The organism is Bradyrhizobium sp. SZCCHNRI20481 (genome assembly GCF_032485055.1).
In the GTDB taxonomy this organism is placed as follows: domain Bacteria; phylum Pseudomonadota; class Alphaproteobacteria; order Rhizobiales; family Xanthobacteraceae; genus Bradyrhizobium.
In genome coordinates, this window is sequence record NZ_JAUEUE010000011.1 from 1 (window position 1) to 57,671 (window position 57,671).

Sequence of the window (57,671 nt, forward strand, 5' to 3'; positions counted from 1 at the left end):
GTCATAGGCGCATTCTTGTGGACGTCCATCTGGTCTCTCCTTGGAACACTGAAGCTTCGCAACCTCAGCTTCCTCGGATCAGACCGGATGGACAACCTCCTGGAAGACCACAGTTAGCCACCGTCGCCGGCAGGATCATCATCACCCGCCGACTTGACGCCAGCATCGAGGCGCCAGGACCACACGTCTTCCCGTCCGCATCGCAATCGTTCGTCGGCGCGATAAGCTCACGCTGCGATCCGATGCGGCCATCGCATCATCAGCCCGACACTCGTGACGACCGCGAAGCGTCCCTCTTGTGGGCCAAGACAGCGGGGAATGTGCCGGTGATTTGCCCGACGACACAACGCCCGTCGGGTTGCGACAAATTGGCACGACGGGCAGTTCGCTCGCGCGGATCGGCCAATTAGTTCAGCGGATTCATCCGCCTCGCGGCCTCCATATACCGCGCAGATGCGCAGGCTCACGAGTTCGTGACCACCCCTGAAAATCCATCCGGGCCCACCGATCGTAACGAGGATGACCAATCCGGTCGGGGTGATGCGACCCTGGATCACAGGGCGAACAAGGGCCGCAAATCCTGTTTGCGCATCAGCCAACTCATCAGTTCAGTTCACAGGGAAAAAATCGAATGACGCTGGGATTTCGTTCGCTCGTGGCTGGCGCGTTGATGCTGGGCGCGCTCGCCATGTCAGCAACGGCGGCACGTGCTGCCGACATCGTCGATACCGCCGTCGGCGCCGGCCAGTTCACGACGCTCGTCGCCGCCGCCAAAGCCGCCGGCGTCGTGCCGGTGCTGAAGAGCAAGGGCCCCTTCACCGTGTTCGCGCCGACTGACGCGGCGTTCGCCGCGCTGCCGCCCGGCACGGTCGAGGATCTCCTGAAGCCGAAGAACAAGGGCAAGCTCGCCGCGATCCTGAAGTATCACGTGATCCCCGGCGCGGTGAAGGCGGGCGACGTCGCCGGCAAGAAGCTGAGCGTAAAGACCGCGCAGGGCCAGAAGGTCGACGTCGACGGCACCATGTTCGGCGTGCAAGTCAACGACGCGCATGTCGTGCAGGCCGACATCATGGCCTCGAACGGCGTCATCCACGTCATCGACAAGGTGCTGCTGCCGCCGGCCAAGACGTCGACGCATCATTGATAGGACGAGAGCGCGCCATCGGTGATGGCGCGCTCTTTTTTTTGCGAACTCTGCTGTTGCCGTCGATAGTCACTGTCGTACCCCGCGAAGGCGGGGTACCCAGTACGCTGCGGCTTGTCGGTCAATCACAACTCTCTCGGCGTACTGGATCGTCCACCTTCGCGGACGATGACAGCTGAGCGTGTGGAGTCGGCGGGGTGCCGACAAGCGGCCTTGCTTAGTACCCCCTGAGCTGAGCCAGCTGCGCTGCGTGATAGTTCGCATCGCCCAGCAGCTCCTCACAGACGCGGGCGCGCTTCATGAAGAAGCCGATATCGAACTGGTCGGTCATGCCCATGCCGCCATGCATCTGCACGCCCTCCTGCACCGCGCGGGTCGCGGTCGCGCCCGCGCGGGCCTTGGCGACGGCCACGGCGGCCGTCGCGCCGGCGGAATCGGCGTCGAGCGTCTGCAGCGCCTTCAGCACCGCGGCGCGGGTGATCTCGATCTCGATGTAGAGCTGCGCGGCACGGTGCTGCAGCGCCTGGAATTCGCCGATCGCCTTGCCGAACTGCTTGCGCTCCTTGAGATACGCGACGGTGCGTCCGAACACCTCCTCGCTGAGACCCACCATCTCGGAGGCGACCGCGCCGCGGCCGAGATCGAGCACGCCGCTCAGCACGGCCGCGCCACCATCGACCTCGCCGAGCACATGATCCGCGGTGACCTCGACATCATCGAAGCCGATGCGCGCCGCGTTGTGCGCGTCGACCATGATGGTGCGCTCGATGGCAACGCCCTTGGCCTTGGGATCGACCAGGAACAAGGTCAGGCCCGCGCGCTCGCCCGGCGCGCCCGCGCTGCGGGCGACGACAAGCAGGAGATCAGCGACGTGGCCGTCGACCACCATCGCCTTGGCGCCGTTCAGTTTGAAGCCATTGCCTGAGCGCACGGCCTGCAGGGCGGTGTGCAGAGGACGATGCTTGGCGCCTTCGTCGAGCGCGAGCGCAGCCAGCAGCGCACCGCTGGCGATCTTCGGCAGATACTCCGACTTCTGCGCCGCCGAGCCGGCGCGCGTGAGCGCCGAGGCTGACAGCACGGCAGTGGCGAGAAACGGCGACGGCATCAAGGTACGGCCGATTTCCTCCATCACGACGCCGGCTTCGACCGCGCCGAGGCCGGAGCCGCCGTGCTCTTCCGGCACGAGCAGTCCGGCAAAGCCCATCTCGGCGAAGGTGGCCCAGAGCTCTTTGGAGAAGCCGGTCTCGTCGCGGCTGTCGCGCAGTTTGCGCAGGTGAGACACCGGCGCGTGATCTGAGATCAGGCCGCGCGCGCTGTCGCGCAGCATGGATTGTTCTTCGGTGAGGAGGAGAGGCATGGCACGAATCCCTTGAAAACTGCGTCTGACCGGTTCGCTCTCAACCCTCATGGTGAGGAGGCGCGCAAGCGCCGACTCGAACCATGAGGCCAACGTCGGGGCCTCATCCTTCGAGACGCGCGCCGAGAGGCGCGCTCCTCAGGATGAGGGGAAATAGTTCACGCCCCCGGCAGATCGAGGATGCGCTTGGCGACGATGCCGAGCATGACTTCGGACGTGCCGCCTTCGATCGAGTTGGCCTTGGTGCGCAGCCAGGCGCGGGGCCGCGCGCCTTCCTGGGAGCGCTCGCTCTCCCATTCCAGCGCGTCGATGCCGCCGGCCGCCATCAGCAGCTCGTGGCGCCGCTTGTTGAGCTCGGTGCCGTAGTACTTCATCGCCGACGAGAACGCCGGATGGCCCTGCCCCGCCTTGGCGAGATCGACCATGCGCTCGGCGGCGGCCGCGAGCGCAGCCTCGTCGACGTCGAAGGTCGCGATGTCGGCACGTAAGAGCGCGTCGTCGAGCCGCCCCTGCGCATCGCTGCCGACGGAATCCGCCGCGACCTGGCCGAGCGGCCGGCTGCCGCCGCGCTCGCCCATGCCGGAGATCATCGCGCGCTCATGCTGCAGCAGATATTTGGCGACGTCCCAGCCGCGATTGACCTGACCCACGACATTGGCCTTGGGCACCCGGACATTGTCGAAGAAGGTCTCGCAGAACGGCGAGCGACCGGAGATCAGGAGGATCGGCTTGGTCGAGACGCCCTTCGACGTCATGTCGAACAGGATGAAGCTGATGCCGTCATGCTTCTTCGCCGCGGGATCGGTGCGCACCAGGCAGAAGATCCAGTCGGCGTAGTTGGCGTAGGACGTCCAGATCTTCTGGCCGTTGATGATGTAGTCGTCGCCGTCGCTTTCAGCGCGCGTCTGCAAGGAGGCGAGATCAGAGCCGGCATTCGGCTCGGAATAGCCCTGGCACCAGCGAATGAGACCGGCGGTGATCTTGGGCAGGTGCTCGCGCTTCTGTTCGTCGGTGCCGTATTTCAGGAGTGCCGGCCCGAGCATCGAGATGCCGAACGAGGTGATCGGGGCGCGAGCGCCGATCGCCGCCATCTCCTGGCGCACGATCTTGGCCTCCTCGCCGTCAAGACCGCCGCCGCCATACTCTTGCGGCCAATGCGGCACGGTCCAGCCCTTGTCGCGCATGCGCTCGAACCAGATGCGTTGCGGCTCCGAGGTGAATTTTGCATTGCGGCCGCCCCAGAACGTGTCCTCCTCGGAGGTCATCGGGCGGCGCATCTCTGGCGGACAATTGGCCTCCAGCCAGGAGCGCGTTTCGCGGCGGAATGTGTCGAGATCGGCCATGTCTGGTCCTCGCGCGTTTCCATGATTGCTGTCGTTGGCAACGACCTAACCTCAGCGCTTCCTGGATTTCAACATCGATGTCGCCGCAAGGGCGGTACGCCCTCGCCTTGCATGGCGTTCTATGGTCATGATGCCGCCGCCCGAAATATGAGGACACCGACATGCGCCTGAAACTTCTTTCGCCCGGCGAAATGAGCGCCGACCAGCGCCAGACCTATGACGAGTCGATCGCCAGCAAGCGCGGCGCGCCACCGCCGCCGATGATGGCCTGGCTCAATAGTCCGGAGATGGCGCGGCATGCGACACGGCTCGGCGCCTTCCTGCGCTACGACACGGTGTTTCCCGCAGCATTGTCGGAGATCGCGATCCTGGTGACGGCGCGGCACTGGACCGCGCATTACGAATGGTACGCGCACAAGCGCCTGGCGCTGGCGGGTGGCCTCGACATCAAGATCATCGACGCCATTCGCGACCGCCGCACGCCGGCGTTTTCCGATCCCAAGGCGAAGATGATCTACGACGTTGCCAAGTCATTGCATGAGGGCCACGGGCTGACCGATGCGCTGTACAAGGAGGCGATCGCGCTGCTCGGCGAGCGCGGCCTGGTCGAGATCATCGGCCTGTGCGGCTACTACACGATGGTCTCGATGACGCTGAACGCGTTCGACTTCAACCTGCCGGAGGGCGAGGTGTCGGAGTTGAAGTGAGGCGTGAATGTGCTGAAGAGCGGTGCTGATAAGTGCGCCTCTCCTTGTAGGAGAGCGACTTTTGAGTACACATCTTCGCTCATTGGAGTCGCCATTTTGCCGCGACCACGGTGAACTCCCCTCCCCCTTGCGGGGAGGGGGCGGGGGTGGGGGTCCACGCGCGCTGAACGTCGTTGAGCACGCCTTTTTTGCTTCAGAAGCGTAGAAGGCCTTCCAGCCACCATGATCCTACGCGCAGGGACAACAGAGGCGCTCGACACAAAATGATCGCTGATGTCGGCGATGGGGTCGATCTCTCACGGAGAGAGCACGACTCGTGGACCCCCACCCCCACCCCCGCCCCGCAAGGGGGAGGGGAGCATACTGTGTACGCCGTGCGAGCTCGCACCGCCTCTACCCCCGCTCCGCCACATCCACTGCCGCGAGCCGCGCATCTCGGCGCTTCGACGACCACACCAGTGCCAGCACGCACAAGCCCAGCAGCACCGGTGGGAAGACCACGAGGTTCACCGCCGACCAGCCGAAATTCGCGAGCAGTTGGCCCGACGAGAACGAGCCCAGCGCCATCAGGCCGAAGATCAGGAAATCGTTGAACGCCTGCACCTTGTTGCGCTCGGCGGATGTATGCGTCTCCAGCACCAGCGCGGAGGCGCCGACGAAGCCGAAATTCCACCCCACCCCGAGCGCCACCAGCGTGGCCCAGAAATGCATCGCGGTGAGCCCGGACAGACCGATCACCGCTGCGACCGCTTCCAGCGCGAGGCCGACCGCGACGATGACGGGCGCACCAAAGCGCGCGATCAGCGATCCCGTGAAGAAGCTCGGGCCGTACATCGCGACGATGTGCCACTGCAGGCCGAAATTGGAATCCGACACCGTGAGCCCGCACATCTGCATCGCCAGCGGCGCCGAGGTCATCACCAGGTTCATCACCGGATACGCGATGGTGCCGCACAGGGCGGCTGCGATGAAGCGCGGCTGGCGCACGATCTCGCCGAGCGGCCGGCCGCCATGCAGGTCGGCGGCCACCGGCTTCGGCAGATCGACGCCGGCGACGATCCCCATCGCGACCAGCGCGACCGCCGCCTGGATCAGATAGCTGAACGCGAACAGATAGGGCTGCCAGACGTCCATGGTCCATTGCACGAGCTGTGGACCGAGCAGACCGGCGAAAATGCCGCCCGCCATCACCCACGACACCGCCTTGGGCCGAAACGTCGCGCTGGCGCCATCGGCCGCCGCGAAGCGATAGGATTGCGCGACCGCGCCGTAGAGACCGCCGAGGAAGGTCGCCAGGCAGAACAGCGCGAACGAGCCGCGGAGAATGGCGAGGCAGCCGAGCACGCCGGTGACGGCGCCGCAGCCGGTGCCGATGAGGAAGGCCGCCCGGCGGCCATAGCGGCGCGAGATCGCGCCGGTCGGCAGGGTGCCGGCGGCGAGGCCAACGACGTACATCGAGATCGGCACGGTCGCGAGCCCGATGCTCGGCGCGATGGTGACGCCGACGATCGCACCGGTGGCGAAGATCACGGCCGAGTTGGCGCCGGTCAGCGCCTGGGCGGCGGCGAGCCGCGCCACGTTGCGGCGGGCGCGGGCATCATCGGAGGTGTCTTCGCTCACGGTCAGATCGATCATCTCAGGTATCCGGAGGCGTGGCGCGCACGCTCCTGCTTTGCTGGTTTGGCCGCACTATTGCGGGAAGCGCGCGCCCGAGGCAACGGGCGCGAACGGAGACAAGCCATGCGGGCGGCGAACGCGCCACGGAGCGTGATTCGACACTCCCGGCCGGCCCGGCTAATCAAACGGTATTCTCGCGTCAACGGCGCCCGCGGAGCTTGAGCCATGTCAATCGACGATCGTCCGACCATCGCGGCGCCCGATGACGATCCGTATCTGTGGCTCGAGGAGATCGACGGCGAGCGCGCGCTCGCGTTCGTCGCGGCGCAGAACCAGCGCACGCTCGCCACGTTCGGCGATGCGGCCTTCGAACGCGACCGCGACGCACTCGCCGCCATCCTGGATCGGCCGGACAACATCCCATTCGTGAGCCGCCGCGGCGGGCTGCTGTACAATCAATGGAAGGACGCGGCGCATCCGCGCGGCGTGTGGCGGCGCACGACGATGGCGGAGTTCCGCGAGGCGCAACCGCAATGGGAGGACCTGCTCGACATCGACCGACTCGCCGCCGACGAAGGCGAGGACTGGGCGCTGAACGGGGTCTCGAGCTTGCCGCCGGCGCATGAGCGCGCCATCCTGAGCCTGTCGCGGGGCGGCAGCGACGCCGTGGTGCTGCGCGAGTTCGACCTCGCGACGAAGCACTTCGTCACGGGCGGCTTCACGCTCTCGGAAGCCAAGGGCAGCGTCGCCTGGCTCGATGCCGACACCCTGCTGCTGGCGAGCGCGTTCGGCCCGGGCATGGCGACGCCGTCGGGCTACGCACGCACGGTGCGGCGCTGGCGGCGCGGCCAGCCGGTCGAGCAGGCGGAGGTGATCTTCGCCGCCGAAGGCAGCCAATCGACATGGGTGCATGTCGGCGTCGATCGCAGCGTCGCGCCGGCGCGGGTGTGGTTCGCCGAGGGCATCGACTTCTTCAACCAGCATCTATGGCTCGGCGACGGCAGCGGCGCGCGGACCAAGCTCGACCTGCCGACCGACTGCTGGATGTCAGCGCATGGCGACTGGATGGCGGTCAAGCTGCGCCAGCCCTGGACCGTCGGCGAGGTCACCCATCCCGCAGATGTGGTGCTCGGCCTCCGGCTGTCGGCATTCCTTGCCGGGCGCCGCGATTTCACCCGCGTGTTCGAGCCGGCGCCGCGGCGCGCGCTGCAGGGCCTGTCCTGGGCCGGCGACCGGCTGGTGCTGTCCATCCTCGACGAGCTCAGGGCAAGGTTCGAGGTGTGGACGCCTTCACCGAGGGAGTGGAGCTGCGAGCGGCTCCCCGGCCTGCCGGAGATCGCGACGGTCGACGTCTGGCGGCTCGACACCGACGAGGCGGAAAGCAACGGCGACCTGCTCGCCAACATCCAGGATCCGCTGACGCCGCCGTCGCTGCAGCTGATCGAGAGCTTCGCTGCACCCGCGATCCTGAAGCAGGCGCCGCGCACCTTCAGCGCCGAGGGGCACGTCGTCACACGGCACGAGGCCATCTCGGTGGATGGCGAGCGTATTCCCTACACCCAGACCGGGCCGGCCGAGCTGACAGGCGACGCGCCGGTGCACATGAGCGCCTATGGCGGCTTCGGTCACACGCTCCGTCCGGCCTACAATGCGGCGCTGGGCAAGCTGTGGCTCGAACGTGGCGGCACGCTCGTGGAGGCCAACATCCGCGGCGGCGGCGAGTTCGGCACCGCCTGGCACGACGCCGGCCGCTATGCCGGCAAGCGGCTCGCGCATGATGATTTCGCCGCCGTTGCGGCCGATCTCGTCCGCCGCGGCGTCACGGTGCCGAAGCGCATCGCAGCGCAAGGCGGCTCCAATGGCGGCATCCTGATCACGAACATGCTGGTACGCTACCCCGAGCGCTTTGGCGCATTGTTCTGCACGATCCCGCTGATCGACATGCGCCGCTACAGCAAGCTGCTCGCCGGCGCGAGCTGGATCGCCGAATATGGCGATCCCGACAGCGACGAGGATTGGAGCTGGTTGTCCACCTACTCGGCCTATCACACCGCAATGCCCGACCAGCCCTATCCGCCGATCCTGATCGCGACCACGCGGCGCGACGACCGCGTCCATCCGGGCCACGCGCGCAAGATGACCGCCAAGCTGCAGGCCATGGGCTACGATGCCTGGTTCTACGAACCCGCCGCCGGCGGCCATGGCTACGGCACCGACAACCGCGAGCGCGCCGGCTTCATCACGTTGGGCACGCGGTTTCTGGCGCGACATGTCGGGCTGGAGATGGAGTGAGCGGCTCCCTCCGTCGTCATTGCGAGGAGCCGAAGACGACGACGCAATCAGGGCCGCGACGGAAGGCTGGATTGCTTCGCTCCGCCGCTCCGCTCGCAATGACGGAGAACGCGTCACGCACCTCGCGCGAACACCAGGATCATGTTGTTGGCCGGCAACTCCACCGCTTCGCGCAAGGCGAGCCCGTGGCGCGCGGCAAGCGCTTCGAGGTCGGTGATGTCGCGCACCCCCCAGTCCGGATTGTGCTCGCGCAGGGAGGTATCGAACACGGCATTGCTGACCGCTGTGTGCTTGCCGGCGCGCTTGAACGGGCCGTAGAGCACGAGCACGCCGTCCGCTGACAGCGCCTGCCCGGCGCCGGCGAACAATCCCTCCGCCACCGACCACGGCGCGATGTGAATCACATTGGCACAAAAGATCGCGGTGAGCTGCGAAGGCCCGCCCGCGGCGCGGAACGCCGCAGGCCAGCCGGGATCTGACAGGTCGATGCGCTGGGCATCACGGATGTTCGACAGCCCGGCATGCCTTCGCCACGCCGCGATGCTGGCGAGGTGATTGGCGTTGAGATCGCTCGGCCACCACGTCAGATCCGGCCGCTGGGAGGCGAAATGCACGACATGCTGGCCGGTGCCGCTGCCGGCCTCCAGCACGTCGCCGGTCTTGCCCGCGAGCAGCCGTCCCAACACCGCCCAGATCGGCTGGTGATTGCGGTGGAAGGCAGCCGCGTCCAGTCGTCCGTCCGGTTCCACCGGCCGGCCGTCCCGGCCGAACTCCACGACATATTCCGCCATGCCCATTCTCCCGGCCGCCCCATGAACGGCCTCGTTAACCGCGTTGCCGCGGCCACCATAGCTGCATTGTCAGCCGATGGTCTTTATGCTTTGCAGCGCCTATATTGCCGAGATCACCGAGACGTCGGAACTCCACCTTGATCACACCTGTCCTGCGTACCGCCCTGGCGATGGGGCTCTCGCTCGCCATGTCCATGGCCGCTCACGCCCAGTCCGGTGCCGTCGACGGCCAGAAGCTCGCCTTCGACCGCGGCAAGGGCAACTGCCTGACCTGCCACGAGATCAAGGACGGCGACCTGCCGGGCTCGATCGGCCCGAAGCTGGAGAACCTCAAGGCGAGATACGACCGCGCCGAGCTGATCGCGATTCTCAACGACGAGACCAGGCGCAATCCGCTGACGGTGATGCCGCCGTTCGGCCGCAACCGCATCCTGACCGAGCAGGAAATCAGCGCCATCGTCGACTTCCTGCAGACCCTCTGATTCCGTTTGGAGACCGCCATGACTGCCTCGTTCGGCCCGTTGGCCCACCGCCGCCTGTTCCTGAAGGGCGCCGGCCTCGTCGCGCTGATCGGCCTCGGCAACGCCGTGCTGCACGCCGCGCCCGCCTTCGCCGCGACCAACGACAACAAATATCCGGAAGACGCCTTCAAGCAGAAGAATGCGCCTGACGCGGTCAAGGCGCTGTACGGCCGCGACCACGAAGCGTCCGACAAGATCAAGCTCGACGCACCGGAGATCGCCGAGAACGGCGGCGTGGTGCCGATCGCGGTGACGACGTCGCTGCCGAACGTGACCTCGATCGCCTTCATCGTCAGCGAAAATCCATTCGCGCTGGCGGCGTCGTACCACATCCCCGAGGGCACCGTGCCCGCCGTGGCGAACCGGCTCAAGATGGCCAAGACCTCCAACGTGATCGCGCTCGTCGAATCCGGCGGCAAGCTCTACAGCGCGACCAAGGAGGTCAAGGTCACCGTCGGCGGCTGCGGCGGCTAAGGTCAGGAGATCATCATGGCATCGAGCATCCGCGTCCGCGCCGTCCTGAACGGCGACATCGCCGAGGTCCAGACCCTGATCCAGCACCCGATGGATACGGGCCTGGTCAAGGACACCAAGGGCGAGTTGATCCCGGCGCACTACATCCAGCAGCTCACCTTCGTGCACAAGGACAAGACGGTGTTCCTGGCCGATTGGGGCACCGCGGTGTCGAAGGACCCCTATGTCAAGTTCGCCTTCAAGGGCGCGGCCAAGGGCGACGAGCTCAAGGTGAGCTGGGTCGACAGCAAGGGCGCGACCGACAGCCTGACGGCGACGATCCAATGAGGGCGCTGCGCCTCGCGCTGACTGTCGCGGCCGCGCTCGCTCTCGGCGCCTCCGGCGCTGCGGCCGCGGACAAGCCGAACCCGGCTGCCGACGCCAAGGCGTTCCAGGATTACTTCATCAAGAAGTTTCCGAAGGTGGCGTTCGACGATTTCGTCAACGGGCCGTATTCAATGAACGCCGACATGCGCAAGCAATGGGAGGAGAAGGAGCAGTTTCCGCCTTACGAGTTCGCGCTCGATGCCGGCAAGGAGATGTTCGCCAAGCCGTTCAAGAACGGCAAGACCTATGCCGACTGCTTCCCGAACGGCGGCATCGGCATCCGCCAGAATTATCCCTATTTCGACGACAAGGAAGGCAAGGTCATCACCCTCGAGCTGGCGCTGAATCGCTGCCGCGAGGCCAATGGCGAGCAGCCCTACTCCTACGTCAGAGACGAGATGGCATCGCTGACCGCCTACATGGCGTACACGTCGCGCGGCAAGCGCTTCGACATCAAGATCCCCGACGATCCGCGTGCGCTCGAGGCGTTCGAGAAGGGCAAGGAATATTTCTATACCCGCCGCGGCCAGTTGAACTTCTCCTGCGCGAGCTGCCATGTGCAGAGCCCGGGCGAGCGGATCCGCGCAGAGATCCTGGCGCCGGCGCTCGGCATCCTCAACGCGATGCCGATCTACCGCTCGGAATGGAGCGGCATGGGCACGATCAGCCGGCGCTTCGTCACCTGCAACAGCCAGACGCGCGCCGTGCCGCTGGAGCCGCAATCGGACGAATACCGCAACCTCGAATATTATCTGTCCTACGTGTCGAACGGCCTGCCGGTTTCAGGACCGGGAGCGCGGCCATGACAAATGTCAAGACAGCAAGCGTCATGAAAAAGATCGTGTTCGCCATGATGGTATCAGCGGTCGGCGCCGGCTCCGCGCGGGCCGCGTCGGAGGCCGACTATCTCGCGGCTGTCGCGGCGGCCGAGAGCGCCAACAAGGAAGCCGGACGTCTGCGCAACCAATGGACCGTGACCCAGGCCGCACTCAATGCCGCGAAGAAGGCAGCCGATTCCGGCAATTTCGATTCTGCGCTGAAATCGGCGCAGGAGGCCGAGGCGCTCGCCAAGGCATCGATCGTCCAGGCCACCAGCGAGAAGCAGCGCTGGAAGGACATGGAGATCAGGTAGAGCATGATCCGGAAAAGTGGAAACCGGCTTTCCCTCGCACAAACGCCGAAGGCGTTTGTGCGGAGATCATGCTCAAGCAAAGGGATAGCTCACGATGCGATTCCATGGAATCGCATCATAAGCTAGGACGCGAGCCATGATTCGGCGCCGGGACTTTCTGCAAGCATCAGTTGCCGCCGCGCTCGCCGCGCCGGCGCTGCTGCGCAACGCCCGCGCCGCCGACACCGTCAGCCTCTACGACATCGAGAAGTTCGGCAACGCCCGCATCCTGCACATCACGGACACGCATGCGCAGCTTCGACCGCTGTTGTTCCGCGAGCCCAGCGTCAATCTCGGCATTGGCGAGATGTGGGGACGGCCGCCGCATCTGGTCGAGCGCGCCTTCCTCGACCGCTACGGCATCCGGCCCGACAGCGCCGAGGCTTACGCGTTCACCTCGTTCGAGTTCGAGAAGTACGCCGGGCGCTTCGGCCGGATGGGCGGCTTCGCGCATCTGAAAACCCTGGTCGACAAGCTGCGCGCCGATGCCGGCGACCATCGCTCGGTGCTGCTCGATGGCGGCGATCTCTGGCAGGGCACCGGACTTGCCAATGCGATGCGCGGCGCCGACATGGTGAGCGCCGCCAACCTGCTCGGCATCGACGCCATGACCGGGCACTGGGAGTTCACCTATGGCGAGGAGGCGCTGCGCGCCAACCTCGCCCGCTTCAAGGGCGAGTTCCTGGCGCAGAACGTGTTCCTGACCGAGGAGGCCGCGTTCAACGACGCCAAGGCGTTCGATCACGGCTCCGGCCGCGTGTTCAAGCCGGCCACCATCAAGGAGATCGGCGGCGCGCGCATTGCGGTGATCGGCCAGGCCTTCCCCTACGTGCCGATCGCGCATCCGCGCCGCTTCACGCCGGACTGGACGTTCGGCATCCGCGAGGAGGAGCTGCAGAAGCTGATCGATGGCCTGCGCGGCGCCGACAAGGTCGATGCCGTGATCCTGCTGTCGCATAACGGCATGGATGTCGACCTCAAGCTCGCGAGCCGCGTCACCGGCATCGACGTCATCCTCGGCGGCCATACCCATGACGCGGTTCCGCAACCGGTCGCGGTCAGCAATGCCAAGGGCGCGACGCTCGTCACCAGTGCCGGCTCCAACGGCAAATTCCTCGCCGTGCTCGATCTCGACGTCGGCAAGGGGCGCGTCGCCGACGCGCGCTACCGGCTGCTGCCCATCTACTCGGAGCTATTGAAGCCCGATCCTGCGATGCAGGCGCTGATCGACCAGACCCAGCAGCCGCAGGTCGCGGCCTGGAGCGAGAAGCTCGCGACGTCGGACCGGCTGCTGTACCGGCGCGGCAATTTCGAAGGCGCGACCGACGACCTGATCTGCGCGGCGCTGCGCCGCGAGCTCGATGCCGAGATCGCGCTGTCGCCCGGATTCCGCTGGGGTCCGACGCTGCTCGCGAACCAATCCATCCTGCTGGAGGACGTGCTGGCGCAGACCGCGATCACCTATCCCGAGACCTATGTGCAGCGAATGACCGGCGCAGAGATCAAGGACGTGCTCGAGGACGTCTGCGACAACCTGTTCAACGCCGATCCCTATCTGCAGCAGGGCGGCGACATGGTGCGCACGGGCGGGCTGTCCTACCGTTGCGCGCCCGCCGAGCCGATCGGCCGCCGCATCTCCGATCTCACGCTCGACGATGGCCGTCCGCTGGAGGCCCGCAAGAGCTACAAGGTCGCCGGCTGGGCCTCGATGAACGCACAGGACGGCAAGCCGGTTTGGGATGTGGTCGCGAGCCACCTGCGCAACGGTCAGCTGGTGCTGGTCGGAACTAACAAGGTCACGCTCTCGGGCGTCGACGGCAATCCTGGCTTTGCATCGCTGTCCTGAGCGGCGTGGAGCATGCATTGCGCCAGAATGGCTGGCCGAATCGTCGCCGTGCACCGAAAATGCCGGCCGGCGCGCGCAGGTGCCATGCGCGCGCGTTCGTGGACAATGAACCGTAATCCGATAGTGTGGCGTTGTGTCGCGCGCCCATTATTCGGCAGCCCTTGGTGATTTGCCGGCAACGCGCCCTTCAGGACCATCACTGACGCCGGGAGCCAAACGGATCGACCATGGCTGACGTTCTTGCCGCATCGCAACATGCCGGTGCTCCGGTCCGAACCGCCTCGCCGCTGCGCACATTGGCGCTGATCTCGCTGGCGCACTGGGTCAGCCATCTGCACATGCTGGTGCTGCCGATGCTGTTTCCCTACCTGAAGGAGAAGCTCGGCGTCGGCTACATCGAGCTCGGCTTTCCGCTCACCGTGTTCGCGGTCGTCTCGGCCCTGACCCAGGCGCCCGTCGGCTATCTGGTCGACCGCGCCGGTGCCCGCCGCATCCTGCTGATCGGCCTGACGCTCGGTGGCCTGTCGCTGGCGATGCTCGGCGTTTATCTGAGCTACGCCAGTCTTGTCGTCTCGGCGGTGCTGCTCGGCCTCGCCAACGCGGTCTACCATCCCTCCGACTACGCGCTGCTGGCCGCGCACATGGAAGAGAAGCGCATGGGCCGCGCGTTCGGTGTGCATACCTTCGCCGGCTATCTCGGCGGCGCCGTCGCGCCCGCCGTGATGGCGGCGCTGGTCACCACCGTCGGCGGCTCCGGCGCGCTGATCGCGGCCGGCCTGGTCGGACCGCTCGCCGCGCTGCTGCTGCTCGTCGGCAACGTGCCCGAGGTGCCGCCGCATCCGCATCACACCGGCGCCGACGGCAGCAAGGTGAAACAGCCTAGCCTGCTGACGCCGATGCTGATGCTGCTGACCGTGTTCTTCATGCTGCTCAGCCTGTCCAACGCCGGCATCGCCAGCTTCGGCGTTGTCGCGCTCATGAACGGCTACGGCATCTCGTTCTCGACCGCCAACATCGCACTGACCGCGTTCCTCGGCGCCAGCGCCGTCGGCGTGCTCGCCGGCGGCCAGCTCGCCGACCGCATCCGCCATCACAATCTGGTCGCGGCCGTCGCCTATGCGATCAACGCCGTGCTGGTGCTGATGATCACTTTCATCAACCTGCCGACCGTGCTGCTCACGACGATCATGCTGGTCGCGGGCTTCATGAGCGGCGTAATCGCGCCGTCGCGCGACATGCTGGTGCGCAACGCCGCCCCTCCGGGTGCCGCCGGCCGCGCCTTCGGCATCGTCTCCACCGGCTTCAACTTCGCCGGCGTGGTCAGTCCGCTGCTGTTCGGCTGGATCATGGACATGAACGCGCCGCGCTGGGTTTTCGGCGCCTCCGTCGTGTTCATGCTGCTGACCATCGTGCTCGCGTTCTTCACCGAGCCGAGGAAGGCGAAGGCGTAGGCGTAGGTTTCTTGTAGGGTGGGCAAAGGCGCCTGGCACGCTCGTCGTGATTGACGACAGCATCGCGCGCCGTGCCCACCATCCCGCTCGCGGTGGTGGGCACGCGCCGCCTATGGCGTCGCTTTGCCCACCCTACAATCAGGTCGCTGACGCAAGGCTGCTGCCTCTTCCCCGTATGTTGACATCATCGCCTTCCCGCCGATGATGTGCCCATAACAACAACGACCGGGGAAGACACGCCATGACGCAGCCAGATCTCGTGATCCGCGGCGGAACCGTTGCCGATGGCTCCGGCGGCGATCTCTACGACGCCGATGTCGCGATTTCGAACGGTCGCATCATCGAGGTCGGCAAGGTCGGCGGCGCCGGACGCGAGGAGATCGACGCACGCGGCAAACTTGTGACCCCAGGCTTCGTCGACGTTCACACCCATTACGACGGCCAGGTGACCTGGAGCCACGACATCTCGCCGTCGTCGCAGAACGGCGTCACCACCGCGATCATGGGCAATTGCGGTGTCGGCTTCGCGCCGTGCCGGCCAGCCGATCATCAGCGGCTGATCCAGCTGATGGAGGGCGTCGAGGACATTCCCGAGCCGGTGCTCGAAGCCGGCATTCCCTGGGAATGGGAGAGCTTTCCGGACTACATGGAGTGGCTCGGCAAGCGCGCCTTCGATCTCGACATCGGCGCGCAGCTGCCGCATGCGGCGCTGCGTGTCTATGTGATGGGCGAGCGCGGCGCGCGCCGTGATCCTGCCACCGCCGAGGACAATCGCGCCATGGCGGCGCTGGCGCGCGATGCGGTCAAGGCCGGCGCGCTCGGCTTCTCGACCTCGCGCACGCTCAATCATCGGACCTCGACCGGCGACTACACGCCGACCCTGAAGGCCGGCGAGGACGAGCTGACGACGATCGCGCAGGCCATGCACAGCGCCGGCCGCAGCGTGCTGCAATTCGTGCTCGACATCTCCACGATCCACGAAGACCTGCCGATGATGCTGCGCATCGCCGACGCGACGAAATGCCCGATCTCGTTCTCGGTGACCCAGAACGACCGCGCGCCGCAGCGCTGGCGGCAGACGCTGGCCGAGATCAACGCCGCCGCCGCGCGCGGCCTGTCGGTGACGGCGCAGATCGCGGCGCGCCCGGTAGGGCTGCTGCTTGGGCTGGAGTTGTCGCGCAACCCGCTGCAGACGCATCCGAGCTACCAGGCGATCGCGCATCTGCCGCTGGATGAGCGCGTCGCGCGGATGCGCGATCCGGAGCTGCGCGCGGCCATCCTGGGCGAGCAGGCCAGCGCGACCGACGACCCGCTGTTCTTCAAGCCGAACTACGACAAGATGTATCTGCTCGGCGATCCGCCGGACTATGAGCAGCCGCCGGAGCGGTCACTCGGCGCCCAGGCCCGCGCGCGCGGCTGTCGTCCCGAGGAACTGGCCTATGACGCGATGCTCACAGATGGCGGGCGCGGCATGCTCTACGTGCCGTTCCTCAACTATTCCGACGGCAATCTCGATGCCACCTACGAGATGCTGCGCGACCCGCGCAGCGTGCCCGGCCTCAGCGACGGCGGCGCGCATTGCGGCATCATCTGCGATGCCAGCTTCCCGACCTATCTGCTGACGCACTGGACCCGCGACCGCAAGCGCGGCGACAGACTGTCGATTCCCTTCGTCGTCGCCGCGCAGTCGCGCAAGACCGCGCTCTCGGTCGGCCTCGACGATCGCGGCCTGCTCGCGCCAGGCTACAGGGCGGATATCAACGTCATCGACTACGACCGGCTGCACCTGCATCCGCCCAAGGTGCATTACGACCTGCCGGTCGGCGGTCGCCGCCTGATGCAGGATGTCGACGGCTATGAGGCGACGATCGTGTCGGGCGTGGTGACGCGCCGCCACGGCGAGGCGACGGGCGCGCGGCCGGGTCGACTGGTCAGGGGTGCGCGAAGCGGGGTGCAATAAGGAGAAAGCCAACCTGGACTTGCGCCGCATGACCCCGATGCGCGCCTCACATTCGGTGTCGTCCCGGGCAAGTCCCGACAATGCGCAGCATTGGCGGACGCCGACCCGGGACCCATACGCCGCGGCGGACGTGCTGGGCGAAAATGATTGACGATCGTGCCTCGAACAACTCCCTGGGGTTATGGATCCCGGATCTGCGCGCGCGTTCCGCGCGCTTGTCCGGGACGACAGCGAGGATTGATCGGCACGGCCTTGCCGTAGCCAAACGACACTCGCAGCCGTCATGCCCCGCATAGGCGGGGCATCCAGCATCCGGCGGCTTATCGGCCCATGCACAACCGCCTCTGCATACTGAGTCCCCCGGTCAGGCCGGGGGACGACAGTCGAGATCATAGCAACCTGTGTTGCGCAAGGCCGCGTTAAGGCCGAGTTCTAAGGCAGCGCTCACGCAAATTCCGGCGCGACAGCCTGATGCGCCTGCAGGCGGGTGCGTTCGCTGTTCGGCCAGAGCAGGGCCAGGCCGAGGAGGCCGGAGATCACCATGATCACCGCGTTGATGGTGAAGCCGGACATGTAGCCTTCGAGCAGGCTGCCGGAGGCCTGGATCATCTTGCCCATCACGAGGGGCGCAACGATGCCGGCGAGCGTATAGAGCGCGCCGTAGATCGCCATGGCGGCGCCGCGCTGCGTGACCGGGGTGAATTCGCCGATCATCGGCGGGCAGACGACGTAGATCGAGCCGCACAATCCCGATCCGACCACGAGCAGTGCGATCTTTGCCGAAGCGGCGTCGACATGCGGCATCATCGCCATCAGCCCGCCGCCGATCACGAGCGGCGTCGCGCCGAGCACGCCACGGGCCATGCGCGTGGAGACGCCACGCGCCATCAGCGTCTGCGACACAAAGCCCGTGGTCAGCACCACGCACGCGCCGAAGATCCAGGGCAGGATCGAGATGAAGCCGGCCTGCTGCTGCGAGAAGCCGAGGCCTTTCACCAGGAACGGCGTGAACCAGGTCAGCCCGAGCGACAGCGCCCAATAGGCGCCGAAGGTCGCGGCGACGCAGCCGACGAAGGTCCGCGACGTCAGCAGTTGCAGATAGGGAACGCGCCGCTCGCGCAATCCGGCGAGCTCGACCTCCGCCAGCGGCCCTTCCTTGCCCAGCCACAGCCACGCCACGCTCCACATCAGCCCGACCACGCCGAGTGCGCCGAAGGCATAGTGCCAGCCGTGATTCACGATGATCCAGTTCAGCGCCGGCACCGCGAGAATGACGCCGAAGGCGGATCCCTGTGACAGGATCGCGGTCGGCATCGCGCGCTTCTCATCCGGGAACCATTTGTAGACCGCGTGAACGGCGACGGACGCCGCGGGACCTTCGCCGGCGCCGAGAATGATGCGGCAGATCAGCAGCGTGGTGAAGCCGACGGTGCCGACCATCGGGAATTGCGCCAGCGCCCAGATCAGCGCCAGCACCAGCAGCACCCAGCGCGTCGGAACCCGGTTGACGACGAAGCCGACGACGATGGCCGAGATCGAGAACAGGAAGAAGAAGGACGAGCCCAGCAGGCCGAACTGCTCGGCGTTCAGATTGAGCTCGGTCATGATCGGCACGCCGGCGAGCCCGACCACGATCTTGTCGGCGAAGTTCACCAGCATGAACAGGAACAGCAGGAAGGTGATCTTCCAGGCGCCTTTCGGCGTCGCGCTTGCGCGGGATGTGCCCTTCAGCGTCGTTGGCGCGGCCATGGTCCTTCCCCATTCTGTCATGATCCGCCCCTGTCGTCCGGGCGTTTTGACGATGCTACCCACGAAGCGGCTTTGCAGGCAACCGGCTGGCGAGCTAAGTTATTGCTGCAACGCGGGAATCCGCCCCCTTGGGCTGCATCGCGATACCCTCGCAACCTGATTGCACGCGGCCGGCATCACATCAGGGGCGTCATGAAGAACGAGCGCGTGATGTTCGCGTTGGCCCTTGTTATGTTGTGACGCAACAACCCCGATCATGCTCGTGCTCAGCGTCCGTCATCTCACCAAGTCCTATCGATCCGGCGGCGAGCCGATCCACGTCCTGCGTGGCGTCGACCTCGACGTCTCCTCCGGCGAGCGCGTCGCGCTGACCGGTGAATCCGGCTCCGGCAAGAGCACGCTGCTGCATCTCATCGCCGGGCTCGATGCCGCCGACGGCGGCGACATCCTGCTCGACGGCGCTTCGGTCGGCACGCTCGACGATGCTGGACGCGCGGCGGTCCGGCGCGAGCGGCTCGGCCTCGTGTTCCAGCAGTTCAATCTGGTGCCGAGCCTGTCGGTTCAGGACAATCTCAGTTTCCAGGCGCGGCTGGCCGGTCGGCATGATCCGGCGTGGCACACCGAGCTTGTCGAGCGGCTCGGGCTGAAGTTGCTGCTCAAGCGCTATCCGGAGCAATTGTCGGGCGGACAGCAGCAGCGCGTCGCGATCGGCCGCGCGCTGGCCGTCAAGCCGGTCCTGCTGCTCGCGGACGAGCCGACCGGCAATCTCGACGAGGACACCGCCGACGAGGTGATGGCGCTGACGCGCGACCTCGTCGCGCGCACCGGCTGCGGCTTCCTGATGGTGACGCACAGCACCAGGCTCGCCGCGATGCTCGACCGCCATGTGCATCTGCATGCCGGACGCGTCGCATGAGACGCGCGCTCTGGATTCTGGCGGTGCTGCTCAGCCACTGGCGGCGGCATCCGATGCAGCTCGCGACCCTGCTGATCGGGCTGATCTCGGCGACCGCGCTGTGGAGCGGCGTGCAGGCGCTGAACCAGCAGGCGCGCAGCTCCTATGACCGCGCCGCCGCGGTCTTCGGCGGCGCGCGCACGCCGATGCTGGTCGCGACCGACGGCAAGATGCTGCCGCAGAGCGTGTTCGCGGAATTGCGCCGCGCCGGCTGGCCGGTGTCGCCGGTGCTCGAAGGCCGCGTGCAGATCGACGGCCGCTCGATCAGACTGCTCGGCATCGAGCCGTTCAGCATTCCCAGGGAGGTCGGCGAAGCGCCGATGGTCGGCCGCAGCGAGCTCGAGGCGTTTCTGACACCACCGCATCGCACGCTGATCTCGCCGGAGACACTGGCCGATCTCGGACTCAAAGACGGCGCGATGCCGCGGCTCAGCAACGACGCCATGCTGCCGCCTTTGATGGCGCAGCAGCAGCTCGCACCCGGCGTGCTCGTGGTCGATATCAGCGACGCGCAGCGGCTGCTCGGCAAGCCCGGCCAGATTTCGCGGCTGCTGGTCGGCAAGACGCAAGGCCAGCGACAGCCGTTGCAGTCGTTGGCGGACGGCCGGCTGCAGCTCGTGCAGCCGGAGGCCGAGACCGACCTGGAGCGGCTGACCGACAGCTTCCACCTCAACCTCACCGCGTTCGGCCTGCTGTCCTTTGTCGTCGGCCTGTTCATCGTCAACTCCGCCATCGGGCTCGCCTTCGAACAGCGGCTGCCGGTGCTGCGGACCTTGCGCGCCTGCGGCGTGTCGGCGCGCCAGCTCAATGGCGTGCTGATCGGCGAGCTCATCGCCTTTGCATTGGCGGCCGGCCTGGTCGGGCTGGTGTGCGGCTATTTCATCGCTGCGGCGCTGTTGCCGAACGTGGCAGCGTCGCTGCGCGGGCTGTATGGCGCGCAGGTGCCGGGCGAGCTGAGCCTGCAGCCCGAATGGTGGTTTGCGGGCCTCGTCATCAGCATCGCCGGCGCGCTCGCAGCCGCGACGACGAGCCTGATCAAATCGATGCGGCTGCCGATCCTCTCCACCGCGCAACCCTATGCGTGGCAGGAGGCGCAGCGGCGCTGGCTGCGATTGCAGAGCGCGGTCGCGCTCGCCTTCTTCGTTGCCGCCGGCCTGCTGCTGTGGCTCGGGCAGTCGCTGCTCGCCGGCTTCGGCGTGCTCGCAGCCATGATGCTCGGCGCCGCGCTGCTGCTGCCGGCGATCCTCGAGCTGGTGCTGCGGCTCGGCGAGCGCGGCGCGCGGGGGGCGCTGGCACAATGGTTCTGGGCCGACAGCCGCCAGCAGATCTCGGGCCTGTCGCTGGCGCTGATGGCGCTGCTGATGGCGCTCGCCGTCAATGTCGGCGTGGCGACGATGGTGGAAACCTTCAGCCGCACCTTCCTGGTCTGGCTCGACGGCCGCCTCGCGGCCGACATCTACATCAGCGCGTCGGACGAAGCGCAGGCGCGCGACGTCCAGGCCTGGCTGCGCGCGCGGCCCGAGGTGCAGGCGGTGCTGCCGGGCGGCCGCGCCGAAGCGCAGCTTGCAGGCGCGCCGATCGACATTCTCGGCCTGCCCGATCACGACACCTATCGCGACCACTGGCCGCTGCTGCAGGCCGGCAACAACGCGTGGAAGCAGTTGGTGCGTGGCGACGCCGGCTTCGTCAGCGAGCAGTTGGCGCGGCGGCTCAATCTATCCGTTGGCGACAGCCTGGACCTTCCCGCGCCCGGCGGCGATTGGCGCATCACCGTCGCCGGAATCTATGCCGACTACGGCAATCCCAAGGGCCAGATCACGGTCAACGTCGCCGCGCTGACACGCCGCTTCCCGGCGACGCCCATGACGCGCATGGCCGTGCGCGCGGCGGCCGCCGACGTGCCGGGGCTGATCACGGGGCTCACCAACAAGTTCGGCCTCGATGGTCGCAACGTCGTCGACCAGGCCACCGTGAAGCAGGAATCGAAACAGATCTTCAACCGCACCTTTGCGGTGACCGGCGCGCTCAACACCTTCACGCTCGGCGTCGCAGCGATCGCGCTGCTGACCAGCCTGCTGACCTTGGCGAACTCGCGGCTGCCGCAGCTCGCACCCTTATGGGCAATCGGGCTGACGCGGCGGCGGCTCGCCGAGGTCGAGCTGTTGAAGACGCTGTCGCTTGCCGGCCTCACCGCGCTGCTGGCGCTGCCGCTCGGGCTTGTGGTGGCGTGGTGCCTGATCGCGATCGTCAACGTCAAGGCATTCGGCTGGCGGCTGCCGTTCGACGTGTTTCCGCTGCAGCTCATTCGGCTCTTGCTCGTCACGCTCATCGCGGCGCTGATCGCCTCGCTGCTGCCGGTGCTGCGGCTGGCGCGGATGCAGCCGGCCGATCTCGTCAGGACCTTCACCATTGAGCGCTAGAGCGACCATTTCGCGACGCATGCTGATCGGCGGGCTCGGCCTGCTGGCGCTGCCCCGCCTCGCGCGCGCGCAGGGCTTTGCGGGACTGAGCGATAGCGCCGACGGCTTTGCGCCGGTGACGCCCGGACGAGAGTTCAGCTTCCCTGCGGATCACGGGCCGCACGACGATTTCCGAATCGAATGGTGGTACGTCACCGCCAACCTCGCCGATTCCAGCGGCAAGGCCTATGGCCTGCAATGGACCCTGTTCCGCTCGGCGGCCCGGCCGGGGCCGCAGGGCGAAGGCTTCGACAATCAGCAGCTCTGGATGGCGCATGCCGCGGTGACGCGTGCCGACAGTCACCGCTCGGCCGAAAAATTCGCGCGCGGCGGCGTCGGCCAGGCCGGCGTCGAGGCCAAGCCGTTCCAGGCCTGGATCGACGACTGGCAATTGCGCGGCACCGCGACGACCGACGATCGAGTGCTGGCGCCCCTGGACATGAGCGCCGTCGGGCCGGACTTCTCCTACGCACTGCATCTGGAGGCGGAGCGGCCGGTGGTGCTGCAGGGCATCGGCGGCTACAGCCGCAAATCCGAGCGCGGCCAGGCGTCGTACTACTACAGCCAGCCGTTCTACCGCGCCCGAGGCCGCATCAGCTTCGACGATCAACCAGTCGAGGTCTCAGGGCTGGCCTGGCTCGACCGCGAATGGAGCAGCCAGCCGCTGGCTTCCGACCAGACCGGCTGGGACTGGTTCGCGCTGCATTTTGCCGGCGGCGAGAAGCTGATGCTGTACCGGATGCGGCAGGGCAATGGCGACTACACATCGGGAACCTGGATCACGGCTGACGGCGCCTCGCATGCGCTCGGCCCCGGGGGCATCGTCATGACGCCGACAGAGACAGTTGCGATCGGCGAGCGCAGGCTGCCGGTCGGCTGGCGTGTCGAGATATCAGCGCTCGGCATCGCCATCGACACCGCAGCGCTCAATCCAAACGCCTGGATGGGCACGCGCGTGCCCTATTGGGAAGGGCCGATCAGCTTCAAGGGCAGCCACACCGGGGTGGGCTATCTCGAACTGACCGGATATTAAGAAGCCGTCATCAGGGGGAACCGCGCATGTATCACTTCACCGCACTCGTCACCGTGCTCGCGCTCATGCTGTATTTCTACATGGCCGTCCGCGTCGCGCAGGCGCGCGCCAGGTTCGGCGTGAAGGCGCCCGCGACCACCGGCAATGCCGATTTCGAGCGCACCTTCCGCGTGCAGATGAATACGCTGGAATGGCTGCCGATCTTCCTGCCGGCGCTGTGGCTGTTCGCCATCTATGTCAGCGATGTCATCGCCGCACTGATCGGCCTGGTCTGGATCGCCGGGCGCGGGATGTACATGGTGTCCTACGCAAGGGCCGCCGAGAAGCGCGGCCCCGGTTTTGGCGTGCAGGCCCTGGCAGGCTCGGTCCTGCTGGTCGGTTCGCTCATCGCCGTCCTCTGGCGCATGCTGCACGGCTGACCGCCCAGTCCGCCGCTGTCGTCCCTGCGAACGCAGGGACCCATAGCCACCGACGGATGTTTGTTGCGCGACGGGTCGACGTGCAGCCTGCCCCGTTCAGAGATCACGCGGTATGGGCCCCGGCTTTCGCCGGGGCGACACCAATGTTCTGGCGCGCGATCACTTCGTCAGCGGACAGCCGCTCTCCTTGGCGGTGAAGAACGCCTTGTCGCCGGGCACCGTGGCGAGCTGCTTGTAGTAGTCCCACGGCTTCTTCGATTCGGACGGCTTCTTGACCTCGAACAGGTACATGTCGTGGACCATGCGGCCGTTGGCGAGCACCTTGCCTTGCGCGAAGGCGTCGTCGACCGGCAACTCCTTCAGCTTGGCCGCGACCGTATCGGAGTCCTTGGTTCCGGCGGCCTTGACGGCCTTCAGATAGGACAATGTCGCGGAATAGGTGCCGGCGTGGATCATGCTCGGCATCCGGCCGGTGCGCTTCATGAAGCGCTCGCTGAAGGCGCGGGACTTGTCGTCGCGATCCCAGTAGAAGCCTTCGGTGAGGATCAGGCCCTGCGCCGCCTCCAGCCCGAGGCCATGCACCTCCGACAAGGTCATCAGCAGGCCGGCGAGCTTCTGGCCGCCCTTGACGATGCCGAACTCGGCCGCCTGCTTGATCGAGTTGGTGGTGTCGAGGCCGGCATTGGCGAGCCCGATGATCTTCGCCTTCGAGCTCTGCGCCTGCAGCAGGAAGGAGGAGAAGTCCGACGAGTTGAGCGGGATGCGCACCGAGCCCAGCACCTTGCCGCCCTTCGACGTCACGATGTCGCTGGTGTCCTTCTCCAGCGCATAGCCGAAGGCGTAGTCGGCGGTCATGAAGAACCAGGTATCGCCGCCGGACTCGACCAGCGCCCCGCCGGTGCCGACCGCGAGCGCGCGGGTGTCATAGGCCCAGTGGAAGCCGTAGGGCGTGCAGGCATCGCCTGATATGCGCGAGGTCGCGGCACCGACGACGATGTCGATCTTCTTCTTTTCCTTCGACAGATCCTGGATGGCGAGCGCGACCGACGAGGTCGTCAGCTCCGTGATCATGTCGACCCCCTCGGTATCGTACCAGCGCCGCGCGATCGAAGAGGCGAGGTCCGGCTTGTTCTGGTGGTCGGCGGTGACCAGCTCGACCTTCTGCCCCAGCACCTCGCCGCCGAAATCCTCGATCGCCATCCTGGCGGCCTCGACGGAGTACTTGCCGCCATAGTCCGCGTAGACGCCGGACTGGTCGTTGAGGATGCCGATCTTGACCTGTGCCGACGCCGGCGCCGCCACGAGCAGCGCACCGACGGCAGCAACAGCCAGCAAGCCCGATTTCATATGATCTCTCCCGGAGTTTCTTGGCTTTGAGACGTCATTCGTTGGAATGCCTGACCATGTTATGCCAGAACCCCGGCCGCGCCCATCCCTTCCCTCCTCAGCCAAAGGGCTGAGAGGCCTGTTGAGAGCCCGGAACCTGTCCGCTAGATTGGCCGCAAACAACGACATGCCGTCCCGTAAGGATGGTACGCGCGGAAGGAAACGGCCCGAGGGCGCGACGAGAACATCGTCGGCGTGACGTTTGCCCTGCGGCCCTCCACCACCGTACCTCCGGCCGGCGTCGGAAGGGAGGACACATGTACACCGGCAAGCACGCCCGGCTGCGCCCATTGCAGCCCGCCTTCATCATGGCCTCGACCGGCGAGGCCGTGACCTATCGCGAGCTGGAGGCGCGCAGCAACCGGCTGGCGCATCTGTTCCGCAAGCGCGGCCTGAAGCGGCTCGACCACTATTCGATTTTCATGGAGAACAACAGCCGCTATCTGGAAGCGTGCGGCGCAGGCGAGCGCTCCGGGCTCTACTTCACCTGCGTGAACTCCTACCTCACGCCCGGCGAGTTGGCCTACATCCTCAACAACAGCCGGTCGCGGCTTCTGATCACCTCCCTCGCCAAGCTCGACGTCGCGCGCGAGGCGCTGAAGGAGGCGCCCGACATCGAGCTCTGCGTCGTCGCCGATGGCGCAGGCGAGAGCGAGCGGATCGTCGGCCTCGCGGAGGCCACCGCCGGCCTGCCGGCGACGCCGATTGCCGACGAATGCGTCGGCACCGCGATGCTCTATTCCTCCGGCACCACGGGCCGGCCGAAGGGCATCCTGCGGCCGCTGCCCGAGCAGCCGCCAGTGCAGCAGCTGCCGATCTTCGATTTCCTGGAGAAGCTGTGGCGCTATCGCGAGGGCATGATCTATCTGTCGCCGGCGCCGCTCTATCACTCCGCGCCGCAGGCCGCGGTCAACCTCACCATCCGCGTCGGCGGCACCGCCATCATCATGGAGACGTTCGACCCCGAGCGCTACCTGCAACTGGTCGAGCAATGGGGCATCACGCATACGCAATTGGTACCGACGATGTTCTCGCGCATGCTGAAACTGCCGGAACAGATCCGTACGCGCTATGACCTCTCCTCGCTCGAAGTCGCGATCCATGCCGCCGCGCCGTGCCCGGCACAGGTCAAGGAGGACATGATCAAATGGTGGGGGCCGATCATCCACGAATATTACGGCGCCACCGAAGGCCTCGGCTTCACCGCCTGCGACAGCGCGGAATGGCTCGCGCATCGCGGCACCGTCGGCAAGGTGCTGTTCGGCGACCTGCACATCCTCGATGAGAACATGCAGCCGTGCCCGATCGGAACGGCCGGCACGGTGTGGTTCAAGACCGGATCGCCGTTCGAGTATTTCAACGACCCCGAGCGCACCAAGGAGGCACGCTCGGCCGACGGCACGATGAGCACGGTCGGCGACGTCGGCTATGTCGATGCCGACGGCTATCTCTATCTCACCGATCGCGCCACCTTCATGATCATCTCCGGCGGCGTGAACATCTATCCGCAGGAATGCGAAAACCTGCTGATCACGCATCCGAAGGTCGCCGATGCCGCCGTGTTCGGCGTGCCCAATTCCGATCTCGGCGAGGAGGTGAAGGCGGTGGTCCAGCCGATGTCGGGCATCATGCCTGGGCCTGAGCTGGAAGAGGAGCTGATCGCGTTCTGCCGGCAATCGCTGTCGCGACAGAAGGTGCCGCGCTCGATCGATTTCGATAAGGAGCTGCCGCGGCTGCCGACCGGCAAGCTCTACAAGCGTCTGCTGCGCGACCGCTATTGGGGCAACAAGACTTCTAGGATCGTGTAGGGCGGCACGACCTCGGATTGATCCTGGTCAAGCGCGCGCGATGCCGCGCAGCTATTCTTCGCCGATTGCGATCGCAGCACGAGACGACGACATGCGCGCTCATCAAATCATGACCAGATCCGTGATCGCGGTGACGCCCGGAACCCCGGTGGCCGAGGCGGCGCGGATCATGCTGCGCAACCACATCGGCGGGCTGCCGGTGGTCGACGCGTCCGGCACGCTCGTCGGCATGGTCACGGACGGTGATTTCCTGCGCCGCGCCGAGCTCGGCACCGAACGCAGGCAAGGCCGCTGGCTCGACCTCCTGGTCGGCCGCGGCCGCATCGGAGCCGACTTCGTCCATTCCCACGGCCGTACGGTCGGCGACATCATGAGCCAGCCTCCGGTCACGGTCAGCGCCGATGCCAGCCTGGCGGAGATCGCCGAGATCATGGAGAAGCGCAACATCAAGCGTCTCCCTGTGATGAGTGGCGACCGGCTGGCCGGCGTGGTGACACACACGGATTTCCTGCAAACCGTGGCCGACCTCGCCACTGCCGTTCCAGGCCCCACCCCCGACGATGACGGGATCCGCAGCGCCATTCTCGATTCGCTCGACCAGGCCGCCTGCAAGCATTGCCGCTTCAACGTCGTCGTCCGCAACGGCATCGCGCATCTCACGGGCGCGGTGCGCAACGAGAAGGAGCGGGCCACGGCGATCATGGCGGCCAAGAGCGTCCAGGGCGTCAGGAACGTGCGCGACCACACGTGGGTCTATCCGCCGCCGGAGGACGAGTTCGGCGGCGGTGACATCGTCTCGCTGCAGGACCAGCCGTCGACCGACGACGACCAGCCGCTGTGAGGAGAGCCGGGCGTGCGACGTGCCTCCGTACCATCACTGCTGCTGCTGGTCCTGCTCTCCGCCTCGGCGGCCGCCGAGGATCTCGACCACGGCCGCCAGCTCGCCGAGCGCTGGTGCGCCGCCTGCCATGCGGTGGCCACCGAGCCGACCAAGTTCCGCCGCGCCCGGCCGTTTGTCGCCATCGCGGCCAGGGACGGAGTGACGAAGGACATGCTGGTCAAGTTCCTCCTGCTTCCCCACGCGACGATGGCCAACAATCCGCTCAGTGCGAACGATGCGACCGACCTGGCAGGCTATATCCTCAGCCTTAGGAAGTAATTGCGGACAAATTCGCCTTTGGATTGCGCCTCAGCCCCATGGTCGGCGGCGTCCGGACGCAAGAGTGGGCCCTGGCGCCCGATGATACGGCACCTTCGCCGGCAATTTAGCAAGATCCTCCGGAACGAAACGCTCAAGCCTGCGTTTTGTGTGTTCGCCGTCGTGAGCTGGAGCACGTCGCATGGCCCCAAACGGGTCTGCTGACGGCAAATCGCCCTGTCCTCGTTGCCGGGAAGACCAACAACAAGCAGCGATCGAGATAGCCCTTGCATTTGCACACAAACAAGTTGGTAATCTGGTGCACGGCGTCTTCTCTACCGACCTGTTAGCAAGGAGCCTGCGACGTGCACGGAATGCCCGGCGCCTCCCCCGCCCCACGCGCGACCGACGACGACACGGCCTATCTGGCGGCGATCGTGGAGTCCTCGGCCGACGCCATTGTCAGCACCACCGCCGACGGCGTCATCCGCAGTTGGAACGCGGCCAGCGAGCGGATGCTGGGGTTCACCGCGGCTGAAATGATCGGCAGATCCGTCTCCGAGATCGTTCCCCCCGAGCTGGCGGAAGAAGCGAACGCCTTGCGCGCCAGGGTCAACGCGGGCGAAGCGGTCGAGAGCTTCGAGACCGTCCGGCTGACCAAGCAGGGACGCCCGATCGAGGTCTCCATCACGTTGTCACCGATCCGCAGCAGCACCGGCGTGATCGTCGGCATCTCCGGAATCATCCGCGACGTCACGCTGTCGAAGAAGGCCGAGCGTGCGGCGGCGATGCTCGCGGCCATCGTCGCCTCGTCCTCGGACGGCGTCGTCAGCAAGACGCTGGACGGCACGATCACCAGCTGGAACAAGAGCGCCGAACGCATCTTCGGCTTCTCGGAAGGCGAGATGATCAACCGCTCGATCCGCACGATCATCCCGCAGGAGCGCCAGGCCGAGGAGGACCGGATCCTCGCCACCGTCCTATCCGGCGCGATCATCGACAATTTCGAGACCATCCGCCTGCGCAAGGATGGTGCGCTCATCGACGTGTCGGTCACGGTCTCGCCGGTCCGGGATTCGAGCGGCCGGATCATCGGCGCCTCCAAGATCGTGCGTGACATCACCGACAAGCGCCAGACAAGGGAGCAGTTGCGCACCTTGCTGGCCGAGGTGAACCACCGCAGCAAGAACCTGCTGTCGCTGGTGCAGGCGATCGCCCGGCAGATGACCCGTCACGGCCGCCAGCTCGACCTCAACCGCTTTCTGGAGCGCCTGCAGGCGATCGCGAGCAATCAGGATCTCCTGATTCAGAACGATTGGCGTTTCATTCCACTCGGCGGCCTGGTCCGCTCGCAGCTCGGGGCGTTCAGCGACTTGATCGGCGACCGCATCGCGATCGACGGACCGCCGATCGAGCTGACGCCAGAGGCCGCGCAGTCGATCGGCATGGCGGTCCACGAGCTCGCCACCAACGCCGCCAAATATGGTGCGCTGTCGAACCACGACGGACGGATCGCGGTCCGCTGGACGCGCATCGACGACAGCTTCGACATGACCTGGGTCGAAAGCGGCGGACCTGAGGTGGCGCCGCCCGAGCACACCGGCTTCGGCAGCCGGGTGATTTCCGACCTGGTGCGCGCTGGCCTGGATGGATCGGTCGAGGTCCAGTTCCTGCCGGCCGGACTGCGCTGGCACCTGAGGTGCCCCCTGCAACGCCTCAGCCGCGACCATCATCATGCGCGCCAGTGAGAAGACTCACCTCCTGATCGTCGAGGACGATCCCCTGATCGGCTTCGACCTCGCGGTCGAGCTCGAAGCCGCCGGATTCACGGTGGTCGGCGTGGCGCCGACCGTGCACAAAGCCCTCCATCTGCTCGAGCGGAATCACTGCGATCTTGCCGTGCTCGACGTCAATCTCGGGCGGGAAACATCGGCGCCGATCGCGCGCGCTTTGGCCGCGGCCGGCGTGCCCTTCGTCGCCGTCACCGGCTATTCCGTCGATCAATGCCCGGAAGAATTCGCCACGGCACCGCTGCTGTCGAAGCCGTTCCAGACGTCACGGCTGGTCGCGGCGCTGAGGCGGCAATTGCATCCGTGAGGCGCGCGTCGGCCGCGCAACAGAGCCACGATCGGCATTGTTGCCGTTTGAAGGATTAGGGGTCGGTACCCCGCCCTTGAAACAGCGCAGTTGATTTCACGTCTTTGATGGCAGAATTGCCCCTCGCCTCGACAGCAATGCACTCCCCTCCCCCTTGCGAGGAGGGGTCGCGGGTGGGGGTCCACGTGTCGCGCTCCACGTGATCTGCGCTCCCACCGTGGACGATGTCGACGATGATCTGCGCAACCGGCGAACCGCCTCCTTTGAGTGTTGCAGAATGCAGCGGCGGGACGCTGCATGTCGCGAAGCGACGACTCCGTGAGAATATCGAAGTCGCATACAACAGAGTTCAGCGCGCGCGGACCCCCGCCCCGCAAGCGGGAGGGAGGTGCAGCATGCCTCGAGCTAACTCACGCCCAGTTGCGCGACGATCAGCCCGCAATCTCCACCACGATCCGACCCGTCGTCACCTGGTCGCCCTCGGCGACCTCGATCGCGGTCACCGTTCCGGCGATGCCGGCAGTATGAACGTGCTCCATCTTCATCGCCTCGAGCGTCACCACCGGCTGTCCCACAACCACGCTGTCGCCCGGTTTCACCAGCACCGCGACCACGCGACCGTTCAGGGCCGCACGGACCTTGCCATCACCTCCGGTGGCGGCCGAGGATTGCGGCCTCGCCAACGTCAGATCGCGCACTGCCAGCGTCTGACCGCGATGCTGGACGAACAGCCGATCGTTGTCGCGGACGAAGCGCGCGCTCTCGACGATCTCGGCGTGACGAACGCGGATCGCATCATCCGTGAGCGACACGATCTCGAAGCGATGCTCTGCATCGCCACGCGTCACGCGATAGCTTCCGTCACGCTCGCGCAGCAGCTCGCACTCGGCCACCTCACCGGCGATCTCGAACCGGAGCGGCGTCGCGAAGGCTGCCGCGAGCGAGCGGCCGCGGCGGACGGGATGCGCGAGCGGATGGCTGACGGAGAGCAGCAACGCACCCAGCGCGAGGTCTGCCGCTTCGACGGCCGGCGCACGCAGCTCGTCACGATGCGCCGCGATGAATGCGGTGGTCGCCTTGCCCGCGGAGAAGGCCGGATGCCGCAGGCAGGACATGAGGAAGGCCCGGTTGGTCGGGACGCCCAAGGCAACGGCCTGCTCCAATCCGGCGATCAGTCTTGCGCGCGCCTCCTCACGGGTCGCAGCATGGCTGATCAGCTTGGCGATCATCGAATCGTAGTGGGGCGGGATCTCCGCACCGGACTCCAGCGCATGCTCGACCCGGATCGTCTCGGGCATCTGCCACAGCGTCATTCGCCCGGACTGCGGCATGAAGTCGTGCGCCGCATCCTCGGAGCACAGTCGCACCTCGATCGCGTGACCCGAGAAGCTGATCTGCTCCTGGCGCAACGGCAGGGGCTCGCCGGCGGCGATGCGCAATTGCCATTCGACAAGATCGAGTCCCGTCAGTGCCTCTGTCACGGGATGCTCGACCTGCAGCCGCGTGTTCATCTCCATGAAGTAGAATTGGCCGTCGCCGTCGAGCAGGAATTCCAGGGTGCCTGCGCCCTCATAGCCGAGCGCCTTCACCGCCTGCACCGCCACGGCGCCCATGCGCGCGCGCAGCTCCGGCCCGACCGCGGGCGACGGCGCCTCCTCGATCAGCTTCTGGTGTCGGCGCTGCACCGAACAGTCGCGCTCGCCGAGATGGATGGCATTGCCGTGCCGATCGCCGAACACCTGGATCTCGATGTGGCGCGGATTGGCGATCGCCTTCTCCAGGATGACGGTGCCGTCACCAAACGCGGCGGCCGCTTCGGAGCGCGCACTGCGCAGCAAATCGGGGAACGCGCCGGCGTCTGCCACGAGCCGCATGCCGCGGCCGCCGCCACCGGCGACGGCCTTGATCATTACCGGGAAACCAATGCGGCGCGCCTCGCGCAGCATCGCGTCGTCGCCCTGGTCCTCCCCCTGATAGCCGGGTACGCAGGGCACACCGGCGCAACTCATGATCACCTTGGCGCCGGCCTTGTTGCCCATCGCCTTGATCGCCTCGGGCGATGGCCCGATGAACACCAGACCGGCCTCCTTGCACGCTTGCGCAAAATCCTCGTTCTCGGCGAGAAAGCCATAACCGGGATGCACGGCATCCGCGCCAGTCGCCTTTGCGGCGGCGATGATCGCTGCGATGTTGAGATAGGACTGTGCGGGCGGCGGCGCGCCGATGCGGACGGCCTGATCGGCGAGCCGCACATGCGGCGCATCGGAATCGGCGTCCGAGTAGACCGCGACCACGCCGTGGCCGAGCCGGCGCGCGGTGCGCATGATCCGCAAGCTGATCTCACCGCGGTTGGCGATCAGCACCTTGTGGAAAGGCCTGCGCGTCATTGCACCCATCTCTTCGCTCATGGCCGCGCCACCGAGAACTGCATGCGCTGCGGCTCGCGCGCCTCCGCCTCGCGGCAGATCGCCAGCACTTCCGACAGCACCGCGCGGGTGTCACGCGGATCGATCACGCCGTCGTCGAGCACGCGCGCCGAGGTCGCGAACACGTCCATCTGGCTGTCGAACACGCCGATGATCTGCGCCTTCATGGCATCGAGCTTCTCGCGCTCCACCGGCTTGCCGCGGCGCGCCGCCGCCGCTTCGGTCACGATCGCCATCGTCTCCGCCGCCTGCTCGCCACCCATCACGGCGGTCTTGGCGTTGGGCCAGGAGAAGCAGAAGCGCGGGTGGAATCCACGGCCACACATGCCGTAGTTGCCCGCCCCGAACGAGGCCCCGCAATAGATCGTGATCTGCGGCACGCTGGCCGAGGTCACCGCCTGGATCATCTTGGAGCCGTGCTTGATCATGCCGGCCTCCTCATAGGCGCGGCCGACCATGTAGCCGGTGGTGTTGTTGAGATAGAGAATCGGCGTTCGGGTCTGGCAGCAGGACTGGATGAAGTGCGTCGCCTTGTTGGCGCCGGCCGGATCGAGCGGGCCGTTGTTGGTGACGATGCCGATTGCCTGGCCCTCGATGCGGGCATGGCCGCACACCGTCGCAGGGCCGTAGTTCGGAGACATTTCGACGAAGTCGCTGTCGTCGACGATCCGCGCGATGACCTGGCGCATGTCGACTGGGCGCTTGTGGTCGAGCGGCATGATGCCGAGCAGTTCCTCCTGGTCGTAGCGCGGCGGCTTCACCGGTGACGACTCGTGCGACGGCCGGTCCCAGTTCAGCTTGCCCATGATCTCGCGCGCGATACGCAGCGCATCGCGGTCGTCCTCGGCGAGATAGTCGCCGAGGCCGGAGATCGAGGTGTGCATCTCGGCGCCGCCGAGCTCCTCCTCGGTGGCGATCTCGCCGGTCGCGGCCTTCAGCAGCGGCGGGCCGGCGAGGAAGGCGCGGGTGCGGCCGCGGACCATCACGATGTAGTCGGACAGACCGGTCTGGTAGGCGCCGCCCGCCGTGGACGAGCCGTGCGTCACCGTGACGACCGGCTGCCCCGCCGCCGACAGCCGCGCCAGGTTGCGAAAGATGTTGCCGCCCCGCACGAAGTCCTCGACGCGGTAGCGCAGCAGGTTGGCGCCGGCACTCTCGACCAGTTGCACGTAGGGCAGCTTGTTCTCCAGCGCCAGCTCCTGCACGCGCAGGGTCTTGTCGAGGCCGTAAGGCTGCAGCGCTCCGGCATCGATGCCCGCGTCATTCGCCGAGACCATGCAGCGCACGCCGGACACGAAGCCGATGCCGGCGACGACGCCGCCGCCCGGCACGCTCTTGGCCGGGTCCGGCGTATCGAACATGTAGCCGGCAAGCGTCGACAGCTCCAGGAACGGCGCGCCGGGATCGAGCACCAAGGCGACGCGCTCGCGCGGCAACAACTGGCCGCGCTGATGGAAGCGCTCCTTTGCCGCCGCAGAGGCATTGCGCGTGCGCGCCTCGAGATCGCGCATCCGCGCGATCAGGCCGAGCATGCCATCACGATTGGCCTGGAAGGCGGCGCCGGAGGGAGAGATGGTGTTGTCGATGGTGGCCATCAGTTCATGCTTTCGTCATTCCGGGGCGCGAGTGCGCAGCGAGATGGACGGGCCATCTTGCTGCGCGGGAGCGAACCCGGAATCTCGAGGATCACCCCTCACGCGCTCTTCGCCACGAAATGATCGCCATAGGCCTGGCGCAGCTCGACCTTGCGCAGCTTGCCGGTGGCGGTCATCGGCATCTCCTCGAGCACCCGCACCAGCTTCGGCACCTGGAAGCCGCCAAGCGACTTGCGGCAGTGCTCGAGCAGCTCGGTCTCACTGGCCTGTGCGCCGGGCTTGAGCTTGACGAAGGCCGAGACGGCCTCGCCCCATTGCGGATGCGGCAGGCCGACGACGGCGGCATTCTGCACCGCCGGATGCGCCAGCAGGGTCTCCTCGATCTTGACCGAGGCGACGTTCTCGCCTCCGGACTTGATCATGTCCTTCTTGCGATCGAGGAACAGCACCTCGCCCTTGTCGATGACCGCGAGATCGCCGGTATGGTGCCAGCCGAACTTGCGGGCGTCCTCGGTCGATTTCGGATCCTTGTAGTAGCCCAGCATCACGTTGGGCCCGCGATGCACGAGCTCGCCGATCTCGCCCGGCGGCAGCAGGTTGCCGGCATCATCCATGATCGCGGTCTCGTTGACGAACAGCGACTCGCCCCAGTAATTGCCGAACCGATTGAGCTGCACCTCGGGACGCGACATCGTCGTCGCCGGATACATCTCGGTCTGGCCGCTGGTCAGCACGAAGTTCGGGCACAGCTCCTTGATCGCGCGCTCCAACAGCGGCCGGCCCATCGGCGCCATCGTGTAGAGGCAAGTCCGCAAGTGGGAGAGGTCGAACTCCTTGCGGCGCGGATGATCCAGGATCGCCTGGTACATCAGCGGCAGGCCGACGAACACGGTGAGGCGGTCGCGCACGATCGCCTCCATGCAGGCGACCGGGTCGAAGCCGCGCATCAGCGCCATGCGGCCGCCGACCGAGAGATAGCTGAGCAGCAGCACATGGCCGGCGCAGTGGAACAGCGGAAATTGTCCGGTGATGCCGTCGTCGCGCGAGAGCTGCATCTCGATGCAGTTGCTCATCACGGCCATCACCACGGCGAGGTGACAATGCATCGCGCCCTTCGGCCGCGACGTCGTGCCCGAGGTGTAGATGATCATCGCAAGATCGCGATCGTTGATCTCGATCTCGGGCTCGACGTCCGAATGCCCCTGGATGAGGTCGGTGAAGCCGGCGAGCCCCGCGGCCTTCGCCGTCCCGGTGAGATCGACGGCGATCAGCTCGACGCCCCGCTTTTCCAGCGCGGCGCGGCGGTCCGCCTGAGCAAACAGATTGTCATCGATGAGCGCGAAGCGAACCTCGGCATGGCCGAGGATGTAGTCCATGTCGGCGGGCCCGAGCATCGTATTGATCGGCACCCAGACGAGACCCGCGCGATGGATGCCGAACAGCGCTTTGACGAACTCAATCGAGTTGTTGCAGACGGTCGAGATCTTTTCGCCCGGCTTCAGCCCCTTGGCGACGAGATAGTTCGCAAACCGGTTGGCATCGCGCTCCAGCTCGGTGAACGTCACCTGACGGGCGCCATCGGTGATCGCCACCCGCTCGGGAAAGCGGCGCGCCGCGCGCTTCAGGAGATCTCCGATCGCGACCCGGCCGATGCGGCCGGGACCGGACACGCCGCCGGTGGCATCGAGATTGGTCATTGGCCTGTTCCCTCCCCATCCACGTCATTGCGAGGAGCCGAAGCGACGAAGCAATCCAGGGCGTCGTGCAGAACTCTGGATTGCTTCGCTGCGCTCGCAATGACGGCGTATGCTGCGTCAATTCACCGTGCCAAACATCTGCCGGGCCTCGGCGGGACTTGCGATCTCGCGGCCGGCGCGCCGCGCGCACGCCGCGATGGCCTCGATCAGCTGGCCGTTCGAGGTCACCTTGGTGCCGTCGGCGAGATAGAACGTGTCCTCCAGCCCGGTGCGGAGATGGCCGCCAAGCTCGGCGCAGCGCTGGTGCAGCGGCCAGATCTCGGCGCGGCCGATCGCCGTGACCTGCCAATGCGCCTCGGCGAGCTTCAGCTTGAGCAGGATCGGCAGCAGCTCGGGATCGGCCGGCATGCCGGAGGCGACGCCCATCACGAAGTTGTATTCGAGCGGGCCGTCATACATGCCGGCCTGGCGATACATCCCGACGCAGCGGACGATGCCGACGTCGAAGCATTCGAATTCCGGGATCGTGTGGGCGTCCTTCATCGCGGCGAGATAGTCCTGGATCTTCTCGACCGAGTTGTCGAACATCATCGGCGGCCAGGCCCAGTTGTTGTCGGCCTTGACCTTGAGATAGTTCAGCGAGCCGGCATTGCAGGCCGCGATCTCCGGCCGGGTCTGCCGGATGCAGTCGAGCGCACCTTGATAGTTCGGTCCCGACACGCCCGAGGTGTGATTGATGATCACGCCGGGACAGGCCTCGCGGATCGCCTGCTGGATCTCGCGGGAGACGTCGACGTCCCAGGACGGCAGATGCCCCTTGCCCGGCGCCTGCTGGCGCAGATGGATGTGCATGATCGCAGCACCAGCGTCATAGGCGCGCCGCGCCTCGCGCGCCATCTCCTCGGGCGTGACCGGCACATGATGCTGCCTGGGATCGGTGAGCACGCCGTTCAGCGCGCAGGTGATGACGGCTTTGTCGCTCATGGCACTCGTTCGATGGCTTCGCGCAAGCGGCGCTGTGCTGATCCGGCCCGTATATGACGGTGTCTCCGCCTGATCTGCTTGCGTTGACTCGCTGGTTGGAGGCCGCGCAACCCGCTATTGCTCTGCGTCAAGCGCCCGGACGGGATCGGCGCTAACTGGTTCCCATGTTTCTCGTCACGGGGCGTGCAATGCCGATCGACACACAACCGGCGCCGACATTTCCGAACGGCCTGAGCGCAGCCGAGGCGGCACGGCGTCTGACGGCGGAGGGATTCAACGAGCTGCCGCAGACCGGCAAACGCTCGATCCTGCGCCTCGTCGCCGATGTGCTGAGGGAGCCGATGCTGCTTCTGCTGCTCGCCGGCGCGGGCATCTATCTCGCGCTGGGCGACGCGGCGGAAGCGATGCTGCTCGGCGTGTTCGCCTCGGCCTCCGTCTTCATCACCATCGTGCAGGAGGCACGGACCGAGCGCGTGCTGGAATCGCTGCGCGATCTCTCCAGCCCGCGCGCCCTGGTGATCCGCGACGGCGAGCGCATCCGCATCGCCGGCCGCGAGGTGGTGCGCGGCGATCTCATCGTGCTCGCCGAGGGCGATCGCGTCGCGGCCGATGCGGTGCTGCGGGAGTGCGACGATCTGCTGACGGATGAATCGCTGCTGACAGGCGAATCCGTGCCGGTGCGCAAGCGCCCCGCCCCGGCCGAGCCGATCGACACGCCCGCTGCGGCGGCCGGCGGCGACGACCAGCCATTCGTGTTCTCCAGCAGTCTCGTCGTCCGCGGCGGCGGCATTGCCGAGGTGACGGCGACCGGGCCGCACACGGCGATCGGCAGGATCGGCCAGTCGGTGACCGCCCTGGAGACCGAGACGCCGCGGTTGCGGCAGCAGACGCGACGGCTGGTGCTGGCGTTCGCCATCGGCGGCGGCATCGTGGTTGCGATCACGGTCGTGCTCTATGCGGTGTACCGCGGCGGATGGCTGGAGGGAATCCTCGCCGGCATCGCGCTGGGCATGTCGATGCTCCCCGAGGAATTCCCGGTGGTGCTGACCGTGTTCCTGGCGATGGGCGCCTGGCGCATCTCGCAGGCGCGCGTGCTGACGCGGCGCGCTTCGGCGATCGAATCGCTCGGCGCCGCCACCGTGCTGTGCACCGACAAGACCGGCACCCTGACGCAGAACCGCATGATGGTGGCCCGGCTGGTGCTGCCGGACGGCAGCGTGCTGCAGCCTGCGACGGCGACGCCGGATGCCATCGCGCCGCCCTTCCGCGATCTCGTCGCCACCGCCGTGCTCGCGTGCGACCCGCAGTCGCATGATCCGATGGAGAAGGCGCTGCACGCGCTCGGCGCCGACGCCACCGCAGGCGCCACGTTGCAGCGACGCTACGGCTTGCGCCCCGACCTGCTGGCGATGACCAACGTCTGGTCGCGCGACGGCGCCGGCCTCGTGGCGGCCAAGGGTGCGCCGGAAGCGATCGCATCGCTCTGCGGCGTCGACGGCGGCGAGCTGGCGGCGCTGCAGGCGCGCGTCGAGACGCTCGCCGCCGAGGGCCTGCGCGTGCTCGGCGTCGCCCAGGCGAGCTGGAGCGGCGAGGCGCTCCCCGACATACAGCAGGACTTCGCGTTCTCGTTCCGCGGTCTCGTCGGCTTCGCCGACCCGCTGCGTCCGGAGGTGAAGGATGCCGTCGCCGAGTGCCGCTCCGCCGGCGTCCGCGTCATCATGATCACCGGCGACTATCCCGCGACGGCCACCGCCATTGCGCGGCAGGCCGGGATCGATCCCGAGCGCGTCATCGCGGGCCCCGAGCTTGCCGATCTCGACGACGACGCCCTGGCGCTTGCGGCGCGCGTGCCGACGGCGTTCGCCCGCATCATGCCGGAGCAGAAGCTGCGCATCGTCACCGCGCTCAAGGCCGACGGCGAGATCGTCGCGATGACCGGCGACGGCGTCAACGATGCGCCGTCGCTCAAGGCGGCGCATATCGGCATCGCGATGGGCGGCCGCGGCACCGACGTCGCGCGCGAGGCCTCGGCGATCGTGCTGCTCGACGATGATTTCGGCTCGATCGTCAAGGCGATCCGGCTCGGCCGGCGCATCTACGACAATCTGCGCAAGGCGATGAGCTTCATCCTTGCCGTGCACTTTCCGATCGCCGGGCTGGCGCTGCTGCCGCTCGTCACCGGTCTGCCGCTGCTGCTCGGGCCCGTGCACATCGCCTTTCTCGAGATGATCATCGATCCCGTCTGTTCGCTGGTGTTCGAGGCCGAGACCGAGGAGAGCGACATCATGCGGCGGCCGCCGCGCGATCCGCAGGAGCCATTGCTGCCGCGGCCGCTGGTGCTGTGGGGGGCGCTGCAGGGCATCCTGGCGATGCTCACCACGGGCGGCGTCCTGCTGCTGGCACACCGCAACGGCATGCCGGACGACGAGCTCCGCGCGCTGGTGTTCTTCACCCTGGTGTCGGTGATCGTGAGCCTGATCTTCGTCAACCGCTCGTTCTCGAGCTCGCTGCGCGAGGCGCTGCTGCGGCCGAACCGCATGCTGCTGCTGGTGATCGGCTTCGTCGTCGCCGTGCTCGCGACTAGCCTGACGCTGCCCGCCGCTGCGGCGCTGTTCCGGTTCGGACCGCTGCATGTCGACGATCTCGCGCTGACCGCGGCAGCCGCGCTGACCACGCTGATCATGCTCGAACTGTCGAAGTTCCCACTGCGCGCCGCGCTCGCGCGGCACGCAGCCAGGAAAGATCAGGTCAAGGCGACCTCGCCGGCGCGGTAGATCGCGAGATCGCGCGAGCCGGAGAAGATCGCGCGCGGCTTCAGCCCGTAGAAGCGGCGGATCGAATGGCTGAAATGCGTCGAGTCGGGATAGCCGATATCCTGCGCGAGATGCGCGAGGTTGAGGTCCTGGTTGGCGTAGTTGAGCAGATGCCGCGCGCGCTTCCAGGCGCGGAACGAACGGAAGGAGATGTCGGTCTCCTCCTTGAACAGATGCAGGAAGCGCGACGTCGACAGGCCGACGGCGGCGGCGCAGCTCTCGGCCGTGGCCGGCTCGCCGGAGAAGCGGCCGATCAGACCGATCGCCTTGACCACGCGCGGATCGAGCGTCCGCTGCGGCAGCACCTCGCCGAAGCACAGCCGGTCGAACACTGCGCTGGTGACGTCGCCGCTCAGCGGCCGCTGCACCAGCTCCTCATAGGCGGCGCGAATGCGGCAGGCGAACGCCTCGGCCTCGCGGGCGACGCGGCTGGCGAAGCGGTCCAGCGTGCCGATCGGCACGCTCTCCGGCTCGATGGTGACGACGATGACGGTGCGATAATCGCTCTCGATGGTGTGCGGCCGGTTCGGCGGCACGACCAGCAGCTCGCCGCTGCGCTCTTCGGCTCCTTCGGCCAGCAGCCGCAGGCTGCCGGTGAGCGCGACGTAGATATGGCACGCGCCCGAGCAGCGCTGGCGCGGACGGCCGAGCAGCCCGGCGTAGAAGACGCGCTCGGGCGTGATCAGCATGAGATGGCCGGAGTCCCGGCGGGTCACATCCATGGTCTTCCTCCTGAGGCGCGGCTCTGGCGGCCGCTTCTTTGGAGGAGAACCATAGCGCAATTCGCGCCCCTGTCATCGGCGACGACTGCCGATTTTTGTCGCGGTTAATTCACCGATTCGAGATGATCGTGATTCCGGGTTCGATGCTCAAGCATCGCCCCGGAATGACGTCCCCAAAGCTACGGCCTGACCCGCGGCTCGATGCCCTGCTCCACGCCCGCACGCTGCTCGGCGGCGCGTGCCCGCTGATAGCCCTCGCGCTGCTGCAATCGCACCCAATAGGCAGCCACATTCGGCCCAAAATCCTTGGCGAGCCCAAGCGTGTCTGCGAGACGCAATGCATAGCCGATCACGATGTCGGCCGCGGTGAAACGACCCGCGCACAAGAACTCGGCATTCGCCGTCGCTGCCTCCACGGCGCGCAGCCGTCCCAGGAACCACTTGGCATAATCGGTGGCGACCTGCGGCGAGCGCCGCTCCTCCGGCTCGAGCTGAGTGTATCGCAATACCAGCGTCTGCGGGAACGTCAGCGTGGCGTCGGAGAAATACATCCAGTTCAGGAACGCGCCGTAGTCCTTTTCCTCAGGCCCGACCATCAGCGGCGTCGGGCCGTGCTTGACGCCGAGATAATGGCAGATGCCCGAGGACTCCGTCATCTTCGTCTCGCCGTCGATCAGAAACGGGATCGTGCCGAGCGGATTGATCGCCAGATACTCCTTCGCCAGCACCCGCGGCGGGAACGGCAGCATCTTCAACTCGTAGTTAAGTCGAAGCTCTTCCAGCATCCACAACGGGCGAAACGAGCGGGCGCCGTCGCAATGATACAGCGTGATCATCAGGCGTTTCCCGCTTTGCCGCTGCCTGGCAAGGTCCCCATCATCTTGCACAGGATGGTCAGCATCACCTCGTCGGCGCCGCCGCCGATCGAGCTCAGGCGCGAATCGCGGTAGGCCCGGCTGACCGGTGTCTCGTTCATGAAGCCCATGCCGCCCCAATATTGCAGGCAGGCGTCGGTGAGCTCGCGCCCCAACCGGCCGGTCTTGAGCTTCACCATGGTCGCGAGCCGCGTCACGTCCTCGCCGGCGATCAGCGCCTCTGCGGCCTGATAGGTCAGCGCGCGCAGCAGCTCGACCTCGGTCTGCATTTCCGCGAGCTTGAAGTGGACGACCTGGTTGTCGAGGATCGAGCGGCCGAACGCCTTGCGGTTGCGCGTGTACTCGATGGTCGCATTGATGATCGCTTCATGCGCCTTCAGGCAGGCGGCGCCCGCCCACAGCCGCTCCTCCTGGAACTGCATCATCTGATAAGTAAAACCCTGCCCCTCCTCGCCGATGCGGTTGCGCTTGGGCACCCGGACATTGTCGAAGAAGATCTGCGCCGTATCCGACGAGCGCATGCCCATCTTGTCGAGCTTGCGCGCGACCTGCACGCCCTTGCTCTTCATCGGCACGCAGATCAGCGACTTGTTGCGATGGACCGGGCCGTCGCTGGTGTTGGCGAGCAGGCAGATGAAGTCGGCCTGGGTGCCGTTGGTGATCCACATCTTGCCGCCATTGATGACGTAGTCGTCGCCATCGCCGCGCGCCTGGGTCTTGATCGAGGCGACGTCGGAGCCCGCGCCGGGCTCGGAGACGCCGATGCAGGCGACGTAGTCGCCTGAGATCGCGGGCGCCAGGAACTCCTTGCGCACCTCGTCGGAGCCGAACCGCGCCAGCGCTGGCGTCGCCATGTCGGTCTGCACGCCGATCGCCATCGGGATGGCGCCACAATTGATGGCGCCGAGCTCTTCCGCCATCATCAGCGCGTAGGAATAATCCAGCCCCTGGCCGCCGAACTCGACCGGCTTGTTGAGGCCGAGAAAGCCGAGGTCACCGAGCTTCTTGAACAGCTCATGCGCCGGAAAGATGCCGGCCTCCTCCCATTCGTCGACATGGGGATTGATCTCGGCAGCGATGAACTTCTGCAGGATGCGGCGCGGTTCGTCGTGGTCGGCGGTGAAGAGCATTCTTGATCGAGCTCCTGTCGTCTCTTGTCTTGACGTCATGGCCGGGCTTGTCCCGGCCATCCACGTCGTTGTTCTTGTATGGCGTACAGCATGGATGCCCGGGTCAAGCCCGGGCATGACGAGCGGACAGAGTGCGCGTCACAATCCCATCTGCCGGCTGGCCAGATCCTTCATGATCTCCTCGGTGCCGCCGCCGATCGCATTGACCTTCACCTCGCGATAGATCCGCTCGACCCGGATGCCGCGCATGAAGCCGGCGCCGCCGAAGATCTGCACCGCTTCGGAGGCGCAGTAGGCCATCGTCTGCGTCGCCTGGTTCTTCATCATGCAGATCTCGGCGACCGGATTGTCGCCCTGTTCGAGCCGCCACGCCAGCATTTCCAGCATCGCCTGCGACGCCGCCACGCGCTGCGCCATGTCGACCAGCTTGTGCCTGATCACCTGGTGCTGCGCGAGCGGCTTGCCGAAGGTCTGGCGCTCCCTGGCGTAGGCGATCGCATCGTCGAGGCAGACACGGGCGAAGGCCGTGCAGCTCGCCGCCATGCCCATCCGCTCGCCGTTGAAATTGTGCATGATCAGCTTGAAGCCCTGCCCCTCCTCGCCGATCAGGTTCTCGACGGGCACGCGGCAGCCGTCGAAATGCAGGGTCGCGGTGTCCGACGCCCACCAGCCCATCTTGTCGAGCTTGGTGCGCGTCAGGCCCGGTGTGTCACCGGGAACCAGCAGCAGGCTGACGCCCGCCGGCCCAGGTCCGCCGGTGCGCACGGCGACCGTGATGTAGTCAGCGCGCATCCCCGAGGTGATGAACGTCTTCTCGCCGCTGACGACGTAGTGATCGCCGTCGCGGACCGCCTTGGTCCTGAGATTGGCAACGTCGGAGCCGCCGCTCGGCTCGGTGATCGCCAGCGCCGAGATTTTGCGCCCAGCAAGAATCTCCGGCAGCACGCGCGCCCTCACCTGCGGCTGCGCGGCGCGCGCGATCGGCGGCGTGCCGATCGTATGGCTCATCAGGCTGGCGCTGATGCCGCCGGCACCCGCACGCGCCAATTCCTGCGACGACACGATCTTCATGAACTGGTCGGCCGGCACGCCGCCGAATTCCTCCGGGAAGCCGAGTCCAAGCAGGCCGATCTCCGCCGCCTTCAGATACAGCGCGCGCGGAAATTCTCCGGCCTCGTCCCACGTGCTCGCGAACGGCGCGATCTCCTTGTCGACGAACCGCCTGATGACGTCGCGGAAGGCCTCGTGCTCGGCCGTGTAGAACGGGCTTTTCGTCATGGCGGTGCCGGGAGGATCCTGCTTCGTGCGCGGGAGAAGATGCGCCGGAAACGCCCGTATCAACTTGCGTGGAGTGGCTGGCCGGCAAAATCACCTGCGGCGCGCCCGATCGGCCTCCGCCAGGTTCCCAAGGCCAGCGCCTGGACGCAAGACAGTGCATTGCACACATCTGCCCACTCGATTGCGGTGAGCGGCCTCCCATGGCCACCATCGCCGCAGGCCAAGAGCAAAAACGACAATCACGGAAATTCAATCGAGGAAGCCCAGGGATGTTGCCGATGACGACCAGGACTCTGCTCTCATTCGCGGCCGCGGCCGCCTTTTCCGTACTGGCGAGCCAGAGCGCGCTTGCGCAGAAGAAATACGACACCGGCGCCACCGACACCGAAATCAGGATCGGCAACGTCGAGGCGTATAGCGGCCCGGCCTCGGCCTACGGCATCATCGGCAAGACCGAGGAAGCCTACTTCAAGATGATCAACGATCAGGGCGGCATCAACGGCCGCCGGATCAACTTCATCTCCTATGACGACGGCTACAGCCCGCCGAAGACGGTCGAGCAGGTGCGCAAGCTGATCGAGAGCGACGAGGTGTTCCTGGTGTTCAATGCGCTGGGCACGCCGACCCAGACCGCCGTGCAGAAATATCACAACGCCAAGAAGGTGCCGCAGCTGTTCCTGGCCACCGGCGCCAGCAAATGGAACGACCCGAAGGAATTCCCCTGGACCATGGGCTTCCAGCCGAGCTACCGCGTCGAGGCGCGGATCTTCGCCAAGTACATCCTCAAGGAGAAGCCGAACGCGAAGATCGCGATCTTTTATGCCAATGACGATTTCGGCAAGGACTACGTCCTCGGCATCAAGGAGGTGCTCGGCGACAAGGCCAAGACCATGATCGTCGCCGAGGAGAGCTACGAGACCACCGAGCCCTCGATCGATTCCCATATCGTCAAGCTGAAGGGAACCGGCGCCGACGTGTTCGTCAACATCTCCACGCCGAAATTCGCCGCCCAGGCGATCAAGAAGATCGCCGAGCTGGAATGGAAGCCGATGCATGTCATGACCGACGTCTCGATCTCGATCGGCGCGGTGATGAAGCCCGCCGGCCTCGATGCGTCCGAAGGCGTGCTGTCCGCCGGCTATCTCAAGGATCCGTCGGACCCCCAGTGGAAGGACGACGAGGGCATGAAGAAGTTCATGGCCTTCATCGACAAGTACATGCCGGGCGCCAACATCTCCGACGCCAACCTCGCCTATGGCTATGCCGCGGCCCAGACCATGGTGCAGACCCTGAAGCAGTGCGGCGACACTCTCACCCGCGACAACGTCATGAAGCAGGCCGCCAGCCTGAAGGATTTTGCGCCCGACACCCTGATCCCCGGCATCAAGGTCAATACCGGCCCCAATGATTTCGCCCCGATCGAGCAGCTCAAGATGATGCAGTTCAAGGGCGGCAAATGGGACCTGTTCGGCGACATCATCAGCGCGGACGTGGGGGGATAGGCGGACAAGATCGTCCCGTGTGCTTCAGCCAACCCGTTTCGCTGGTCTGAGCACACGGGCTTGGCATTGGCCTCGCTCTCGCAACGACGGCAGTGTGCTCCCCTCCCCCTTGCGGGGAGGGGTTGGGGGTGGGGATCCCCGCGCACCGACCCGCATGAAGGCCCCCGCGCCTATCGAAATCGTCGCTCGATATATCAGGCGCTCTAGACCTCAGCCTCCTTCGCCCCTGCCGCGAAGCTGTGCTCGCGTCTCTCAGAGATCCCCCCTCATCACATCGAGCACGACTCGTTGGACCCCCACCCCCTCCCCGCAAGGGGGAGGGGAGCTGACCGACATCGCGGCAAGAGCCTGCTGTTCACGAAGAAAACCGATGTTCGGCCTGCCCCGGATTCTGATAAAAATAATTTACTTGCGATTTTTCGGAATTCATGATTGTATCGCTGCATCCCGCCTCACCGCAGAGGGGCGTTGCGCGCGATCGTCACGACACGCGAGGTGGGGATGCGATGGCCGCGAGAGATCGCAGCATTCTCTTCAATGAGGATGCGGACGAACGATCGCTTGCGGACGTGAAGTCGCAGCGTCCTGACACCCCGATGCTGGTGTCCCGCGCAATGCGCAAGCATTGTCGCGAATGGTGGCCAACAAGCCCGGCGCACCAGGGAGACTGCGTATAAGCGTGAAGACCGTCGCGCAGGGAATGCCGGTTGAATCGGCTTTGCCTGTGGTACCTGCCGCCTGCATTTTTTTCGCAGGCGGGCCATGGGTGAGGCCTTCACCCGGCATTCCCTGCGCCCTCTGCATTTGAGGAGGGACGAACTGATCGCAGACCTCGGGCATGATGTGCCGCGGGAATGCGTCGACATGTCCGTCGTCTGCTGTTCGATCCGTTCTGCTGTTTAGGCCTTCTGCTGTTTGAGCCGTGAATCCGCCCACCCACCGCTGTCGTCCCGGCGAACGCCGGGACCCATACTCCGCGGCGGTTGTGTTGGGCAAAATGCCAATGACCAGCCAGCCTCAAACCCCTCCCTGGGGGTATGGGTCCCGGCGTTCGCCGGGACGACAGCGTATTTGTAGGAGCACCGCGTCTCCCACACGCACCGTCCTAGCGAACGCGGCGACGGAGTCAGCTGCCGTAGGGTGGGCAAAGCGGACGCCCGCAGGGCGGTTGCGTGCCCACCGTCCGTCGGCGCATTCGGAGCGAATGGTGGGCACGGCGTGCGGTGGAGCGCAGCATGCAACACGCACCGGGGCGCGCCTTTGCCCACCCTACACCTAACAACTCACGGCACGCCTTGCACGAACAGTGCGAACGGCTCCTCGACCGTCTTGCGCAGATGCTCGCGGTACACCCCATAGTGTCGATCATCCGTGCCGAGTCTGCCGAAGCTCGGCTCCATCACATTGCGCAGCGGAAGCAGCGCGATGGGCGCCGCGATCGGCGTCAGCAGCGAGCCGCGGCCCGCCAAGAGCGTCGTGATGATGCCGTACATCTCGCCGGTGATGGTCGGCCGTGACACGGTGATCAGGCGGTGCTGACCGTGGCGGTTGGTGACGAGGTAGACGAAGCCGGACTGGTTGGGCACGGCGACCTCGCCGAATTGCGTGAACGCCGCATCGAGCCGCGCGCCCTCGCGAAACACCAGCGACGACGCCGCATCGTCCCAGGCGATGTCGGTGCGGTAGGCGTAGATCGCGTCCTTGTCGCCGAATGACGGCCGCAAGGTGACGTAGGTGCCCTCGATCCATTCCACCGCCCGCCGCGAATAGGAGCCGAGACTGTCCGGCGCGATGCCGCCGCTCGTGGCAGGCGCGGCGAGAGGCGCGCTCGGCGCCTTGCGCAGGGACATGCCGAGCGCCTGCTCCAGCCGGACGATGGTCGCCAGCGTGAACGGGCGGCGGCCGCCGAGCGCCTTCTCTAGGGTCGACAGGCTCAGCCTGGCCTGCTCGGCGAGGGCCTGCCGCGACATCCGGCGCCGCGCGATCTCCTCGCGGATCGTCTCCGCAACCTGCCGGCTCTGCTCGTCGGAAAGCTCGTTGTCCGGTATCGACATCCTGTCCCCTGCCATGTGGCGCGCGTCCTTTTAGCAGACGGACAAATCGGCACAAACCCGGACAGATCAGCCGCGCTCTCGACCGCCACCGGACAGGCGCGGGCGGGCCGCGGCCGAACAAGACCGACCATTCCGCTCGCGGCGCTGGCGCGCTGCGCTCAGTGTCGGCAGGCCGAAATTGTTCGTTGCGGAGCCAATGATGAGCGAGACGATCGACCACGATATCAGAAGCAGCACCCATCCGGTCCGGTCGTGGATCGTGACCATGCTGCTATTCCTGCTGCTGCAGGCCGCCGCCGTGCTGCTGGTCGGCTTCGCGGCGCTGTTTCTCAGCGTCACCCCTGGCTGGTCCTCCGAAGGGCCGCTGGCGCCGCTGACCAGGCCGGGCGATGCCCGCTCCGGGGCGCTGCTGTTCAAGAGCGACCTCGGTTACACCGAGGCGCCGCGGCTCGGCATCGACGTCGACATCGTCGTTTCAGGCCCGACGGCGCGGGCGCGCGTGACGCAGCTGTTCAAGAACACGAGCTCGCAATGGATGGAGGCGGTCTATGTCTATCCGCTGCCGCCCGACAGCGCGGTGGACACGCTGAAGATGATCGTCGGCGACCGCGTCGTGGTCGGCGACATCAAGCCGCGCGAACAGGCCAAGGTGATCTACGAGCAGGCCAAGCGCGACGGCAAGACCGCGGCGCTGACCGAGCAGGAGCGGCCGAACATCTTCACCAACTCGCTCGCCAATATCGGCCCCGGCGAAACCGTGCTGGTGCAGATCGAATATCAGCAGCCGGTGGCGCAGGCGGCCGGCGAATTCTCGCTGCGGGTGCCGCTGGTCGTGGCGCCGCGCTACAATCCGGCGCCGATCGTGCAGAGCGTCGATTTGCGCCCGGGCGGCAACGGCTGGGGCGCCGCTGCGAACGATCCGGTACCGGACCGCAACCGCATCTCCCCGGAGGTGCTCGATCCGGCCAAGAATGACCCGGTCAATCCAACCAGGATCGCGGTGCGGCTGCAGGCCGGCTTTGCGCTCGGCGAGGTCAAGAGCCACCATCACCAGGTGACGATCGACAGCCCCGATGCGAAGACGCGAGTCGTCACCCTGGCCGAGGGCGTGGTGCCGGCCGACCGCGACTTCGAGCTGACCTGGAAGCCGGCCGCTGCGGCGATGCCGTCGGTCGGGCTGTTTCACGAGCAGGTCGGCGACGCCGATTATCTGCTCGCCTTCGTCACGCCGCCTGCCGTGGCAGCGCCGGCGCAGCGGCCGCAGCCGCGCGACGTCATCTTCGTGATCGACAATTCCGGCTCGATGGGCGGCACCTCGATCCGCCAGGCCAAGGCCAGCCTGCTCTATGCGCTGGGCCGGCTACAGCCGGGCGACCGGTTCAACGTGATCCGCTTCGACGACACGATGACCGTGCTGTTTCCGTCCTCGGTGCCGGCCGATGCCGAGCATGTCGGCAGCGCCACCAGCTTCGTTAGTTCGCTGGATGCGCGCGGCGGCACCGAGATGGTCCCTGCGATGCGCGCGGCGCTGACCGACGACGGCAGCGACAGCGCGCGCGTGCGGCAGGTGGTATTCCTCACCGACGGCGCCATCGGCAACGAGCAGCAGCTATTCGAGACCATCACCGCAATGCGCGGCCGCTCGCGCATCTTCATGGTCGGTATCGGCTCGGCACCGAACACCTATCTGATGACGCGCGCCGCCGAGCTCGGCCGCGGCGCCTTCACGCATATCGGCTCGGTCGAGCAGGTCGAGGAGCGCATGCGCGGCCTGTTCGCCAAACTCGAGAACCCGGCCGTGACCGCTCTGACCGCGACGTTTTCGGAAGCCTCAGCGGATCTCACGCCCGCGGTGCTGCCGGACGTCTATCGCGACGAGCCGCTGGTGCTCGCCGCGAAGATCGACCGTCTCGCTGGATCGCTGCAGCTCAAGGGCCGCATCGGCGACCAGCCCTGGACCATCACGCTGCCGCTGTCAGGCGCCGCCGAAGGCAAGGGCCTCTCCAAGCTGTGGGCCCGGCGCAAGATCGGCGATGCCGAGGTGGCACAGACGATGCGGCAGATGACATCAGAGGAAGCCGACGGCGCGATTCTGAAGCTCGCGCTGGAGCATCAGCTGGTGACGCGCCTGACCAGCCTCGTCGCCGTCGACAAGACGCCGCGGCGGACCGATGGCGAGCCGATGAGGCTCGCCGAGCTGCCGATCAACCTGCCGGCCGGCTGGGATTATGAGAAGGTGTTCGGCGAGCGCGGTGGGATGCCGGCGATGCGGAAGGACCGCCGCGCCGAAGCCGACGGCGACATCCAGCTCGCCGCGCTGAAGCGGCCGGTGGTGCCGGCGGCGCCCGCCACGATCACGCTGCCGAAGACGGCAACCGATGCCGAGCTCAGCATGCTGCTCGGGCTGGGGATCCTGATGCTCGAACTGATCTGGCTCGCCGCCCTTCGGCGGCGGGCTGCCAACTAACTAACGGCGTCATTGCGAGGAGCCGAAGGTGACGAAGCAATCCAGGGCCGGGTGCGCGACTCTGGATTGCTTCGTCGCTTCGCTCCTCGCAATGACGAAAGGAGAGTTCATGCCTCGTGTCCTCATCCCGCTCGCGATTGCCCTGGTCGGCCTCGCCCTGTTCGGTCACGGCGCTCTCATCCACGCCAAGGCGATCGTCGCACAAGTACTGCTCGACCGCGCCTTCACTAGGACCGTCGCGACGGGACATCCGGTCAAGCCGTGGTCCTGGGCCGACACGGTCCCGGTGGCGCGGATCGAGGTGAAGCGCCTCGGCGTCTCCACCATCGCGCTGACCGGCTCCAGCGGCCAGGCGCTCGCCTTCGGCGCCGGCCATGTCGAAGGCAGCGCCGAGCCGGGCCAGCCGGGCATCGCGGTGTACTCCGCGCACCGCGACACGCATTTCCGCTTCCTGCGCGACATCAGGATCGGCGACGAGATCGACATCGTCAGGCGCGACGGCAACACCTTCCGCTACCGCGCCGACGCCGCCCATGTCGTCCGCTTCGATGCCTCGGGCATCGATCCAGGGACCGACAGCGCCGAACTGGTGCTGTCGACCTGCTGGCCATTCGATGCCCTGACACAGGGGGCGGAGCGCTATGTTCTGCACGCCACGATGATCGCTGCGGGCAAATGAACGGGAGCATGGCCGCTCTTGGGAACCAGGCGACGAATGCCCATTTGTCACCCTGCCGTCCCCGTGGAATGATCCTACGGGGACGGCAAGGCCCACATCTCAAACGCTTTCGACATGCATTCCCAGGTCCAATATCTGCCGATCACGCCGGCCTTCTTCGCCATCCTGGTGCTGGCGTTCGGCGTCCTGATCGTCCTGATCCAGCTCGGCATCCTGCGCTACGCCTACATGAAGCTCGGCGTCAGCTCGGGCACCGCGATGCTGCTGCTGTTCGGATCGCTGATCGGCAGCTATTTCAACATTCCGATCACCATGCTGCCCGGGCAGGTCGCGCGCTCCGGCGAGATCATCGACTTTTTCGGCATGCAGTATGTCGTGCCGCTGGTGCATCAATGGCCCGGCACCCTCCTCGCCGTAAATGTCGGCGGCGCCGTGATCCCGACGATCATGTCGACCTATCTCGTGCTGCGCTACCAGCTCTGGCTGCGCGCGGCGATCGCGGTGCTGGTGATCGCCGTGATCATCCACGCGATGGCAACGCCGGTGCAGGGCGTCGGCATCGCCGTGCCAGTGTTCGCGCCGGTCGTCGTGACCGCGATCCTGGCGTTCCTGCTGTCGCGCGAATATGCCGCGCCGCTGGCCTATATCGGCGGCTCGATGGGGACGCTGGTCGGCGCCGACCTGATGAACCTCGACAAGATCGGCAGCCTCGGCGCGCCCGTGGCCTCGATCGGCGGCGCCGGAACCTTCGATGGTATCTTCCTGACCGGGATTCTCGCGGTGCTGCTCGCGGGCCTCGCCGCCCCGTCCCGGCCCGGGCTCGCGCGCTGAGCTTCCAACCGGGAGACTTAACGGCTAAAATCGAGCAGAGGCAGCGACGGACACGGAATGCGCGCGATCAATCTCATCGTCGGAACCCTGACGATCGCGGCCGTTGCGGCCGGGATCAGCGGCGTCCTGATCAAGCAGAAGGCGCGGATCGCCCAGCAGCGCAGCGTCATGCGCGTCGTGTTCGACGGCGGCTCGGCGGCGGGCCTGCGCAAGGGCGGCCCGGTGAATTTCGACGGCGTGCAGGCCGGGCAGATCCTCTCGATCAACCTCGAAAGCCCGCGCAAGATCGTTGCCATGATCACGCTCGACAATTCGGCGCCGATCCGCAAGGACACCACGGCCGGCATCGAATTTCAGGGCCTGACCGGCATCGCCGCGATCTCGCTGGTCGGTGGCGCGCCGACGGCGCCGCCGGTGCCGTTCGATCGCGACGGGGTGCCGGTGCTGACGGCCGACCTCAAGGACCAGGAGACGATGGTCGAGACGGTGCACAACGTCGACAAATTCATCGTCAGCAATGCACCGGCCATCAAGGAGGCGCTGCAGACCTTCGAGTCCGAGACGGCGTCGCTGCAGGAGAAGACCGCAGCGATCGACGCCGCGATCGACAAGGCCGAGGACGTGTTCAAGGGCTTCGACACACTCGTGACCAGGATCGACGGCGCCATTCCCGGCTTCGCGGACGGCAATCCCGGACAGCTGTTCGATCAGATCAAGTCGATGCGCGAGCTCGTCGACAGCTTCAAGCGCAAATCGGCCAAGGTGATCGACGAGAGCCGCAAGACGCTGCTCGACATCAGCGACGGCGCCAATGCGATGACTGTCAAGTTCGGCGGCCAGCCGACGGGTCCGGGTCCGCGCCGCGTGCCGGCGTCACGCTGAGGGACGGCGGATCGCGCCGCCCCTCGCGTTCAGTGGCTGATCATCCACGGCCGCGCCGTCGGAAAGCCCTTGGCGCCGCTCCTGGTCTTGGTCATCAACCGCGGCGACTTCTTCGGCGAGCAGCAGCCGCAGCCCGGCCCGTGCTTCGCCTTGTATTCCGCGACCGTCTGCGGCGCGTGGCGGCTGCGCTCATTGGTGGCATGCGCCGTTCGCCGCTCCGCGGGCATGCAGGCGAAGGCGGGTGCGGTGAGGATCACGCGCGGCGCCATGTCCTGGCATTGCGGACAGACCTGCGGCTCATCACATTCAGCCATCGGGCGCATGTCGGTGAACGGACCGCATGCATCACAGAGATATTCATAGACCGGCATCGTTTCGTCTCCTGCGCAACAATCATCTCCATCTCACGCGGCGGATGCGGGGCGGCCGATACGCTGCCGTCCCACACCCATCGCGCAGGGAGACCGCTATTTGTCCGGCGAGATCGGCATCTGGATATCGCCCGTGATGTGCTTGATCGGCCCCGCCGACGACGGCATCACGTCGAAGTCGAAGATCTCGGTCGGCAGCCACAGAGTGGCGCAGGCGTTGGGCACGTCGACCACGCCGGAGATGTGGCCCTGCACCGGCGCGGTGCCGAGGATCGAATAGGCCTGGGCGCCGGAGTAGCCGAACTTCTTCAGATACTCGATGGCGTTGAGGCAGGCCTGGCGATAGGCGATGTGGACGTCGAGATAGTGCTGCTTGCCGGCCTCGTCGACCGAGATGCCCTCGAAGATGAGGTAATCGCGATAGTTCGGCGTGATCGGCGACGGCTTGAAGATGGGATTCTTGATGCCGTATTTCGCCACGCCGTCCTTGATGATGTCGACCTTGATGTGCAGCCAGCCGGCCATCTCGATGGCGCCGCAGAAGGTGATCTCGCCGTCGCCCTGGCTGAAATGCAGATCGCCCATCGAGAGGCCGCCGCCGGGCACGTAGACCGGGAAGTAGATCTTCGAGCCGCGCGACAGGTCCTTGATGTCGCAATTGCCGCCATGCTCGCGCGGCGGCACGGTGCGGGCGCCCTCGGCACCGATCTTGGCCTTGGCGTCGCCCTTGGCCTGTCCGGCATGCGCGGTCGGCGCGAACGGCGGGTTGGCGAGACCGGGCACGCGGGTCGGGTTGGTGGCGATCAGCGCGGTCTCGCGCTCGTTCCAGGTCGCGAGCAGCTTCGGATCGGGCAGACAGCCGATCAGGCCGGGATGGATCAGGCCGGCGAAGTTCACGCCCGGCACGTGACGCGACGAGGTGTAGAGGCCCTTGATGTCCCAGATCGACTTCTGCGCCAGCGGGAAGTGATCGGTCAGGAAGCCGCCACCGTTCTGCTTGGAGAAGAAGCCGTTGAAGCCCCACAGGCTCTCCTTCAACGGACCGACGTCGAGCAGGTCGACGACCAGGAGGTCGCCCGGCTCGGCGCCCTTGACGCCGATCGGCCCCGACAGGAAGTGCACGATCGACAGATCGATGTCGCGCACGTCGTCGGCGGAGTCGTTGTTCTTGATGAAGCCGCCGGTCCAGTCGTAGGTCTCGATGATGAAATCGTCGCCGGGATTGACCCACTCCACCATCGGAATATCCGGGTGCCAGCGGTTATGGACCTTGTCGTTCTCGTAGGCCGACTTGGTCAGATCGACCTTGATCAATGTGTCTGGCATCAGAAGCTCCCCATTTTCCTTGCTTGGACGGAGTGGTTAGACGGACAGATATTTCGAGACCTGTGCGGCATCGACCTGATCGCGCGGATCGTCGCGGACGATCTCGCCGTTCTCGATCACCAGCACGCGGTCGGCGATGTCGAGCGCGAAGCTCAGCACCTGCTCGGAGACGACGATCGACAGCCCCTTCTCGTCGCGGATGCGCTTGAGGGTACGCGCCATGTCCTTGATGATCGACGGCTGGATGCCCTCGGTCGGCTCGTCGAGCAGCAGCACCTTGGGCTTGGTCGCGAGCGCGCGCGCGATCGCGAGCTGCTGCTGCTGGCCGCCGGAGAGATTGCCGCCACGGCGGCCCTTCATCTCGAGCAGCACCGGAAACAGCTCGTAGATGTCGCCGGGGACCTCGGATTCGCCGGACACGACGAGGCCGGTCTCGATGTTCTCCTTCACCGTCATGGTCGAGAAGATCATGCGGCCCTGCGGCACGTAGGCGAGGCCCTTGGCGACACGCTCATAGCTCTTCAGGCTTGCGAGCTCGGCGCCGTCCATCGCGATCGAACCGCTCTTGGCCGGCAGGATGCCCATCAGCGACTTCATCAGCGTGGTCTTGCCCATGCCGTTGCGGCCCATGATCGCAACGATCTCGTTGGGCGCGACCTTGACGTTCAGGCCATGCAGCACCTCGCTTTGACCATAGGCGACATGGAGATCGGAGATTGCGAGCATCAATGGCTCCTGCAAAGTGATGAACTTGGATGAGGCTGCAGCAACATCGGCAGAGCGCTCCCTCCCCCCTTGTGGGGGAGGGTTGGGGAGGGGGGTGGCCCCAAGCGAGACTGCCGCCGTGGGCCCCCTCCCCTAACCCCTCCCCACAAGGGGGAGGGGAACGCGGCGTCATTCGGAGCGAACAGGATCGCGATCATCGCTCAATGCCCCAGATAGACTTCGACGACCTTGGGATCGTTCTTGACCCGCTCCATCGTGCCTTCAGAGAGGATCTGACCCTGGTGCAGCACGGTGACCTTGTGCGCGATGTCCTCGACGAACTTCATGTCGTGCTCGATGACGAGCACCGACCGATCCTTGATGATGCGGTTGAGCAACTCGGCGGTCTTGGCGCGCTCGCTGACGCTCATGCCGGCCACGGGCTCGTCGAGCATCAGCAGGTCCGGGTTCTGGATCAGCAGCATGCCGATCTCGAGCCACTGCTTCTGGCCGTGGCTGAGCTCGGCGGCCGAGGTCTTGAGACGGTCCTTGAGGAAGATCATCTCGGCGACCTCCTCGACGCGGTCCTTGACGACCGCGTCGCGCTGGAAGGTCAGCGAGCCGAACACGGTGCGGCCGCGCGGAAACGAGATCTCGAGATTCTCGAACACGCTGAGATCCTCGAACACCGACGGCGTCTGGAACTTGCGACCGACACCCGCTTTGACGATCTCGTTCTCGCGCAGCTTCGTCAGCTCCTTGCCGCGGAACTGGATCGAGCCCGAGGTCGCCTTGGTCTTTCCGCAGATCAGGTCGAGCACCGTGGTCTTGCCTGCCCCGTTCGGGCCGATGATGACGCGAATCTCGTTCTCCTCGACGTAGAAGGAGAGATCGTTGACCGCCTTGAAGCCGTCGAAGGAGACCGTGAGGGCTTCGACCGCGAGCAGGAATTCCTTGGGCTGATGACCGATGAGCATCGCTGTCTCCTCACTCTGCGGGGGCGCCGTTGGCGACGAGCCCGCCATTGCCGGATTTCTTGGTGCGGGAGGCCAGCAAGCGGTCGATGCGCGGCTGCACGTGATCGCCCCAGATCCCGGCGAGCCCGTTCGGGAAGGCAAGAACCACCGCGATGAAGAGCGCACCGAGGCCGAACAGCCAGAGCTGCGGGAAGGTTTCCGACAGACTGGTCTTGGCGAAGTTGACCAGGATCGTGCCGTAGACCGCGCCGAAGATCGACAGCCGGCCGCCGACCGCGGTGTAGATCACCATTTCGATCGACGGCACAATGCCGACGAAGGACGGCGACATGAATCCGACTTCCAAGGTGAACAGGGCACCGCCGACCGCGGCGAACACTGCGGCAGCGCAGAAGGCAAAGATCTTGAAGTTGGCGACGCTGTAGCCGGAGAAGCGGACCCGATCCTCCTGCTCACGCATCGCCACCAGAATGCGGCCGAGCTTGGTCAGGCGGATGAACTGCGCCACCAGGATGGCGACGAACAGCAGGAACACTTCGACGAAGTAGAGGATGAGTTTGGCGTGATCGGTGCGGATGTCCCAGCCGTGCAGGGTGCGCAGATCGGTGATGCCATTGATGCCGCCGGTATAACCCTGCTGTCCCACGATCAGGATGGTCAGGATGGCCGCGATCGCCTGGGTGATGATCGCGAAGTAGACGCCGCCGACGCGCCGCTTGAACATCGCGGCGCCGATGATGAAGGCGAAGATCGCCGGCACCAGGATGATCGCGGCGAGCGCGAACGGGAAGCTCTGGAATGGCTTCCAGAAGAACGGCAGCTGCGTCAGTTGATTCCAGTCCATGAAGTCGGGGATGCCCGGCGTCGACTGGATCTTGGTGTTGGCGACGCTAGAGGCCTCCAGCTTCAGGAACATCGCCATGCAGTAGCCGCCGAGGCCGAAGAACACGCCCTGGCCGAGGCTCAGGATGCCGCCATAGCCCCAGCACAGCACCAGGCCGATCGCAACGAAGGCGTAGGTCAGATATTTCGCGACCAGGTTCAGGCGGAACACATCGAGCGCCAAGGGCAGGATGACGACGAGCAGGAGCAGCAGCGAGACGAAGCCGATGAGTTCTGATCGGTTGAAAAAGCGCGAGTTGATGATCATGACCGTGCTTTCTTGTTGGGCTGTCGGAGCTGGCTCACTTGCGGACCTTGAGGGCGAACAGGCCCTGCGGCCGCATCATCAGGATGGCGACGATCGCAAGCAGCGTGAGCACCTTGGCCATCGAGCCGGACATGAAGAACTCCATGGTCGACTGCGCCTGGGAGATGGTGAAGGCGGAGGCGATGGTGCCGATCAGGCTGGCGGCGCCGCCGAACACGACGACCAGGAAGGTGTCGACGATGTAGAGCTGTCCGGCCGTCGGACCCGTCGAGCCGATCATGGTGAAGGCCGAGCCCGCGACGCCGGCAATGCCGCAGCCGAGGCCGAAGGTGTAGCGGTCGACCTTCTCGGTGTTGATGCCGACGGCGCCGGCCATCACGCGGTTCTGCACCACGGCGCGAACCTGCTTGCCCCAGCGCGACAGGAACAGGACGTAGGCCACCACGAGCGTGATCAGGATGGTCAGGCACATCACAAACATGCCGTTGATCGGGATCTGGATGGCGTCGGTCGCCTGCCAGGAGCCCATCATCCACTCGGGGAGCTCGACGCCGACCTCGCGGGCGCCGAACACCGAGCGGTAGGCCTGCTGCAGGATGAGGCTGAGGCCCCAGGTCGCGAGCAGTGTATCGAGCGGCCGCTTGTAGAGTCGGCGTATCATCGCCCATTCGACCAGCATGCCGAGCGATCCGGAGGCGATGAAGGCGAATATCATCGCGACGAAGAAGTAGCCGGGAAACAGCGAGGGGAGGAAATGCTGGAAGGCGTTCGACGTCATCCAGGTGACGTAAGCGCCGAGGATCATGAACTCGCCATGCGCCATGTTGATGACGCCCATCTGGCCGAAGATGATGGCGAGCCCCAGCGCCATCAGCACGTAGACCGAAAACAGGATGAGGCCCGCGAAGCCCTGCATCGCGAAGATGGCCCCGAGGTCGCCGATGGAATAGTCACCGAACATGATCCGTCCTCTCGTGATGCCCTGCTGCAAAATGGATCGGCGCCGGCACAGCGTGTCCGCAGCCAAGATCGTTCCCTCCCCCCTTGTGGGGGAGGGCTAGGGAGGGGGGCCTCCACGACGAGCTGTGGGTGGGGTACCCCCCTCCCCCATCCCTTCCCCACA

Annotated in this window: 48 protein-coding genes; 26 read left to right on the top strand and 22 right to left on the bottom strand. The window is 66.3% G+C overall.

Annotated features, from left to right (window positions below; all coding sequences use genetic code 11):
• Positions 1 to 688 precede the first annotated feature (688 nt).
• Positions 689 to 1,144: a fasciclin domain-containing protein gene (locus tag QX132_RS18655; protein WP_316162555.1), complete on the top strand. Its 456-nt coding sequence runs from the start codon at positions 689 to 691 to the stop codon at positions 1,142 to 1,144.
• Here the strand turns inward: QX132_RS18655 and QX132_RS18660 are convergent.
• The 3 genes from QX132_RS18660 to QX132_RS18670 all read right to left on the bottom strand — a co-directional run bounded on the left by QX132_RS18660 (position 1,138) and on the right by QX132_RS18670 (position 3,844).
• Positions 1,138 to 1,269: a hypothetical protein gene (locus QX132_RS18660; RefSeq protein ID WP_316162307.1), complete on the bottom strand. Its 132-nt coding sequence runs from the start codon at positions 1,267 to 1,269 to the stop codon at positions 1,138 to 1,140. The genes QX132_RS18655 and QX132_RS18660 overlap by 7 nt on opposite strands.
• 92 nt (positions 1,270 to 1,361) lie before the next feature.
• Positions 1,362 to 2,501 carry an acyl-CoA dehydrogenase family protein gene (locus QX132_RS18665; protein WP_316162309.1) on the bottom strand — a complete coding sequence of 380 codons (1,140 nt, stop codon included), beginning with the start codon at positions 2,499 to 2,501 and terminating at the stop codon, positions 1,362 to 1,364.
• 158 nt (positions 2,502 to 2,659) lie between these two features.
• On the bottom strand, positions 2,660 to 3,844 hold the full coding sequence (locus tag QX132_RS18670) for an acyl-CoA dehydrogenase family protein (protein ID WP_316162310.1): 1,185 nt from the start codon (positions 3,842 to 3,844) through the stop codon (positions 2,660 to 2,662).
• Positions 3,845 to 4,005: 161 nt separating this feature from the next.
• Between QX132_RS18670 and QX132_RS18675 the strand changes: the two genes are divergently transcribed.
• Positions 4,006 to 4,551 (top strand): carboxymuconolactone decarboxylase family protein, encoded by a 546-nt coding sequence (locus QX132_RS18675; protein WP_315740562.1) that lies wholly within the window; start codon positions 4,006 to 4,008, stop codon positions 4,549 to 4,551.
• A 393-nt stretch (positions 4,552 to 4,944) separates the two neighbouring features.
• Here QX132_RS18675 and QX132_RS18680 read toward each other — a convergent pair whose 3' ends face one another.
• On the bottom strand, positions 4,945 to 6,186 hold the full coding sequence (locus QX132_RS18680) for an MFS transporter (protein ID WP_316162313.1): 1,242 nt from the start codon (positions 6,184 to 6,186) through the stop codon (positions 4,945 to 4,947).
• A 207-nt stretch (positions 6,187 to 6,393) separates the two neighbouring features.
• Between QX132_RS18680 and QX132_RS18685 the strand changes: the two genes are divergently transcribed.
• On the top strand, positions 6,394 to 8,460 hold the full coding sequence (locus tag QX132_RS18685) for a prolyl oligopeptidase family serine peptidase (protein ID WP_316162314.1): 2,067 nt from the start codon (positions 6,394 to 6,396) through the stop codon (positions 8,458 to 8,460).
• A gap of 113 nt (positions 8,461 to 8,573) precedes the next feature.
• Here QX132_RS18685 and QX132_RS18690 read toward each other — a convergent pair whose 3' ends face one another.
• Positions 8,574 to 9,251, bottom strand: a complete 678-nt coding sequence (locus QX132_RS18690) for a DUF938 domain-containing protein (RefSeq protein ID WP_316162316.1) — start codon at positions 9,249 to 9,251, stop codon at positions 8,574 to 8,576.
• A gap of 188 nt (positions 9,252 to 9,439) precedes the next feature.
• Between QX132_RS18690 and soxX the strand changes: the two genes are divergently transcribed.
• The 8 genes from soxX to QX132_RS18730 all read left to right on the top strand — a co-directional run bounded on the left by soxX (position 9,440) and on the right by QX132_RS18730 (position 17,040).
• Complete coding sequence (gene soxX / locus QX132_RS18695; protein ID WP_315778279.1) at positions 9,440 to 9,733, top strand: sulfur oxidation c-type cytochrome SoxX; 294 nt, start codon at positions 9,440 to 9,442, stop codon at positions 9,731 to 9,733.
• Positions 9,734 to 9,751: 18 nt separating this feature from the next.
• The gene (gene soxY / locus QX132_RS18700) at positions 9,752 to 10,246 is read left to right on the top strand and encodes a thiosulfate oxidation carrier protein SoxY (protein ID WP_315797821.1); all 495 of its coding nucleotides are present in this window, start codon (positions 9,752 to 9,754) and stop codon (positions 10,244 to 10,246) included.
• A gap of 15 nt (positions 10,247 to 10,261) precedes the next feature.
• Entirely contained in the window at positions 10,262 to 10,573 is a 312-nt protein-coding gene (soxZ, locus tag QX132_RS18705; RefSeq protein ID WP_316162318.1) for a thiosulfate oxidation carrier complex protein SoxZ, read from the top strand.
• Positions 10,570 to 11,418 (top strand): sulfur oxidation c-type cytochrome SoxA, encoded by an 849-nt coding sequence (soxA, locus tag QX132_RS18710; RefSeq protein WP_315781294.1) that lies wholly within the window; start codon positions 10,570 to 10,572, stop codon positions 11,416 to 11,418. The genes soxZ and soxA overlap by 4 nt, the downstream gene beginning before the upstream one ends.
• A 23-nt stretch (positions 11,419 to 11,441) precedes the next feature.
• A complete protein-coding gene (locus QX132_RS18715; protein ID WP_315740631.1) occupies positions 11,442 to 11,744 on the top strand; it encodes a hypothetical protein in 303 nt (100 codons plus the stop codon).
• Between the two features lie 136 nt (positions 11,745 to 11,880).
• The gene (soxB, locus tag QX132_RS18720) at positions 11,881 to 13,629 is read left to right on the top strand and encodes a thiosulfohydrolase SoxB (protein ID WP_316162319.1); all 1,749 of its coding nucleotides are present in this window, start codon (positions 11,881 to 11,883) and stop codon (positions 13,627 to 13,629) included.
• Positions 13,630 to 13,856: 227 nt separating this feature from the next.
• Positions 13,857 to 15,080 (top strand): MFS transporter, encoded by a 1,224-nt coding sequence (locus QX132_RS18725; protein ID WP_315740570.1) that lies wholly within the window; start codon positions 13,857 to 13,859, stop codon positions 15,078 to 15,080.
• Between the two features lie 241 nt (positions 15,081 to 15,321).
• Positions 15,322 to 17,040: an N-acyl-D-amino-acid deacylase family protein gene (locus QX132_RS18730; RefSeq protein WP_315781300.1), complete on the top strand. Its 1,719-nt coding sequence runs from the start codon at positions 15,322 to 15,324 to the stop codon at positions 17,038 to 17,040.
• 444 nt (positions 17,041 to 17,484) lie between these two features.
• On the opposite strand, the gene QX132_RS18735 is transcribed toward QX132_RS18730, so the two are convergent.
• Positions 17,485 to 18,789, bottom strand: a complete 1,305-nt coding sequence (locus QX132_RS18735; RefSeq protein WP_315781303.1) for an MFS transporter — start codon at positions 18,787 to 18,789, stop codon at positions 17,485 to 17,487.
• 256 nt (positions 18,790 to 19,045) lie between these two features.
• Here QX132_RS18735 and QX132_RS18740 point away from each other — a divergent pair, with 256 nt between their 5' ends.
• The 4 genes from QX132_RS18740 to QX132_RS18755 are packed head-to-tail and all read left to right on the top strand — an operon-like array spanning position 19,046 to position 23,655.
• Entirely contained in the window at positions 19,046 to 19,705 is a 660-nt protein-coding gene (locus QX132_RS18740) for an ABC transporter ATP-binding protein (protein WP_316162322.1), read from the top strand.
• On the top strand, positions 19,702 to 22,164 hold the full coding sequence (locus QX132_RS18745) for an ABC transporter permease (protein WP_316162324.1): 2,463 nt from the start codon (positions 19,702 to 19,704) through the stop codon (positions 22,162 to 22,164). Before QX132_RS18740 ends, QX132_RS18745 begins: the two co-directional genes overlap by 4 nt.
• On the top strand, positions 22,154 to 23,236 hold the full coding sequence (locus tag QX132_RS18750; protein ID WP_316162325.1) for a lipocalin-like domain-containing protein: 1,083 nt from the start codon (positions 22,154 to 22,156) through the stop codon (positions 23,234 to 23,236). Before QX132_RS18745 ends, QX132_RS18750 begins: the two co-directional genes overlap by 11 nt.
• Before the next feature lie 26 nt (positions 23,237 to 23,262).
• Positions 23,263 to 23,655, top strand: a complete 393-nt coding sequence (locus tag QX132_RS18755) for an MAPEG family protein (RefSeq protein WP_316162326.1) — start codon at positions 23,263 to 23,265, stop codon at positions 23,653 to 23,655.
• A 159-nt stretch (positions 23,656 to 23,814) separates the two neighbouring features.
• On the opposite strand, the gene QX132_RS18760 is transcribed toward QX132_RS18755, so the two are convergent.
• Complete coding sequence (locus QX132_RS18760) at positions 23,815 to 25,002, bottom strand: ABC transporter substrate-binding protein (protein WP_315798780.1); 1,188 nt, start codon at positions 25,000 to 25,002, stop codon at positions 23,815 to 23,817.
• A 296-nt stretch (positions 25,003 to 25,298) separates the two neighbouring features.
• On the opposite strand from QX132_RS18760, the gene QX132_RS18765 reads away from it, so the two are divergent.
• The 5 genes from QX132_RS18765 (at position 25,299) to QX132_RS18785 (ending at position 30,084) form a co-directional block, all read left to right on the top strand.
• A complete protein-coding gene (locus tag QX132_RS18765) occupies positions 25,299 to 26,849 on the top strand; it encodes an AMP-binding protein (RefSeq protein ID WP_316162329.1) in 1,551 nt (516 codons plus the stop codon).
• Positions 26,850 to 26,940: 91 nt separating this feature from the next.
• A complete protein-coding gene (locus tag QX132_RS18770) occupies positions 26,941 to 27,690 on the top strand; it encodes a CBS domain-containing protein (protein WP_315778226.1) in 750 nt (249 codons plus the stop codon).
• A 12-nt stretch (positions 27,691 to 27,702) separates the two neighbouring features.
• The gene (locus tag QX132_RS18775; RefSeq protein WP_315740580.1) at positions 27,703 to 28,008 is read left to right on the top strand and encodes a cytochrome c; all 306 of its coding nucleotides are present in this window, start codon (positions 27,703 to 27,705) and stop codon (positions 28,006 to 28,008) included.
• Between the two features lie 344 nt (positions 28,009 to 28,352).
• Positions 28,353 to 29,735, top strand: a complete 1,383-nt coding sequence (locus tag QX132_RS18780; RefSeq protein ID WP_315740581.1) for a PAS domain S-box protein — start codon at positions 28,353 to 28,355, stop codon at positions 29,733 to 29,735.
• The gene (locus QX132_RS18785; protein ID WP_315740582.1) at positions 29,722 to 30,084 is read left to right on the top strand and encodes a response regulator; all 363 of its coding nucleotides are present in this window, start codon (positions 29,722 to 29,724) and stop codon (positions 30,082 to 30,084) included. The genes QX132_RS18780 and QX132_RS18785 overlap by 14 nt, the downstream gene beginning before the upstream one ends.
• Before the next feature lie 431 nt (positions 30,085 to 30,515).
• Here QX132_RS18785 and QX132_RS18790 read toward each other — a convergent pair whose 3' ends face one another.
• From QX132_RS18790 to QX132_RS18805, 4 genes are all read right to left on the bottom strand, one after another.
• Positions 30,516 to 32,471, bottom strand: coding sequence for an acetyl-CoA carboxylase biotin carboxylase subunit (locus QX132_RS18790; protein ID WP_316162330.1), 1,956 nt, complete (start codon positions 32,469 to 32,471; stop codon positions 30,516 to 30,518).
• A gap of 17 nt (positions 32,472 to 32,488) precedes the next feature.
• On the bottom strand, positions 32,489 to 34,105 hold the full coding sequence (locus QX132_RS18795; RefSeq protein WP_316162332.1) for an acyl-CoA carboxylase subunit beta: 1,617 nt from the start codon (positions 34,103 to 34,105) through the stop codon (positions 32,489 to 32,491).
• Between the two features lie 98 nt (positions 34,106 to 34,203).
• The gene (locus QX132_RS18800; RefSeq protein ID WP_315781326.1) at positions 34,204 to 35,802 is read right to left on the bottom strand and encodes an AMP-binding protein; all 1,599 of its coding nucleotides are present in this window, start codon (positions 35,800 to 35,802) and stop codon (positions 34,204 to 34,206) included.
• Between the two features lie 117 nt (positions 35,803 to 35,919).
• Positions 35,920 to 36,786, bottom strand: a complete 867-nt coding sequence (locus QX132_RS18805) for a 3-keto-5-aminohexanoate cleavage protein (protein ID WP_316162334.1) — start codon at positions 36,784 to 36,786, stop codon at positions 35,920 to 35,922.
• Between the two features lie 188 nt (positions 36,787 to 36,974).
• Between QX132_RS18805 and QX132_RS18810 the strand changes: the two genes are divergently transcribed.
• Positions 36,975 to 39,560, top strand: coding sequence for a cation-translocating P-type ATPase (locus QX132_RS18810; protein ID WP_316162336.1), 2,586 nt, complete (start codon positions 36,975 to 36,977; stop codon positions 39,558 to 39,560).
• On the opposite strand, the gene QX132_RS18815 is transcribed toward QX132_RS18810, so the two are convergent.
• From QX132_RS18815 to QX132_RS18830, 4 genes are all read right to left on the bottom strand, one after another.
• A complete protein-coding gene (locus tag QX132_RS18815; protein WP_315773758.1) occupies positions 39,530 to 40,321 on the bottom strand; it encodes a helix-turn-helix domain-containing protein in 792 nt (263 codons plus the stop codon). The genes QX132_RS18810 and QX132_RS18815 overlap by 31 nt on opposite strands.
• 179 nt (positions 40,322 to 40,500) lie before the next feature.
• Entirely contained in the window at positions 40,501 to 41,157 is a 657-nt protein-coding gene (locus QX132_RS18820) for a glutathione S-transferase family protein (RefSeq protein WP_316162338.1), read from the bottom strand.
• The gene (locus QX132_RS18825; protein ID WP_315740590.1) at positions 41,157 to 42,326 is read right to left on the bottom strand and encodes an acyl-CoA dehydrogenase family protein; all 1,170 of its coding nucleotides are present in this window, start codon (positions 42,324 to 42,326) and stop codon (positions 41,157 to 41,159) included. Before QX132_RS18825 ends, QX132_RS18820 begins: the two co-directional genes overlap by 1 nt.
• 138 nt (positions 42,327 to 42,464) lie before the next feature.
• Positions 42,465 to 43,604, bottom strand: coding sequence for an acyl-CoA dehydrogenase family protein (locus QX132_RS18830; RefSeq protein ID WP_316162339.1), 1,140 nt, complete (start codon positions 43,602 to 43,604; stop codon positions 42,465 to 42,467).
• A gap of 269 nt (positions 43,605 to 43,873) precedes the next feature.
• Between QX132_RS18830 and QX132_RS18835 the strand changes: the two genes are divergently transcribed.
• Positions 43,874 to 45,106 carry an ABC transporter substrate-binding protein gene (locus QX132_RS18835; protein ID WP_315781338.1) on the top strand — a complete coding sequence of 411 codons (1,233 nt, stop codon included), beginning with the start codon at positions 43,874 to 43,876 and terminating at the stop codon, positions 45,104 to 45,106.
• Between the two features lie 1,283 nt (positions 45,107 to 46,389).
• Here the strand turns inward: QX132_RS18835 and QX132_RS18840 are convergent.
• Entirely contained in the window at positions 46,390 to 47,160 is a 771-nt protein-coding gene (locus QX132_RS18840) for a helix-turn-helix transcriptional regulator (RefSeq protein WP_316162341.1), read from the bottom strand.
• A gap of 199 nt (positions 47,161 to 47,359) precedes the next feature.
• On the opposite strand from QX132_RS18840, the gene QX132_RS18845 reads away from it, so the two are divergent.
• From QX132_RS18845 to QX132_RS18860, 4 genes are all read left to right on the top strand, one after another.
• The gene (locus tag QX132_RS18845; RefSeq protein ID WP_316162343.1) at positions 47,360 to 49,627 is read left to right on the top strand and encodes a marine proteobacterial sortase target protein; all 2,268 of its coding nucleotides are present in this window, start codon (positions 47,360 to 47,362) and stop codon (positions 49,625 to 49,627) included.
• A 109-nt stretch (positions 49,628 to 49,736) separates the two neighbouring features.
• On the top strand, positions 49,737 to 50,306 hold the full coding sequence (locus tag QX132_RS18850) for a class GN sortase (protein WP_316162345.1): 570 nt from the start codon (positions 49,737 to 49,739) through the stop codon (positions 50,304 to 50,306).
• A gap of 114 nt (positions 50,307 to 50,420) precedes the next feature.
• The gene (locus QX132_RS18855; RefSeq protein ID WP_315774210.1) at positions 50,421 to 51,137 is read left to right on the top strand and encodes a DUF1614 domain-containing protein; all 717 of its coding nucleotides are present in this window, start codon (positions 50,421 to 50,423) and stop codon (positions 51,135 to 51,137) included.
• Between the two features lie 57 nt (positions 51,138 to 51,194).
• A complete protein-coding gene (locus tag QX132_RS18860; protein WP_315774212.1) occupies positions 51,195 to 52,019 on the top strand; it encodes an MlaD family protein in 825 nt (274 codons plus the stop codon).
• Between the two features lie 29 nt (positions 52,020 to 52,048).
• Here QX132_RS18860 and QX132_RS18865 read toward each other — a convergent pair whose 3' ends face one another.
• From QX132_RS18865 to urtB, 6 genes are all read right to left on the bottom strand, one after another.
• A complete protein-coding gene (locus QX132_RS18865) occupies positions 52,049 to 52,390 on the bottom strand; it encodes a zinc ribbon domain-containing protein (protein ID WP_315781380.1) in 342 nt (113 codons plus the stop codon).
• Between the two features lie 96 nt (positions 52,391 to 52,486).
• The gene (gene fmdA / locus QX132_RS18870; RefSeq protein ID WP_315778493.1) at positions 52,487 to 53,716 is read right to left on the bottom strand and encodes a formamidase; all 1,230 of its coding nucleotides are present in this window, start codon (positions 53,714 to 53,716) and stop codon (positions 52,487 to 52,489) included.
• Positions 53,717 to 53,752: 36 nt separating this feature from the next.
• Positions 53,753 to 54,442, bottom strand: a complete 690-nt coding sequence (urtE, locus tag QX132_RS18875; RefSeq protein ID WP_316162348.1) for an urea ABC transporter ATP-binding subunit UrtE — start codon at positions 54,440 to 54,442, stop codon at positions 53,753 to 53,755.
• A 200-nt stretch (positions 54,443 to 54,642) separates the two neighbouring features.
• Positions 54,643 to 55,398: an urea ABC transporter ATP-binding protein UrtD gene (gene urtD, locus QX132_RS18880; protein WP_316162349.1), complete on the bottom strand. Its 756-nt coding sequence runs from the start codon at positions 55,396 to 55,398 to the stop codon at positions 54,643 to 54,645.
• Between the two features lie 10 nt (positions 55,399 to 55,408).
• A complete protein-coding gene (gene urtC, locus QX132_RS18885; protein WP_315740602.1) occupies positions 55,409 to 56,548 on the bottom strand; it encodes an urea ABC transporter permease subunit UrtC in 1,140 nt (379 codons plus the stop codon).
• Positions 56,549 to 56,582: 34 nt separating this feature from the next.
• Entirely contained in the window at positions 56,583 to 57,509 is a 927-nt protein-coding gene (gene urtB / locus QX132_RS18890; protein ID WP_315740603.1) for an urea ABC transporter permease subunit UrtB, read from the bottom strand.
• Between the last annotated feature and the right edge of the window lie 162 nt (positions 57,510 to 57,671).

Excerpts from the sequence above, each read along its gene's own strand:
- QX132_RS18655 (WP_316162555.1), top strand. The coding sequence starts at position 689 with ATGTCAGCAACGGCGGCACGTGCTGCCGACATCGTCGATACCGCCGTC.
- QX132_RS18665 (WP_316162309.1), bottom strand. The coding sequence starts at position 2,501 with ATGCCTCTCCTCCTCACCGAAGAACAATCCATGCTGCGCGACAGCGCG.
- QX132_RS18670 (WP_316162310.1), bottom strand. The coding sequence starts at position 3,844 with ATGGCCGATCTCGACACATTCCGCCGCGAAACGCGCTCCTGGCTGGAG.
- QX132_RS18675 (WP_315740562.1), top strand. The coding sequence starts at position 4,006 with ATGCGCCTGAAACTTCTTTCGCCCGGCGAAATGAGCGCCGACCAGCGC.
- QX132_RS18680 (WP_316162313.1), bottom strand. The coding sequence starts at position 6,186 with ATGATCGATCTGACCGTGAGCGAAGACACCTCCGATGATGCCCGCGCC.
- QX132_RS18685 (WP_316162314.1), top strand. The coding sequence starts at position 6,394 with ATGTCAATCGACGATCGTCCGACCATCGCGGCGCCCGATGACGATCCG.
- QX132_RS18690 (WP_316162316.1), bottom strand. The coding sequence starts at position 9,251 with ATGGCGGAATATGTCGTGGAGTTCGGCCGGGACGGCCGGCCGGTGGAA.
- soxX (WP_315778279.1), top strand. The coding sequence starts at position 9,440 with ATGTCCATGGCCGCTCACGCCCAGTCCGGTGCCGTCGACGGCCAGAAG.
- soxY (WP_315797821.1), top strand. The coding sequence starts at position 9,752 with ATGACTGCCTCGTTCGGCCCGTTGGCCCACCGCCGCCTGTTCCTGAAG.
- soxZ (WP_316162318.1), top strand. The coding sequence starts at position 10,262 with ATGGCATCGAGCATCCGCGTCCGCGCCGTCCTGAACGGCGACATCGCC.
- soxA (WP_315781294.1), top strand. The coding sequence starts at position 10,570 with ATGAGGGCGCTGCGCCTCGCGCTGACTGTCGCGGCCGCGCTCGCTCTC.
- QX132_RS18715 (WP_315740631.1), top strand. The coding sequence starts at position 11,442 with ATGAAAAAGATCGTGTTCGCCATGATGGTATCAGCGGTCGGCGCCGGC.
- soxB (WP_316162319.1), top strand. The coding sequence starts at position 11,881 with ATGATTCGGCGCCGGGACTTTCTGCAAGCATCAGTTGCCGCCGCGCTC.
- QX132_RS18725 (WP_315740570.1), top strand. The coding sequence starts at position 13,857 with ATGGCTGACGTTCTTGCCGCATCGCAACATGCCGGTGCTCCGGTCCGA.
- QX132_RS18730 (WP_315781300.1), top strand. The coding sequence starts at position 15,322 with ATGACGCAGCCAGATCTCGTGATCCGCGGCGGAACCGTTGCCGATGGC.
- QX132_RS18735 (WP_315781303.1), bottom strand. The coding sequence starts at position 18,789 with ATGGCCGCGCCAACGACGCTGAAGGGCACATCCCGCGCAAGCGCGACG.
- QX132_RS18740 (WP_316162322.1), top strand. The coding sequence starts at position 19,046 with ATGCTCGTGCTCAGCGTCCGTCATCTCACCAAGTCCTATCGATCCGGC.
- QX132_RS18745 (WP_316162324.1), top strand. The coding sequence starts at position 19,702 with ATGAGACGCGCGCTCTGGATTCTGGCGGTGCTGCTCAGCCACTGGCGG.
- QX132_RS18755 (WP_316162326.1), top strand. The coding sequence starts at position 23,263 with ATGTATCACTTCACCGCACTCGTCACCGTGCTCGCGCTCATGCTGTAT.
- QX132_RS18760 (WP_315798780.1), bottom strand. The coding sequence starts at position 25,002 with ATGAAATCGGGCTTGCTGGCTGTTGCTGCCGTCGGTGCGCTGCTCGTG.
- QX132_RS18765 (WP_316162329.1), top strand. The coding sequence starts at position 25,299 with ATGTACACCGGCAAGCACGCCCGGCTGCGCCCATTGCAGCCCGCCTTC.
- QX132_RS18770 (WP_315778226.1), top strand. The coding sequence starts at position 26,941 with ATGCGCGCTCATCAAATCATGACCAGATCCGTGATCGCGGTGACGCCC.
- QX132_RS18785 (WP_315740582.1), top strand. The coding sequence starts at position 29,722 with ATGCGCGCCAGTGAGAAGACTCACCTCCTGATCGTCGAGGACGATCCC.
- QX132_RS18790 (WP_316162330.1), bottom strand. The coding sequence starts at position 32,471 with ATGACGCGCAGGCCTTTCCACAAGGTGCTGATCGCCAACCGCGGTGAG.
- QX132_RS18795 (WP_316162332.1), bottom strand. The coding sequence starts at position 34,105 with ATGGCCACCATCGACAACACCATCTCTCCCTCCGGCGCCGCCTTCCAG.
- QX132_RS18800 (WP_315781326.1), bottom strand. The coding sequence starts at position 35,802 with ATGACCAATCTCGATGCCACCGGCGGCGTGTCCGGTCCCGGCCGCATC.
- QX132_RS18805 (WP_316162334.1), bottom strand. The coding sequence starts at position 36,786 with ATGAGCGACAAAGCCGTCATCACCTGCGCGCTGAACGGCGTGCTCACC.
- QX132_RS18810 (WP_316162336.1), top strand. The coding sequence starts at position 36,975 with ATGCCGATCGACACACAACCGGCGCCGACATTTCCGAACGGCCTGAGC.
- QX132_RS18815 (WP_315773758.1), bottom strand. The coding sequence starts at position 40,321 with ATGGATGTGACCCGCCGGGACTCCGGCCATCTCATGCTGATCACGCCC.
- QX132_RS18820 (WP_316162338.1), bottom strand. The coding sequence starts at position 41,157 with ATGATCACGCTGTATCATTGCGACGGCGCCCGCTCGTTTCGCCCGTTG.
- QX132_RS18825 (WP_315740590.1), bottom strand. The coding sequence starts at position 42,326 with ATGCTCTTCACCGCCGACCACGACGAACCGCGCCGCATCCTGCAGAAG.
- QX132_RS18830 (WP_316162339.1), bottom strand. The coding sequence starts at position 43,604 with ATGACGAAAAGCCCGTTCTACACGGCCGAGCACGAGGCCTTCCGCGAC.
- QX132_RS18835 (WP_315781338.1), top strand. The coding sequence starts at position 43,874 with ATGTTGCCGATGACGACCAGGACTCTGCTCTCATTCGCGGCCGCGGCC.
- QX132_RS18840 (WP_316162341.1), bottom strand. The coding sequence starts at position 47,160 with ATGTCGATACCGGACAACGAGCTTTCCGACGAGCAGAGCCGGCAGGTT.
- QX132_RS18845 (WP_316162343.1), top strand. The coding sequence starts at position 47,360 with ATGAGCGAGACGATCGACCACGATATCAGAAGCAGCACCCATCCGGTC.
- QX132_RS18850 (WP_316162345.1), top strand. The coding sequence starts at position 49,737 with ATGCCTCGTGTCCTCATCCCGCTCGCGATTGCCCTGGTCGGCCTCGCC.
- QX132_RS18855 (WP_315774210.1), top strand. The coding sequence starts at position 50,421 with ATGCATTCCCAGGTCCAATATCTGCCGATCACGCCGGCCTTCTTCGCC.
- QX132_RS18860 (WP_315774212.1), top strand. The coding sequence starts at position 51,195 with ATGCGCGCGATCAATCTCATCGTCGGAACCCTGACGATCGCGGCCGTT.
- QX132_RS18865 (WP_315781380.1), bottom strand. The coding sequence starts at position 52,390 with ATGCCGGTCTATGAATATCTCTGTGATGCATGCGGTCCGTTCACCGAC.
- fmdA (WP_315778493.1), bottom strand. The coding sequence starts at position 53,716 with ATGCCAGACACATTGATCAAGGTCGATCTGACCAAGTCGGCCTACGAG.
- urtE (WP_316162348.1), bottom strand. The coding sequence starts at position 54,442 with ATGCTCGCAATCTCCGATCTCCATGTCGCCTATGGTCAAAGCGAGGTG.
- urtD (WP_316162349.1), bottom strand. The coding sequence starts at position 55,398 with ATGCTCATCGGTCATCAGCCCAAGGAATTCCTGCTCGCGGTCGAAGCC.
- urtC (WP_315740602.1), bottom strand. The coding sequence starts at position 56,548 with ATGATCATCAACTCGCGCTTTTTCAACCGATCAGAACTCATCGGCTTC.
- urtB (WP_315740603.1), bottom strand. The coding sequence starts at position 57,509 with ATGTTCGGTGACTATTCCATCGGCGACCTCGGGGCCATCTTCGCGATG.